Here is a 50,118-nt window from a genome sequence, read left to right as displayed (position 1 = left end):
AATTACATCATATTTTATAATGAAACTAGAATTCAACAGAGATTAAATGACCAGTCTCCTGTAGAGTACAGAAAACTGGTCGCATAAGAGGTTTTTTCTCTTGTCCCATTATTGGGGTGCAGTGCCAGGCTTTCTGCAAGTTTTTTCTTAAAATTAAAGCATTTTGTTGTAGAATTCAACGACAAGTGCTTCGTTGATTTCTGGGTTGATTTCATCGCGTTCTGGCAAGCGAGTCAATGAACCTTCCAATTTTTCAGCATCGAATGATACGAATGCTGGACGTCCAAGAGTTGCTTCAACAGCTTCAAGGATAGCTGGAACTTTAGCTGATTTTTCACGAACTGAGATCACTTGACCTGGAGTTACGCGGTATGAAGGGATATCAACGCGTTTTCCGTCAACAAGGATGTGACCGTGGTTAACGAATTGACGAGCTTGACGACGAGTAGTCGCAAGTCCAAGACGGTAAACAACGTTATCCAAACGACGTTCCAAAAGAAGCATAAAGTTGAAACCGACAGTTCCTTCTTTGATCTTAGTAGCTTGTACGAACAAGTTACGGAATTGTTTTTCACCAAGTCCGTAAGAGAAACGAAGTTTTTGTTTTTCAGCTAATTGCAAACCGTATTCTGACAATTTTGAACGGTTGTTTGGTCCGTGTTGACCTGGTACGTAGTTACGACGTGCCAATTCTTTACCTGTACCTGTAAGTGACAAGCCAAGACGGCGAGATTGTTTCCAAGATGGTCCTGTATAACGTGACATTTGAAATGTCCTCCTATAAAAATAATTTTTTGTAGGAAATAACGTTTTAGACAAACCTGATTCGTTCAGAAAGCCTTCGCCCAAACAGCAAAGGTTACTTTTCTAGCTGGCTTCCTGTTGACGAGCTTCATTTTGTCCTGCTGTCATTTCGCACAAATTCTATTATACCACCAATACCAGTCCTTGTAAAGTTGCTTTCTCATTTTTTTGATTTCTTTCTATAAATGAAAAGCAAAATGAGGTTTTCTAGCTAAGGACTTTCTAAATCACACATTTTTAACGCGGATAGCCATGTATTTTCATCCCTATCCAATATTTTTATCTTGTTTACAGGAATCTTTACACCTTTTTTACAACTTGTCAATCATGATTGTTTCAATACCCTCCTAAGTCCCTTTAATGTAGCAGGATGAAGAATATAGATGAGACGACTCTTCAAAAGATCCCCTGTCTAATATTGACAGATTTGATTATGAAATTGACATCTTTGTCAATCAATTTACACAACTAGTGTCTATGATATGTTCAGACCATCAAAAAACCATCTCCAAGAAGAGACGGTTGGAAGTTGTAGCTTACCCTAGCTACATTAGTCTAAGTAATGAATCAAATTTTTCTCAGTTAAAATATCTGAGTAAGTATACGATTCAACATAGGTTGCTGCTGGTTCACCAGGTAAACTGTTTTCATTAGTGTATTCAATAATAAACAAAGAAGGATAGACTTCAATTAATCGACCAAACTTATTTTTTTGACGTTTACGACCATTTTCCAAGGTCATTTCCACAATTTGGCCTTCATGAGCCTTGATTTCTTCTTTGATTTTTTTCATTTTTGCTACATCAGTAAATGCATCACTCATCCATTATTCCTCTACTCTCTTTGATATGCTGGAGAATTTATTATATTCCTTTTGGAAGATTAACTCCACTGTCCCACGCGCTCCCGAACGGTTTTTTTCAATGATGACTTCAACCTTGTTATTCGGCAAGCCTTCTTCTTCCTCACCTGCACGTTCATAATAGTCATCACGGTATAGAAAGGCAACAATATCTGCATCCTGCTCGATGGATCCTGATTCACGGATATCTGATAGAACCGGACGCTTATCTTGTCGTTGTTCAACTCCCCGAGATAGCTGACTAAGGGCAATTACGGGAACCTTTAATTCTTTCGCCAAAATTTTTAATTGACGAGAGATTTCTGAGACTTCCTGTTGCCGGTTTTCACGTCCTGTCCCTGTAATCAACTGTAAGTAGTCGATAAGGATCAAGCCAAGATTACCTGTTTCTTGTGCTAACTTTCTAGAACGAGACCGAATTTCTGTAATCCGAATACCAGGAGTATCATCTATATAAATGCTGGCATTGGCTAGATTTCCTTGGGCAATGGCATATTTCCGCCACTCATCATCTGTCAACTGACCGGTACGAATAGAATGAGACTCAATCAAGCCCTCTGCTGCCAACATCCGGTCCACCAAACTTTCAGCCCCCATTTCCAACGAGAAAATAGCAACTGTTTTATCCAACTTGGTTCCGATATTCTGGGCAATGTTTAGAGCAAAGGCAGTCTTACCGACCGCTGGACGAGCTGCAAGAATAATCAACTCTTCTTCATGAAGACCTGTTGTCATATGATCAAGATCTCGATAACCTGTTGCAATCCCCGTAATATCCGTTGTCTGCAATGAGCGAGTTTCAAGACTTCCAAAGTTGATATTTAGGATATCCTTGATATTCTTGAAACCACTTCGATTGGCATTTTCACTAACATCAATCAGGGCTTTTTCTGCGCCTGCAATAATCTCATCCGACGGACTCGCTCCATCATATGCTTGATTAATGCTCTCCGTTAAACGGGCAATCAAGCGTCTTAGAACCGCTTTTTCGGAAACAATCTTTGCGTAATATTCCGCATTGGCTGAGGTCGGAACAGAGTTGATAACTTCAGCTAGATAAGAGAGACCACCGATATTTTGCAAGTCCCCTTGGCTATCTAAAATATTGCGAACGGTCGTCGCATCAATAGCATCTCCCCTATCTGCAAGGTCAATCATCGCCTTAAAAATTAACCGATGGGCATATTTAAAGAAATCTGCTGGCTCAATAAACTCACGAACAAAAACCAGTTTTCCCTCATCAATAAAGATGGCTCCTAAGACAGATTGCTCTGCTTGGATATCTTGAGGCTGGGTTCTTAATTCTTCTATTTCAGCCATAGTCATTCCTTTCTAACGATTTACTTAACCTTCGTTTACCCGAATTTGGATAATACCTGTAATATCCTGATAAATTTTAACAGGCACATCAATCAAGCCGACAGAGCGAATTGGAGAAGCCACTTGAATGTGACGCTTGTCGATTTTGATCCCAAATTGTTTTTGTAGTTCTTCTGCAATTTTTTTATTGGTAATAGAACCAAATGTACGTCCATCAGGGCCAATTTTTTCTGTAAATTGGACAACGGTCGTTTCTTCTGCTAATTTCGCTTGAATATTTTTCGCTTCTGCAACTAGTTCCGCATGGGCTTTTTCTTCAGATTTTTGCTTACCGCGAAGTTCCCCAATCGCTTGGGCGTTAGCTTCTTTGGCTAAATTCTTTTTGATCAAAAAGTTTTGAGCATAACCTGTTGGGACTTCTTTAATTTCCCCTTTTTTTCCTTTTCCTTTTACATCTGCTAAAAAGATAACTTTCATTCTTCTTCCTCCTTATCCTTTTGGACCTCTTCTTGAATACAGTCAATCAATTGGGTACGAACTTGATCGATGGTTACATCTTCCAATTGAGAAGCCGCCGAATTAAAGTGGCCTCCGCCTCCCATTTGCTCCATAATTTTTTGCACGTTGACTTTGCTTCTGCTTCGAGCTGAAATGGAAATGCTTCCTTGTTCATTCAGAGCAATGACAAAGGTTGCCTCAATTTTAGACATGGCCAACATACTATCGGCTGCTTTACTAATGGTAACCGTTCCATAAGGAACATCTGCTGCGCCTGTTGCCACAATAATATGTGGGAAAACCAATTGACCATTTAGGATCAATTCATTAACTTCACGGTACTCATCGAAGTTAATAGCTGAAATTTCCTGAATGAGGACACTATCACTACCTCGGCTTCGTAAATAACTAGCTACATCAAATGTACGGCTCGTTACGCGAACAGAGAAATTCTTGGTATCCAACATAATTCCAGCCATCAAAACACTGGCTTGAATCTTATTCAAGCGGTTCTTCTTAGAATTCTGGAACTGAAGCAATTCCGTAACCAACTCACTGGCACTACTTGCGCCACTTTCAATATAAGTGATCATGGCATTTTCAGGGAAATCTTCATCCCGTCTATGGTGGTCAATGACAATGACTTGGTGAAACTTCTCATACAAATCATTTGAAAGCGTGAGAGCTGTCTTCGAATGGTCTACCATAATCAAAAGGGATTGATCGGTTACCATCCGTAGAGCATCTGAAACCGTTACGAGTTTAGTCGCTCCATCTGATTGAATTTTTTCAACCGCTCGTTTGATATCCTGAGCCATAGACCTATCATCATAAACTGCATAAGAGCGTTCGTTGATATTGTTTGCAAATAATTGCATCCCAATCGATGCCCCCAAAGCATCCATGTCTAATTTTTTGTGGCCAACAACAAATACCTGATCAACCGATTTAATTTTTTCGGAAATAGCTGTCATCATCGCACGAGTTCGCGTACGAGTGCGCTTGATAGAAGAAGCTGTCCCCCCTCCAAAGAAAATAGGATCCTTACCTTCTTCTCTTTCTTTCACAACTGCTTGGTCGCCCCCTCGGACTTCAGCTAAGTTTAGATTCGATAAAGCAACCCTACCGATTTCATCATGATTGCCATCTCCGTATGAGAATCCCATACTTACCGTAATGGGTAATTCACGATTTTTTGCTTCCTCACGGAATTGGTCTATAATAGAAAATTTGGATTCGATTAATTGTTCAAGAACGGTATAGTCGGTAAAAAGATAAAAGCGATCCATCCCGACTCTTCGGTAAAACATATGGTATTTTTCCGAGAATTCTTCAACAAAGTTTGCAATAAAACCATTGATACTACTGATATCTGAATCAGACACAACATCTTCTAAATCATCATAGTTGTCTACGGACATAATCCCGATGACCGGCCTAGTCGTTACAAGACCAACGTTGGCCTCATACTCACTAGATGCATCAAAAAAATAAACGACACTGGCCTGGGAATCTAGATAAACAGAATATTTCTTATCACCAATGGTTGCATAATGGCCTTTCCCTTCAAAAGGGATTGCCAACACTTGTTGCAGGTATTCGACATCGAATTGCCCATCCTCAGTAGAGAAAATCAACTCCGCATAAGGATTGAACCACTCAACTTCATTGGTTTCACCGTTCACCTTGATTACACCAACTGGCATTTTATCCAGTAACGATGCCAACCCATTTTCAGCCTGATGATTGACATATTGAATTTGTTCTAGCTCATCCAATTCTACTTGCTTTAATTGATGAAGAAAGAGACAGATGACACCGGAAAGAATCAACAGAATCACAAATAAATTTGCAATTGTGCTACCCAATAATCTGGAACTGATGGCTAATATAATAAATGCTAACAAACCTACCATACAATAATGGATAGGAGTCATACGAAATTTTTTCATCATAAACCTCTGTTGGGCCATTATACCATAAAACATAAGAAAAAGCGAGGCCAGTCAAGCCTTTCCACCAAAGAAAAAGCTGACAGGAATCAAGGTCCAGTCACTCATTTGTCAAACGGTGTAAAGTATATTTACACTATTGTAAATATACAGTAAAACGAGAAAAGAAGTAGCTATTTGGCTACCTCTTCCACATATTTACATCCTAATTAGTTAGGATTCCTTTTCTTGATTCTTAGAAATGCTCCGACTCTTGCCTTCAAGATACACCATCAAGATAGAAATGTCAGCTGGGTTAACACCTGAAATCCGGCTAGCTTGACCAATCGTTTCTGGATTAATCAATTTGAATTTTTGACGAGCTTCTGTTGCGATGGAGTCAATATCATCCCAGTCAATATTGGCAGGAATTCGTTTTTCTTCCATCCGCTTCATTTTTTCAACCTGATCTAAAGCTTTTGAGATATAACCCTCGTACTTAATTTCAGTTTCAATCAGCTCGATAATCTTATCATCTAATTCTTCAGCAGCTGGTCCGATAAAGTTGACAACATCTTGATACGATACTTCTGGTCTTCTCAAGAATTCTTTGGCTGTGACAGCATCTGTCAATGGTTTAAAACCTAGCGCTACCACCTTCTCGTTCGTTTCCTTTACAGGTTTTAGCTTGATACTGTCAAGGCGCTTCATTTCATTTTCAAACTGATACTTCTTGGTTTTAAAACGTGCCCAACGTTCGTCATCAACCAAACCAACCTCGCGTCCAATTTCTGTTAAGCGCATATCTGCATTATCATGTCGAAGAATCAAACGATATTCAGCACGACTAGTTAACAGACGATAAGGCTCAACTGTCCCTTTGGTCACCAAGTCATCAATCATGACTCCGATATAGCCATCACTTCGTTTCAAGATGAGCTCTGGTTTTCCTTGGATTTTCAGCGCAGCATTGATCCCTGCAATAATCCCTTGACCAGCGGCCTCCTCATAACCAGACGTTCCGTTGGTTTGTCCTGCGGTAAAGAGACCTGAAATTTTCTTGGTTTCCAAAGTTGCGCGCAATTGATGTGGAAGGACCATATCATACTCAATCGCATAACCCGTTCTCATCATCTCAGCATTTTCCAATCCCTTAATAGAATGGACAAGATCTCTTTGCACATCTTCTGGTAAACTGGTTGACAAGCCTTGGACATAGACTTCTTCTGTATTACGTCCTTCTGGCTCAAGGAATAGCTGGTGGCGTTCCTTATCCGCAAAGCGAACAATCTTATCTTCAATAGATGGACAATAGCGAGGTCCAACTCCCTTTACAACACCTGTAAACATTGGAGCTCGGTGTAAATTGCTGTTGATGATTTCGTGGCTTTGACTATTGGTATAGGTTAACCAACAAGGGATTTGATCCTTTAAATAATCCTCGTCACGCGAATTGTAAGAAAAGTGATTTGGATTTTCATCACCTGGTTGAATTTCCGTTTCTTCATAATTGATTGACGATGCCTTTACACGTGGTGGCGTACCTGTTTTGAACCGTCCAATTTCTAGTCCAAGATTCTTGAGATTTTCAGCCAAATTGATAGAAGCAAGGCTATGGTTAGGGCCTGATGAATACTTGAGATCCCCAATGATGATTTCTCCACGTAAAGCCGTTCCAGTCGTGACAATGACAGCCTTGGCCCCATATTCTTGGTGGGTCGCAGTTCGAACACCAATAACCTTCCCATCTTCTACCAAAATTTCATCAATCATGGTTTGGCGAAGGGTCAAGTTTTCTTGATTCTCAACTGTCTTACGCATTTCCTTAGAATAGAGCTCTTTATCTGCTTGAGCACGAAGCGCACGAACAGCTGGTCCCTTTCCTGTATTCAACATCTTCATCTGAATATAGGATTTGTCAATATTCTTGGCCATCTCTCCACCGAGAGCATCTACCTCACGGACCACAATCCCTTTTGCAGAACCACCAATCGAAGGATTACATGGCAAAAACGCCAACATTTCGATATTGATGGTTGCAAGTAAAACTTTACAACCCATTCGGCTCGCAGCAAGGGAGGCTTCTACTCCTGCATGTCCCGCTCCGATTACAATGATATCGTATTCTTCTATAAAATTATAAGTCATTTTTTCTCCTATTCTTTAAGATGATGTGTCGTAATTGTCCGTCCCATTCTGGTAGGGCTGATTTTAAAAAGGCTGGTTTCAGGTCAACAGTGTGTAAATCATCTAAAGCAATCCAACGGCAAGGTAATTGCTTTGTATCTTCCTGCATGACCAAAGGTGCATCTTCCAGTAAGTCCACCAAATAATGAAATTCAATGTTATGGTAGTGGATTCCAGCTTGTTCAAAGTGATTTTCAACCACGAAAGCTAACGGACCTGCTGTAGATGTAACACCAAGTTCCTCTTTGACTTCCCGAACTACAGCATCTTCTGTAGTTTCATTGACTTGAATAGCACCTCCGATTGTATAACAGCCGTCCTCATCTTCTATGACGAACAAGCGATTATCTTTTACAATCAAAGCAGTCGCTCTCACACCAAAAACAGTAGAACCTATTTTCGTCCGAAAATCCTGTTGCCTCATTTTACTTCCTTTCGAAATCACACAAAAATAGTCAAAACTCTGAGAAGTGCAGGACAAAAAAGCCTGCAACATCCATGAGCTTTGACCATCACTTCTATTGCTTTTATTATTGTAGCAAATTGAGAAAATTTGTCAATTTAAATATACTGACAAACTTTACCATCTCGATAAGCATCGTCAATTAGTCCACCACCTAGACACTCTTCACCATCGTAAAAGACAACAGCCTGACCTGGTGTAATAGCTCGTTGAGGTTCTGCAAAAGTTACCTCAGCCTTGTCACCTTTGACATGAACCGTCACCTTGGAATCTGGCTGGCGATAACGGAACTTGGCTGTACACTCCAATGTAAACTCTTCTGGCATCTCTCGTGTAAAGTGAACTTGACTAGCTTGTAAACTTGTTGACATCAGTGCTTCATGATAGAATCCTTGACCGACATACAGAATATTTTGACTCAGATCTTTACCAACGACAAACCAAGGAGCATTGTCCCCACCTTGTTGGCCACCGATTCCAAGTCCACCCCGCTGACCGATCGTATAATACATCAAACCGGCATGCTCACCCATATCCCGTCCATCTACGGTCATCATTCGGCCCGGTTGGGCAGGGAGGTAGTTCCCTAGAAACTCTTTGAAATTCTTTTCTCCAATAAAGCAGATCCCAGTGGAATCTTTCTTTTTAGCTGTTGCCAATCCAGCCTCTTCAGCCAACCGGCGAACCTCAGGTTTTTCCAAATGTCCCAACGGGAACATGGTTTTTTGAAGTTGTTCTTGTGACAACTGGCTAAGGAAATAAGTTTGATCCTTCCCATTGTCAACACCGCGTAGCATATGAACAATGCCATCCTCATCACGCGCCACACGCGCATAGTGACCCGTGGCTACATAATCGGCACCGAGTGTCATGGCATAATCTAAGAAGGCCTTAAATTTGATTTCTTTATTACACATGACATCCGGATTTGGTGTGCGGCCTGCACGGTATTCTGCAAGGAAGTATTCAAAGACGCGATCCCAGTATTCTTTCTCAAAGTTGACAGAATAGTAAGGAATGCCAATTTGGTCTGCAACTGCTGCTACATCCTTGTAGTCTTCGGTAGCTGTACAGACACCATTTTCGTCTGTGTCGTCCCAGTTTTTCATGAAGATGCCAATGACATCGTAACCCTGTTGCTTTAATAACAAAGCCGTTACAGATGAATCGACACCGCCACTCATTCCAACAACAACACGTGTGTTCGAGTTATCACTCATAGGTTTCTCCCATCTTTTCGTTTCTCACGATTGAAGGTCGTGGTTTGCTTCAACGATTGAAGGTCGTTTTGAGCATTATCAATTGTAACACGCTTTATAGTAGAAAACAAGCATCTTGCTATTCTTCTTGTTGGCTATTGCGCCTATGTTTACAAGTCTGTAAATCAAAAAAGAGTCCAATTACTGAACTCTTTCATCTCCTTTAATACCAGCCATTGGTCAACCAGAAGTTTTTAGCTGCAGACCATGATCCATAGCGGTTAACGACATATTGATTGGCTACTTTCTCCTGATTTTCAGGTGATAAATCTCCATTTAAATACGTGATTGTTAACTGATATCGACCATAATATTGGCCATTTTGTGCTGTATAACTGCCGCTTGATTCTTTCTGAGCAATCCATTCTTTAGCCGCTGCATCCTCTGCACTCAAGCCATTTGATGCAGAACCCGTCGTTGTTGCTTGTGTAGTGTCAACTTTACTAGTGGTAGCTTGCTCTGCAGTATTAGTTGCTTCCTTCTCATCTTCAATCTCAAGAACTTGTCCAACTGTAATGAGATTTACATTGCTAATCTTATTTTTCTTAGCAATTTCATCAACAGTTGTGTTCTTTTCCTTAGCGATAGCAGATAAGGTATCCCCTGACTTTACAGTGTAAGATGCTGCACTGGCGAGGACAGGAATAAACATTCCTGATAATAAGCTAAGTTCGATAACACGTTTTACAAAGATTTTTTTATTCATGGTTTTACACTCCTTTTCTGTATGCTCTCTATCTTACAGAAGAAATGTTTCGGAAATTTTATGAAATCACGTCAAATGTTTCAACAATGTGTTAGCGAGAATAAATAACACCTCAAATAAAATGGTTTTAAGTATCTTTTAAGTTTAAAACAAAATTTCCCTCTCAAATAGGAGAAAACAAGACCTAGATTTGTTATAATGAAAGAAAAGAAACCCTAAGGAGCAGACTGATGAATTCGCTTAAATTCCAATCCGTATTTGATATTATTGGACCAGTTATGATTGGACCTTCTAGTAGCCATACTGCTGGAGCCGTTCGTATTGGAAAAATTGTCTCTTCTATTTTTGGAGAGGATCCGACAGAAGTTGAATTTCAGTTGTTTAATTCCTTTGCCAAAACCTATCGCGGTCACGGAACAGATTTGGCCCTTGTAGCTGGTATTTTAGGCATGGACACAGATGATCCAAGAATTCCCAATAGTCTTGAAATTGCACATGAAAGAGGAATTCGAATCGTTTGGTCTATTCAAAAGGAGAGTAATGCTCCTCATCCAAATACGACGACCATCACGGTAAAAAATGAGCATAAAACTATCTCCGTCACCGGAATTTCTATTGGTGGGGGGAATATTCAGGTAACTGAGTTAAATGGCTTCGCAATTTCACTGAACATGAACACCCCAACTATTATTATCGTTCACCAAGACGTTCCTGGGATGATTGCCCATGTTACAGAAGCCCTTTCCCGCTATGATATCAATATCGCCCAAATGAACGTAACCCGCGAAAAAGCTGGTGAAAAGGCTATTATGATCATTGAAGTAGATTCTCGAAATTGTGACGAAGCGATTGAATTAATCCGTCAAATTCCCCATTTACACAATGTGAATTTCTTTCAATAAGGAGACCCCATGTTTTATTCAATTACAGAACTAGTTGAGCAAGCGACCCTCCACTATGAAGGAAATGTCGCAGAATTAATGATTGCTACCGAGTTTGAACTAACTGGCCGTGAGCGAGAAGAAGTTCTGACTCTTATGACACGTAATCTTGAGGTGATGAAAGAATCTGTCCACTTAGGCCTCAATGATCAGCTTTCTCGAAGTGGCTTGACAGGAGGAGATGCTGCAAAACTAGATCGCTATATTCAATCTGGAAAAGCCCTCTCTGACTATACTGTCCTAACTGCAGCCAAAAATGCTATCGCTGTCAACGAACACAATGCAAAAATGGGCTTGGTCTGTGCTACTCCAACAGCCGGATCGGCCGGTTGTTTACCCGCTGTTCTCACTTCAGCGATTGAGAAACTCCATTTAGATGAACACCAACAATTGGAATTCTTATTAGCGGCTGGAGCCTTTGGTCTGGTTATTGCCAACAATGCATCGATTTCTGGAGCCGAGGGAGGTTGTCAAGCAGAGGTTGGGTCAGCATCTGCTATGAGCGCAGCAGCTTTAACGCTAGCAGCGGGAGGAAGTCCCTACCAAGCTAGCCAAGCTATTTGTTTCGTCATTAAAAATATGCTAGGCCTGATTTGTGATCCTGTTGCAGGACTAGTTGAGGTTCCTTGTGTCAAACGAAATGCTATGGGTGCAAGCTATGCCTATATTGCAGCGGATATGGCTCTAGCAGGAATTGAATCCAAAATCCCTGTCGATGAGGTCATTGACGCCATGTATCAAGTTGGATCTAGCCTACCAACTGCCTTTAGAGAAACGGCTGAAGGTGGTCTAGCAGCAACTCCAACTGGGAAACGCCTACAGCAAGAAATATTTGGAGACTAACCTATGAAGTACATATTTTTCGACTTGGATGGGACTTTAGTCGATAGTTCCGAAGGAATTGAAACCACCTTTCTACACACTTTCAAGCTGCTAGGAGTTCCTGCTCCTGATAAAGAGACTATTCGAACCTTTATGGGCCCTCCACTCGAAGTTACATTTACAAACCATCTTCCAAAAGAACTGGTCACAAAAGCTGTAGAAATCTATCGCACCTATTACAAAGAAACTGGCCAACAACAAACCTATCTCTACCCAGGTATCAAAGAACTCCTTCAACAATTGAAGGAATTGGGTTATCACTTATTCATCACCACCTCTAAGAATCAGGAAGTGAGTCTCGAAATAGCCCATTCACTAGGAATTAGTGATTGCTTTGAAGGGATTTATGGTTCTACCCCAGGATCTATGCACAAATCTGATATCATTCAGCGTGTACTAGTGGATCATCAAATTCCAAAAGAGGAGGCTTGCATCGTTGGGGATACTAAATTTGATATCATTGGGGGAAAAACCATTGGTATTCACACAATTGCAGTCAGTTGGGGATTTGCACCTCTAGAGCAATTAAAAGAGGAAACTCCCGATACCATCGTAGATTCTCCTCTAGCTTTACTGACTCATTTAAGTTAATAAAAGAGGTTTACAAATTTGTAAACCTCTTTTATGTATGAAATCACGCATGAGTAAGAATATCCATGGTTCAGCAAGGTTGACTGACACAGTCATTTTTCTTTACATCACTTTCCAATCCTTGTCAAGGTAAGAAACAAAATAAAAAGAGGGTTTCCCCTCTTTTTTAGTATCCCCAAGCTGAAAGTCCTTGGTTTGAATAGGCATTATAAGCCGCTTGGATTTGATCATCAACTGTAGCAGTTGAACCCCAACCTGGCATTGTTTGGAAAAGACCACTAGCTCCAGATGGATTTGCTGCGTTCACTTGACCATTTGATTCGCGGGCAATAATGGCTTCCCAAGTTGATGCAGGAACACCTGTCATTTCAGCCATTCGAGCCGCTGCATAGGATCCAGTTTCTCCAGCAGTATTCCCATTAGCAAGTACAATCCCATTTCCAGAATTCGTAACAACAGGTGCTGCATTATAAGTAGCATTAGCAGTAGTTGTTGTTGAAGCCGCTACTTGATTTGTCGAAGCCTCGACTCTAGGTTCCTGACTTACTGTGGCAGTATTTACTTTGTTGATCAATGAATTTGAACGTTCACCCAACTCAATAATTTGACCAGCGTGGATTAAATCTTGATTGCTGATTTGATTCAATTCAACAAGCTTTTCGATAGTAGTGTTATTCTTAATCGCAATTTCTGATAAAGTATCACCATTTTTCACTTCGTATGTTTCAGCATTCACTACCACACCAGAAACAAAAAGTGAAAGAGCTGAGATAATAGAAGTTAATGTCCATTGGACTTTTTTTGTGTTCATCAATACATTCTCCTTTCGAACATAATACTATCTTACACATTAAATGTTACAGTTAGTTATAATTTATGTTACAAAGGTTACAAAATCATGTATTTTTCATGCAAAAAACGCTATAAATAGCGTTTTTCTTCATTTTTTTAGTAAAATTCCCCTATATGTAGTGGTGGTATTCTAATATTTCAACCAAAAAATGATAGCACCAACTGCTACTACAGACAGAATCGCTACACTATCTAAGGCTTGCCATTTTAACTGCCTATAACGGCTTCTTCCCTCTCCACTTTTATAACCTCTTGCCTCCATGGCAATTGCGAGAGCATCTGCACGTTTAAAACTTGATGCAAACAAGGGAATTAAAATCGGTATAAAAGAGCGGATCTTCTGAAGGAGATTCCCTTCTCCAAAATCAACCCCTCTAGCTCTCTGTGCATTCATAATGCGAATCGTATCATCCATTAGAGTGGGGACGAAACGAAGGCTCATAGACAACATGAGTCCAATTTCATGAGCAGGAACTTTGATGATTTTAAATGGAGTTAACATCTTTTCTACGGCATCTGCTAAGCTTAAGGGCGTTGTTGTCAGTGTTAAAATCGTTGAAAATACAACAATGAGAATAAAACGACAAAAGATCACACCCGCTTGAGCAAGTCCTTTATCCGTTACAGTCAAAAAATAAAATTGAAATAAGGTCTTACCGCCAGTCGTCGCAAACAACTGAAAGAGTGTGGTGAAAGCAATGATAAAGACCATCGATTTCAGGCCATTAATAAAAAAACGGAAGGGGATCTTGGCACTCAAAATCAACGCAAAGGCCAATAAAAACAACAGGGCATTCGTCAACACATTATTGGCCCAAAACAAAATAACAATTAACAAGAAAAGTCCTAGTAACTTTGCCCTTGGATCCATACGATGGAGAATGGAATTACCTGGTACATATCGTCCTAAAATCATACTATTCATGTCCAATTAACTCCTTAAACTCTTGTAAAGTGATTGGTAAAGTTGGCAAAGATAGTCCTTTTTGACGTAAGCGCCAAGCAAATTTCGTCACTTTCGGTACACCTAATTGTATGTTTTCTAATCCTTCTACATCCTGAAATACATCCCTTGGATGCCCAAACCTCACAATTCGTCCTTTTTCCAAAACATAAACAAGATTTGCGTATTCTGCCACATCTTCCATAGAATGACTAACAAGAACGATGGTCATCCCAGCTTGATGAAGTGACGCAAATAGCTTCATTAATTCCCGTCTACCTGACGGATCCAAACCAGCTGTCGGCTCGTCCAAGACCAAAATTTCAGGTTCCATCGCTAAAATGCCTGCAATAGCGACCCGTCTCATTTGCCCTCCAGACAATTCAAAGGGACTCCGTTCAAACAACTCTTCAGAAAGACCGACTAAGCGTAATTTTTCCTTAGCAATGCTCTCAGCTGACTCTTGGTCTACTCCAAAATTTTGAGGCCCAAATGCGACATCTTTTACAACAGTCTCAGCAAAGAGTTGACTTTCTGGAAATTGAAACACGAGACCTACTTTTTTCCGAAGATCCTTTAGCTCTTTTTGAGAAGACTCAGAACTAATGCGCATATCATTCATTTGCACTTCCCCTCGACTGGGCAAAAGCAAACCATTTAATAATTGAAGGATGGTTGATTTTCCACTTCCAGTATGCCCAATTAGAGCTGTATAAGAACCGCTTGGGATTTCTATATTCACATCAAAAAGAGCCGCTCCTTCAAAAGGAGTACCTTCTTGATAGGTATAACTAAGCTGTTTTAAAGCAATTCCCATAATAGTTTCTCTAGCTCTCCTTCAGTCTGATAGGTTTCTCCAACTGGAAAACCTTTTTGATGTAACATGCTGCGCAATCGATTAGCGAAAGGTTCTTCTAATCCAATTTCATCTAAATCATCTCGAGAAAAGAGTTCTCTTGGAGTCAGATCCAAGGTCGCTTTTCCTTTTTCAAAGAGAATAACCCGATCACTTAGGGAAACTTCCTCTAAATCATGGGTAATAGAAATAACGGTTAACCCATATCGTTCTTTGACTTCTCGAACTGTCCGAATTAGTTCTAGACGCCCTTCAGGATCCAACATACTGGTTGCTTCATCTAAAATGATGATTTTAGGTCGTAAAGCGATAATCCCAGCAATGGCCACTCGTTGCTTTTGTCCACCGGATAACCTAGCGGGTTCTCGATCTTTGAACTCATCCATGCGGACCATCTTCAAAGCTTCATCTACTCGTTGCACCATTTCGTCTCTTGGAATTCCTTGGTTCTCCAACCCAAACGCCACATCATCTTCAACTGTAGCCCCAACAAACTGGTTATCTGGATTCTGGAAAACCATCCCAATCTCACTACGTTTATCCCAAACATTTTCAGGAGTTAACAAATCTCCGGAAATATAGATTTGACCAGATTCCGGTTCCAACAAGCCATCAATCAAGCGGACCACTGTTGATTTACCACTTCCGTTATGTCCAATAATGGATAACCATTCACCATGTTTCACGTGAAACGATATATCATTTAACTGATGGTTCTCATCTGTTTTTTGGTATTTAAATGTAAGATTTCGAACTTCTATAATATTATTCATTTATCTAAAGGTATCTTTAAAGAGGTAGGCACTGCCTTTAAAGTATTCGTATCCAGAGTAGACTGTAAAGATTAGCGCAACATAAAGCGTAATTTGACCCAATAAGTCCCAATGGAAGAGAAGGAAAATAATGGCAAACATTTGTGAGAAGGTTTTAATTTTTCCAGGCATAGCTGCTGGCAAAACAACTCCTCCTGTTTCAACCAATAACAGACGGAGGCCAGTTACGGCTAATTCGCGACAAATTATAACTGCAGTAATCCAAGCCGGAACCATCTTTAATTCAATCATCATGATAAAGGCAGACATGACAAGAAGCTTATCAGCCATAGGATCCGCAAACTTCCCAAAGTTACTAACAACTTTCCATTTACGAGCTAAATAACCGTCCAAATAATCGGTGATACTAGCAACAGCAAAGACAATAGCTGCTGCTACATGCCAACCATAACCTTTACCAAATATTAGCATCAAAATAAAAATAGGAATAAACACAATTCGAATCAGTGTTAAGGCATTTGGGATATTTTCTTTTTTCATTCTAGTCTCCTTACTAGTTTACATGATCATTTACATCTAATTGACAAAATCAACGTCGATTTAATTCGACAAAAACATCATTCTACTATTATCCCGCTATTTAGGGAAAATGATAAAGTCCGTCATATCACAAGCGTTGACAAAATCTCGCCCAACCTTTACAACATCTTGTAAAGAAATACTCTGTAAAATTTTTGGAAGATCAAATAGATTTTCACCTGTCTCAATTGGATTAAATTGAGTCGCAATATAATCCAAGGAATTCAAACCGTGTAGAAAATCTCCAAACATTTCACTTTTAATCGTATCGAAATGCTCTTGAGTCACATCAGGATCTTTCTCAAAATTCTTAATGGCCGTTCTGAACTGATGGGATATACTGACAGGTTCCGAGGTGTCCATCGTTAACATCACAAAGTGAAACGAAGACTCTACTTCAATTTCTAGTGTCAAGGAGTTGTCAAGTTTACCAACTTCATAAAGTGACTGAAATCGTTTAGATGTCCATCCAAACATCATTGCAAACAATAATTTGAGGATAATCTTATAGCGATACTGGTAAAGAGGAGGAATCTGATTTCTTCCACGAATGCCAATTGCTAATTTCGGTGAAGCAACTTCCATCCGACTTGTCTCATTTTGAACAACTGGATTTAAGTCCACGGGTGAGATATGAGGAAGAGGATTTAAAGAGGTCTTCATCTCAAAATCAGAAACAAGGTTAACAAGACTGTCAAGGTCAAAATTTCCGACAACCACTAGCTGCATATTGGATGGTTGGTAGAAATAATCGAAATTATCCTGTAAACTTTTTTCATCAATTTGGGAGAGAGAAGATACAGTACCTGCAATATCTTGGGCCAAGGGTGTATCTGGATAGAGATTTGCCAACGCCCTAAAGAATAATTGGTAATCAGGACTATCTTGGTACATTTCTATCTCTTGTTGAATAATCAATTTTTCCTTCTTTAGAGAATCCTTTGAGAGATGAAGAGATTGTGTCATCTCCAGTAACAATCTCAGATTTTCATTGACATTCGAGGTGGTCGAAAAGAGATAGCTAGTTTGTGTAAAGCTAGTAAAGGCATTACTTTCAGCTCCCAGCCTTACAAAATGCTGTAAATAATCTTGACCGTCTTGATCTTCAAATAATTTATGTTCAAGAAAATGTGCAATCCCTGCTGGAAATTCTTTTATTCCCTCCACTCCATCCACTGTAAATCTTGTGTCAATAGAACCGAATTTAGTAGAAATGATTGCATAGCTTTCATTAAAATCCGCCTTTGGAATTAAATATAACTTCAATCCATTTTGGAGACTTGTCTGATAAACACATTCTCCAACAGCTGGATAATCTATTTTCTCCAAATCTTTCTTTATCATTCTCTTCCTTCCATAAAATAGACCGCTTGTAATTTGAGTGATTTGGCAACAGCCATAATTTCTTCTTTAGTCACCAGTTGAATAGCTTGGATCCAATCATCAATTGACAAGAACTGTTTTCCTAAAATAGAGTGTAAATAAGCTCTTTCAATCAAGGTGCCAGGTCGATCCTGCGACAATTTTGCAGCATTTATAATCATTTCTTTTGTCAAGCGCAGCTCTTCACTTGTAAACTTCCCTCTCTTCAAGTCACTCACTTGACGGCTCATCAGGGTCATGGTCCGGGTTCTATTTTTTCGATCAATCCCTGCATAGATCCGCATAAAATGAGAAAAAATATCAAAATGGCTAGAGATCGTATAAGCCAACCCTTCTTTTTCTCGAATGACTGTAAACAATTTTGAATGAGAGAAAGCCCCCAGTAAACCATTTAAAACAATCAAAGCAAAATGCTCTTTCTCTCCATACTGAACAGGAAAATGATAACCCAACTCTAAAATAGATTGATGAGTATCTCTTTGTTCGAGTCCTTCTCTGACAACGTTTGAAAAAGATTGGGCATAAAAAAGATTGACATGAGATTTACGAGGTTGTAAACCAAATTCACTAATCTTTTCAATGACCGCTAGTTCATTGAAATCACCCATAAAGAAAAAGTCAATCAGATTTGTTTGAAGCATTTCTTGAAATGCTTGATAAGCTGACCCTTCATCCTCATTCTGAATCTGCTGGACACTTCCATACTTACTTAGTTTCATATCAGCTTGATCATAAAACAAACGATTCAATTGTTGGTGAGCATAATAAAAATGATTTTCAATTTCTGCTTCTAGTTCTGTAACGAGATTTTTTTTCTCTACTGAAAAAGTTTCTGAATGAAAGCACCCGTTTTCTGCAAGAGGAGCATTCAGAGATACCTTTAATAAATCCAACATCTGATCTGTCAAGACATTTTTCTTGCTCAAAAAAGCATCACGGACATAAGATAAATTAATATCAATGTAGTGCATTTGACCGCGTTTTGAAACAGAAGTAGAAAAATTTGCTCCATACAAGTTCGCCAACTGCTCTCTAAATTGCTGTGAAGTTGGGTAAAGTTGATTGGCTGTTTCGATCATGCGTGAGGCTAGAACTCGTCCTGCTATTGTTTCTTCAGAAAGAGGGGCCGAGAACCGCACTTTTATCTCATTGGTCTTAAATTTTTCTGATTTCATAAAATGGATTTGAACACCAGTAACTAATTCCATCGTCATCCTCGTTCTAACAAATATTACTCTTCATTATATCATGAAATCCCAGTAAAATCTTTCCCAGACAGATTAAAAAACGTTTACACTGACTCGCCCTATTTTAGGTTTTTCATCCTTTTGTGGTATAATAACTATCATTGAGGTGAACTATGAACTATAAACTTTTTGATGAATTTATCACACTACAAGCCCTATTTAAAGAACTGGGAATCATTCAAAGCGGTGGAGCTATCAAAGCCTTTTTACACGAAAATCAAGTAGAGGTCAATGGAGAAGTGGAAACCAGAAGAGGACGTAAGTTACGAGTCGGAGATACAATCGAAGTAATTGGTGAGAAGGAAGTCATAACACTGACAGAACCTAGTCCAGAAGAGATTGAAGACTATCAAGCGGACAAGCTGGAAAAAGAACGCGTTGCTCAATTAGTGAAGAAATTAAACAAAGAACAAAAACAAAAAAAAGATTCTAAACCTAAAAAAGAAGAGAATAAGCGGAAGCCTGTTCGTTTCCCAGGAACATAATATGTGGCTTAAATCCATACACATTCAGAAATTTCGAAATTATAAAGAAGTAGATCTTCAATTCCACTCTGGTTTGAATATTTTCTTAGGCCAAAATGCTCAAGGAAAAACCAATCTCCTCGAATCCATCTACTTTTTAGCCTTGACCCGCAGCCATCGGACCCGTTCCGATAAAGATCTAATTCATTTTCAAGAGGAACAATTTACTGTTTCAGGGGTCCTAGAAAAAAAGACCGGCTCAATCCCTTTAGAAATTTCTTTATCCTCAAAAGGACGAGTCACTAAAGTGAACCACTTAAAACAAAGCAAGTTATCAACCTATATCGGTAACATGAATGTAGTTCTCTTTGCTCCAGAGGATTTACAACTTGTTAAAGGCTCACCCGCTCTTCGCCGCAAGTTTATTGATATTGATTTAGGCCAGATGAAACCCGTCTATCTATCAGATTTAACAGCCTATCATCATGTTTTAAAGCAACGAAACAGTTACTTAAAAACGGCAACTACCGTAGACCCAACCTTTTTAGATGTCTTGGATGAGCAATTAACAGATTATGGTAGCCGGGTCTGCATCCATCGGAAAGATTTTCTTAAAAAATTAGAAGACTTTGGACAAGAGAAACATTTTGAAATTTCGAATCAAACTGAAAAACTATCTATTCGGTATGATTCCTCCATTCCTTTTCAAGATGAGGATACACTTCGCCAAACCTTTATCACCTTGCTTCGAGAAAATCGGACAAAAGATCTCATCAAAAAAACAACCAGTGTTGGTCCTCACCGAGATGACATTAGCTTTTACATCAATGATATGAATGCGACTTTTGGTAGCCAAGGGCAGCACCGCAGTGTTGTTCTTTCCTTAAAATTAGCAGAGATTTCATTAATTGAATCACTGACGAATGAAAAGCCGATTTTACTCTTAGACGATGTTATGAGTGAACTTGACAACAATCGTCAACTACATTTACTAGAAGTTATCTCTCGTGACATCCAAACATTTATCACAACTACTACTTTAGATCACCTAAAAGATTTGCCTGAAGACTTAAAGATCTTTAATATTCACTCAGGTCAAGTTGACGAATAATTAACAAGGTTGTCAATTTTGATTGACAACTTTTTGACATAATAAAAGTGTGGAATCTTATGATTTCACACTTTTATTTTTTATTGAACAGAGTAGTTTGGTGCTTCATTGGTAATTTGGACATCGTGTGGGTGGCTTTCTTTCAAACCTGCCCCAGACATTTCAACAAATTGTGCATTTTCATGCAATTCTTGAAGGTTGGCAGCTCCAACATAGCCCATACCAGAACGGATACCACCAATCATTTGGAAGACGATATCGGCTGCTGAACCCTTATAAGCAACCCGACCTTCGATTCCTTCTGGAACCAATTTGTTGGCCTCATTAACAGAACCTTGGAAGTAGCGGTCACTTGAACCTTTCTTCATGGCTGCAATAGATCCCATACCACGATAAGTCTTGAACTTACGTCCTTGGAAGATTTCAGTTTCACCTGGTGCTTCATCTGTTCCTGCAAACATAGATCCAAGCATGACTGCATGACCACCAGCAGCAAGGGCTTTTACAATATCTCCAGAATACTTGATCCCACCATCCGCGATAATGGTTTTTCCATATTCACGCGCAACAGCGGCTGCGTCATAAATCGCTGTAACTTGAGGAACTCCGACACCAGCAATCACACGAGTTGTACAGATTGAACCAGGTCCAATCCCTACCTTAACTACGTCAACACCTGCATCATAGAGAGCACGCGCTCCCTCAGCTGTGGCAATATTACCTGCAATCAAGGTGCGATCTGGGAAATGAGCGCGAATTTCAGCGATTTTACGAAGAACACCTGCAGAATGACCATGGGCTGTATCGATGACAATAGCATCCGCACCAGCTTCAAACAATGCTTCCGCACGCTCAAAAGTGTCAGATGTAACTCCGACAGCACCTGCTACTAAAAGACGACCAAATTCGTCTTTCGCTGCATTTGGAAACTCAATAACTTTTTCAATATCCTTAATGGTAATCAAACCTGACAAACGACCATTTTCATCCACCAATGGTAATTTTTCAATACGGTGTTCTTGAAGAATCCGTTCAGCTGTTTCTAAATCTGTACCAACTGGTGCAGTCACAAGATTCTCGCTGGTCATATGGTTGGAAATTGGTTGATCATAATCAGAAATAAAGCGTAGGTCACGGTTGGTCAAGATCCCTACTAGTTTACGATTTTCCAAGGTTTCAACCACAGGTACACCACTGATCCGGTAACGTCCCATAAGTTCGTCTGCCTCAGCAATGGTATGTTCAGGTGTTAAGAAAAATGGGTCAATAATAACGCCGTTTTCAGAGCGTTTTACTTTACGAACTTCATCTGCTTGTTGGGCAATGGACATATTTTTATGAATAACCCCAAGTCCTCCAGCACGGGCAATGGCAATAGCCATTTGGCTTTCAGTAACTGTATCCATCGCAGCTGTGATGATTGGGATATTCAACACAAGGTTATCCGCCAATTTTGTACGAAGATCTGCATCGTTTGGTAATACATGACTTTCAGCTGGAATGAGCAATACATCATCGAAGGTATAACCTTTTTTCAAAAATTTAGTGTCCCAATTTGACATTCCCATTTTCCTCTTTTCTTTCTTTTTGAGCCAAGCCCGTCTTTTTTGATTGATAATATCATACCATTCTAAGATAATTTGTCAATCATTTGTACAATATTTCAAAAAGAGGTGTTGAAACCTCTTTTGAATCATTTTTTTATTGAATCATCTCAATATCAAGAGCCTACTTGAAATAGTTTAAGCCCATAGCGGATTTGACTTGATCAAGGGTTTCTGCTGCAACCGAACGGGCTACTTCACTACCTTTTTGAAGCATATCATAAACTTGTCCCATATCTTTAGCAAATTCAATCCGTCGTTCGCGAATAGGTCCCAACTCTCTTTCAAGAATCTCTAACAAATAGCGTTTGGTTTTAACATCTCCTAAACCACCCCGTTGGTAATGGTCTTTCATTTCTTGAATGGTCGCTTGATCTTCTTCTTTTCCAAACACATCCAAATAATGGAAAACCATATTTCCTTCGATTTTTCCTGGATCTTCGACACGAATATGCTCAGGATCTGTGTACATACTCATGACCTTTTTCTTCAAGGTGTCCATATCATCCGCTAAATAGATACCATTTCCAAGAGATTTAGACATCTTAGCATTCCCATCCAAGCCAGGCAAACGACCCGCGGCCTCATTTTCTGGGAAAATTCCTTCCGGTTCAACCAAGACATCGCAATGATACGCATGATTAAAGGAACGAACAATTTCACGAGTTTGCTCAATCATGGGCTTTTGGTCAGTTCCAACAGGCACGAGATTGGCTTTAAAAGCGGTAATATCTGCAGCTTGGGAAACAGGATAAACCAAGAAACCAGATGGAATAGACTCTCCGAATCCTTTTTGGGCAATTTCTGTCTTAACGGTTGGGTTTCGTTCCAAACGTGAAACAGAGACCAAATTCATGTAATACATGGTCAATTCCGCTAACTCAGGTATTTGACTTTGAATAAAAATAGTTGATTTCTTTGGATCTAAGCCAGCTGCTAAATAATCTAGAGCAACATTTCCAATAGACTCAACAATGGTTTGCGGATCTTTAGCATGATCCGTTAGGGCTTGCTGATCGGCTAAAAAGACAAACATCTGGTACTTGTCTTCATTTTGCATAAGAACTCGATTCTTCAACGAACCGACATAGTGTCCAATATGGAGCTTCCCAGTCGGGCGATCTCCAGTTAAAATAATCGGCTTGATCATTTTTCTTCCTCCCTGAAGTACAAAATAAAAGCCCACGCATAGCAAAAACTATGCGAGGGCGTCTGAGACACGGTGCCACCTCACTTAGAACAGCATATGCTGTTCTCTCTAACTCATCACAAATGAGCTGCACATAAGGCCTGCTAGCCGAATCTCTATTGGTTAAGATTCTATTTGAACATCAGTCCATTTCATTCTGTTTCGTTGCTTATTTTCAGCGACCATAAGCTCTCTAAAAAACGAATACAAATTACTCTTCTGATTGCTTTTCATTATATAATGACATCAAAGGAAAGTCAAGCTCTTCACCCTTTTATACAGACTAAATGACTTCCTCCAATGCATAAGGGTATTCATTGAAAAATCAAGCGTTTTCTAGTAAAATAGGCTTATATAGACAGAAAAAGAGGAGTACTATACGTGTTAACAGTTACAGACGTCTCACTACGTTTTAGTGATCGTAAACTTTTTGATGATGTCAACATCAAATTTACAGAAGGAAATACCTATGGTTTGATTGGGGCCAATGGTGCTGGAAAATCAACCTTTTTAAAAATCTTAGCTGGGGATATTGAACCGACAACTGGTCATATTTCTCTTGGACCAGACGAACGTCTTTCTGTTCTTCGTCAAAATCACTTTGACTATGAAGATGAGCGGGCTATTGATGTAGTTATCATGGGAAATGAAAAACTTTATAGCATCATGAAGGAAAAAGATGCTATCTATATGAAGGAAGATTTTTCAGATGAAGACGGTGTCCGCGCAGCAGAACTGGAAGGAGAATTCGCTGAACTAGGTGGTTGGGAAGCGGAAAGTGAAGCTTCACAACTCCTCCAAAATCTGAATATTCCAGAAGAGCTCCACTACCAAAATATGAGTGAACTAGCGAATGGGGATAAAGTAAAAGTCCTCCTAGCAAAAGCTCTCTTTGGTAAACCAGACGTCCTTCTTTTGGACGAGCCAACTAACGGTCTTGATATTCAATCCATTACCTGGTTAGAAGATTTCTTGATTGATTTCGAGAATACCGTTATCGTTGTATCTCACGACCGTCACTTCTTGAATAAAGTCTGTACCCACATGGCCGACCTGGACTTTGGAAAAATCAAACTCTATGTTGGTAACTATGATTTCTGGAAAGAATCATCTGAACTGGCTGCCAAGTTGTTAGCAGACCGTAATGCCAAAGCAGAAGAAAAAATCAAACAATTACAAGAATTTGTGGCTCGTTTCTCTGCCAATGCGTCAAAATCGAAACAGGCAACTTCGCGTAAAAAGATGCTTGACAAGATTCAGTTAGAAGAAATTGTTCCATCTAGTCGAAAATACCCATTTATCAGCTTTAAAGCTGAACGAGAAATTGGGAATGATCTGTTGACAGTAGAGAATTTATCTGTAAAGATTGACGGTGAAACTATTCTTGACAACATCAGCTTCATCTTACGTCCAGGTGACAAGACAGCTCTTATCGGACAAAACGACATCCAAACCACTGCCTTGATCCGCGCCATTATGGGTGAAATCGAATATGAAGGAACTGTCAAGTGGGGAGTCACAACTAGCCGCTCTTACTTACCAAAAGACAATTCAGCTGACTTTGCAGGTGGTGAGTCAATTCTTGACTGGCTCCGTCAATTCGCAAGTAAAGAAGAAGATGACAATACCTTCCTTCGTGGTTTCCTCGGACGCATGCTCTTTTCTGGAGACGAGGTTAACAAGCCTGTCAACGTCTTGTCAGGGGGAGAAAAAGTGCGCGTGATGCTTTCAAAACTCATGCTTTTGAAATCAAATGTTCTTGTACTTGACGATCCTACAAATCACTTGGACTTGGAATCAATTTCAAGCTTGAACGATGGATTGAAAAACTTCAAAGAATCAATCATCTTTGCCAGTCACGACCATGAGTTTATTCAAACTCTTGCCAACCATATCATTGTTCTTTCAAAAAATGGTGTCATTGACCGGATTGATGAAACCTATGATGAATTCTTAGAAAACCAAGAAGTTCAAGCAAAAGTTAAAGAACTTTGGAAAGACTAAGAAATCGCTCCAAAAAATCAAAAACCCTGGAACCTTTGTTTCAGGGTATTTCAATAGACTATATGAAATTTAAAAAATATCTATCACACCCCATCATTGTTTACTTTACAGCTTTTTTACTTCCCTTTACAATCTTATTTTTCGTCTACCTCAGTCAGGGTATTTATTGGGGGAGTGAAACTTCTCCTTTATTAGGTGATGGCTTTCATCAATACGTTATTTTCGACGTTACTTTACGAAATATTTTGCACGGGACCGACAGCCTCCTTTACAGCTTTACAAGTGGACTCGGCTTAAATTTCTACGCTCTTTCCAGCTATTACTTAGGAAGCTTTCTATCTCCCTTTGTCTTCTTCTTTGACAGTTTATCCATGGTTGATTCCGTCTATCTCTTTACACTGATAAAAATAGGCTTGATTGGCTTGTCAACTTATTATTCCATTAAGGGAATCTATCCTCAACTGCAAACATTCTTGGTTCTTTCGCTGTCAACTTTGTTTGCGTTAATGAGCTTCTCCATCAGTCAGATTGAAATCAAAACCTGGCTCGATGTCTTCATTTTGGCTCCTCTTATTCTGTTAGGTTTACACCGTTTGATGACTCAAAAGAAGCGGGTTCTCTACTTTACAAGCTTGACTATCCTCTTCATCCAAAATTATTATTTTGGATTTATGATGGCTATCTTCTTGACATTATGGTATTTCACGCAGCTTTCCTGGGACTTTAAAAAAAGAATATCTTCTTTCTTTGACTTTACAATTGTGTCAATTTTAGCAGGGGTCACTAGCTTGATCATGATTTACCCCACCATATTGGATTTACGAACTCATGGAGAAAACTTTACCAAGATTACAAGAACCTTTACAGAAAATAGTTGGTACTTAGACGTTTTTGCAAAGAATTTGATTGGTAGCTTTGATACAACAAAATATGGGGCTATCCCTATGATCTATGTTGGTCTATTTCCATTCTTACTTGCCTTTCTATTTTTCTTTGTCAAATCGATTCGGTTTCACGTGAAACTAGCATATTTGACCTTATTAGTCATTCTTATTGCAAGTTTCTATTTACAAGCTTTGGATTTATTCTGGCAGGGAATGCATGCTCCTAATATGTTTCTTCACCGTTATGCCTGGCTCTTTTCATTGACTATTTTGTTCATGGCAGCAGAGGTCCTCAATCGGATAAAAGAAATCAATTGGCAACGACTCTGCCTAGCTGTTAGTTTGCTTAGTATTGGATTTATCCTCACCTTTCTCTATCGCAAGCACTATCCTTTCTTGACAAGCAGTCATTATGTATTGACACTAGAATTTCTTCTTGTATTCTTTACTGTGACACTTGCCTTTACAGTTCGTAAACTTTCTCATCCCATTTTTTCTGCTGTTATTCTTTTCTTCTGTTTGTTTGAAATTAGTATAAACAGCTATTATCAGATCGATGGAATTGCAAATGAATGGGTATTTGCAGCTCGTTCTTCTTACCAAGGAAAGATTCCATCAATTGATAAATTGACATCAAGTTTACAGGATGATCAAGAATTTTACCGAACAGAGATTCTCCAACCTCAAACAGGTAATGACAGCATGAAATACAATTTTAGAGGGATCTCCCAGTTTTCATCTGTCAGAAATACAGATACCAGTTCGACCCTAGATAAACTCGGTTTTAAATCAGATGGAACCAACTTGAACTTGCGCTATCAAAACAATACTTTACTAATGGACAGTCTGTTCGGGATCAAATACAATATTTCAGATAGGAATCCTCAAAAGTTTGCTTTTCATAAATTGGAAACGCAAGGAAATCAGACCTTGTATCAAAATGAAAAAGCTCTTTCACTAGCATTTTTAACCGCAAGTCCCTACAAGGATATCCAATTTTCTAATCTAACCTTGGATAACCAAAAGAACTTTCTCAATCATCTAACGGGTCAATCGTTGACTTACTATCAGCGATTACATCCACTGAAAACTGGTGCAGATGATCCTTCTCAAGGTCCTCAGAAAGCTAAAGTTGAAGCAGATAGTTTTCTGACCTATGCCAGTATCGAATATGAGCTCTACATTCAAAACGATAGTCAACTTTACGTGAACCTTCCTTCTTTAGAATTTGAAAATGAAGATTATACAGATGTTGAAATCATTACGAATGGCCAAGTCAACCGCTATACAACAGACAATGTATTTCCATTCTTCACCATTGGTCACTTTACAGCAGGAGAAACTGTTAAGGTTCGAATTGCCTTCCCTGAAAATTCTACAGTAACCTTCCAAAATCCAGAATTTTTTGCTTTGAACCTTCAAGCCTACCAGGAAGCCTTTGAATGGTTGCACCAACAAGAAGTTCATGTGCAAACCAAAGGAAATACCGTCACTGCAGATTTTACAGCAGACCACCATACAAGTCTCTTTTTCACCCTTCCTTATGATAAAGGGTGGACAGCGACAATCAATAATCAACCTGTCCCTATTCAAAGGGCTCAAAAAGGATTTATGACTGTTGATGTCCCTAAAGGAAAAGGACAGGTTGTTCTACAGTTCATTCCACATGGGTTAAAAGAAGGAACCATCGCTTTCCTACTCGGAATTCTTTCCTTCGCTTGCTACAATGCTATTCGAAAGAAATCTCAATCCTCAAAAAATCAGTAAATTCGCATCATAAAGAGCCCCATCAGTTTGAAGGGGCTCTTATTTTATACAAAAAAGCATCCCTTAGGATGCTAGTTTAGCTCCGCCAGTAGGACTCGAACCTACGACATCATGATTAACAGTCATGCGCTACTACCAACTGAGCTATGGCGGAATGAGATATAGTCCGTACGGGATTCGAACCCGTGTTACCGCCGTGAAAAGGCGGTGTCTTAACCCCTTGACCAACGGACCATGTCATTAACAGAACATATCCCATTATACCATCGATTCAAAAATTGTCAAGCCTTTTTCTGTATTTTATTTAATAATTCTTCGACCCTTTTCACCTGTGTACGAGAAACAGGGCAAGTTGTCTCCTCTTCTAACATCAAGAGTCTCTTGCGACGATCAAAACTGACAATCATTCTTTGATTCACTAGATAAGACTGATTAGGACTGAAGAAATGATTGTCCACATCTTTTTCAAGTATATCCTTGATAGTCCCTAAAAATTCCTTTTGAAAATTCTTTCCAACAAGTCGCAATTTGTGGGAAACTCCAGTTGTTTCAATGTACAATATATCTCGATATGGCACTCGAATTTCCATATTTTTGAAACTATACTCAAAGAAATCAATGATATTTTTATTTTCAATCACATTCTTCTTCAAGTAGAGAATACATTCTCTAATTTTTTCCTTAAACAAGTTTTCATTCAAGGTTTTTTCAATAAATTCAAGAGCTGATACCTTGTAACGATAGGTAATAGTAGCAAATTCCGATTTCGTCGTGATAAAGGCAATGATCGCAAAAGGATTGACCTCACGAATCATTTGAGCTGCCTTGATACCAGCTTTTTCATCCCCTTTGATATCAATGTCAAGGAAGAAAAGCTGATGAAAATCACCATTGGTTAGATATTCCTTTAGTTCAGTTATTTTACTGGTGGAAACAATATTTAATCGTAGGCCTTCCTCCTCAGCGATAGCTTTCACATGTTTCTCTACTCGAACTTGTTGAGAAATTTCGTCCTCTAGCAATACAATATTCATCTATCTTCCTTTCTCTCCAATAACTAAGCTCTGCGTAAATCTTCCATTGATCAACTCTGTCTCTAGAAAAATAGCAGCATATTCTCCAATAAGCTCTTTTACAATCGCAAGGCCCATTCCTCTACGATCCCCCTTAGTTGAAAATCCCTTTTCATAGAGCTTATTCCAATTAATCGGTTCATCAGAAATAGAGTTCTTTATGATCAGATGCACTCCATTCGGCATATTAAAAATCGCTATTTGAACTTCTTTTTCTTGACTCATTTTAGCAGCTTCAATAGCATTATTGACTAAAATTCCGACAGTTCGTACAAGATCCAATAATCTCATGGGAACCTTTTCAATAATATCTTCTGTTTCAAAGGTTAGTTTGACACCCATTTCCTCCGCATAGATCCATCCCCTACTTAGGATACTTCTCAAAGCAGAATCTCGAATATTTCCTAGGTCAAATCCTGTATATTCTTCTTTTTGGAGTTGACCGTAGCATTCTTCAAGAACATCTCTTTGAATTCGTTTAATATCCTCAATATTTTCTTCCTCAATCGCTAAATTTAAGGAAGTGATAATATTGCCAAAATCATGACGAAAACCTTTTAATTCTAAATAGAGGCCTTGAATTTTATTCATATACTGCTCCATTTGGCGTTGTTCGAACCTCTTTTGCTTCAACTCCATTTTCTTTTCATAACGATCTCGAACCGTCTTCATTTGAACCATGGTTCCGATAAAGATCAAGAAACAAATCGTTGCTACCATGCTACCAAAACTATTGAAATGAGCAATATCACTTATCCAATGAGAAGCATTCAATACTAAGGTTAAAATAAGATAACTAACGATCAATTGCTGGACAAATTTCTTAAAAACCCGCTCTTTAAAATAGAGAAGATTCACTTCGAGAATCGTTAATACCTTCATAATTAAAATAAGTGAGATAATTCGAATAGTTAAAAAGTAATAATCAGAGTATTGGTTAATTATACTATCACCAAAAATAGAAGAAGTAATTACAGATAAAAATGTATCTGTACTTTCAACTGCTAGATAAATGATGAATGAGTAAAGAACCGCTATCTGACGTTGAAGATTACAAATAAAATAGTAATAAAGATAAAGAAATAGTGGCCATAGACATAACATTAGATAATCAATATGTAAATCAAAGTAATCTAAGACCACTGTGATGACAAATACAGCAACAACACCAGATCCTAAAATCAATTGTTTACTATATTTATTAAGTTTTTGATCAATTTTTAAAAAAGATAAAAAAATTGTAAAAATAGTTAAAATTGAGAATAGGGTATTTAGAAACATCAGTTTCCTCCTCTACCAAAAATAAGCCCAATAAGATCAGAAAAATTATTTTTTTTGCGTTTATCCCCTCCACAAATTTGCTGCAATTCTTTTTCTGTAAGAACCTTAAATGCTTTAGAAACTGTCGATGGATTGTTTTTCATAAAAAAATCTCCTTATAATTTATTTGATCATTAAATTATTAAATTTAATATACATAAATTTTAGTAAAAAATCAAAGACTTTTTTTACATTTTCGCTATTTGGTTCATTTTTACAGCTATTTGGAACAAAAAATCAAGTTTTTACAATTTTTTTATCCTATCTGTTTAGAAAAAACTCTAGTTTTTTTTAAAAAAAACAAGTAATAAAAAAACGTGATTTCTGTAAAAATCACGTTTTTTTATTTTGATCCCAGCAGGATTCGAACCTGCGACCGTTCGCTTAGAAGGCGAATGCTCTATCCAGCTGAGCTATGAGACCAGATGTCTTTTTATTCTATCAGAAAATAGGAGGAGCGTCAAGATTCATTTATGGTAAGGACTTCCCTGTTGAATCATAAATGCCCGGTAAATTTGTTCGATTAAAACAAGCTTCATCAATTGATGGGGAAGGGTTAACTTTCCAAAACTCATAAGTAAATTCGCTCGTTTTTTAACTGCTGGAGACAATCCTAGGCTCCCTCCAATCACGAAGGTAATTTCAGAATACCCTCGTACAGTGACCTCTTCTAGGGTTTGACTAAACTTCTCAGATGGAAATTGTTGCCCTTCAATCGCTAAGGCAATCACATACTCACGATCTCCAACTTTAGCTAGTATACGATTTCCTTCTTTTTCAAGGATTTGCTGGTTTTCTAAATCACTTGCTCGATCAGGAGTTTTTTCATCCGGCAATTCTATCATTTCTAGCTTCGTAAACCGCCCCAAGCGTTTCGTATACTCGGCGATTCCATCTTTTAAATACTTTTCTTTTAATTTTCCAACTGTTACAATTTTAATTTTCATATTCATATTCTAACACAAATGAACTTATACACAAGTCTTCAACAAATAAGACAGAATCTATCTTTCAAAAAATGGCTCTATTCTCACGTTTTTCACACTTATACACAGTTTTCCACAACTTGTGGAAAAAATTTCCATTTTAAGTTATAATTAAGAAACTAGGTCTATACTTTTCCATAATTGGAACAATAGGAGAAAACTATGAAACAACCATCAAATTTTCTAAAAAAAATTTTGCAACTTTTACTTGTTCTTGTCATTGGGTTTACTGGAGGAATCTTAGGGACCTTGACCTCTTTCCAGTTTACCAAGGGGAATTCTACAAATCCTAGCCAAGAAATAAAATCTACCAAAGTTAATCATGCTTATAAGAATACAACATCAACTAGTGAAGCTGTTGATAAGGTTAAAAATGCTGTTGTTTCTGTTATTACCTATGCTGAAACCTCTGAAAAAGGCTTCATCAATGGAGAAACAGATTCTGATCCAGAAGTAGCTAGTGAAGGTTCAGGTGTTATCTATAAAAAAGACGGTAAAGACGCTTATTTAGTAACAAATGCCCACGTATTAATGGGAGCAACAAAAGCCGATATTCTCTTTGCAGATGGAAATAAAGTTTCTGGAGAAGTTGTTGGTTCTGATACTTTCTCAGATATTGCGGTTGTTAAAATCAGTTCAGATAATGTTACGACCGTGGCTGAATTTGGGGATTCATCTAAGTTGACTGTTGGAGAGACCGCAATCGCTATTGGTAGTCCTTTAGGAACAAAATTTGCCAATTCCGTTACCCAAGGGATTGTCTCTAGTCTCGGACGTACTGTGAAGCTCAAATCAGAAGACGGCCAAAATGTATCTACAAAAGCGTTGCAAACGGACGCTGCAATCAACCCAGGGAATTCTGGTGGTCCCCTTATCAATATTCAGGGACAAGTCATCGGAATTACCTCAAGTAAAATCTCTTCAAATGGCCAAACTGCGGTTGAAGGAATGGGATTTGCAATTCCTGTAAATGATGTACAAAATATTATTGAACATTTAGAAAAAGATGGTAAAGTCATTCGTCCAGCTCTTGGAATTACCATGATGGACCTGGCTAACCTATCCTCTTCTGATCTTAGCCAATTAGACATTCCAAGCAAACTCAAAGGTGGGGTTCTTGTCCGCTCAGTTGAAAATGATATGCCGGCATCCAAATATTTGCGTCGATTAGATATCATTACAAAAATCGATGACACAAACATTGAATCAACTGCAGATTTACAATCTGCCCTCTATTCTCATCAAATTGGTGATAAAATTAAAATCATTTTCTATAGAGATGGTAAGCAAAAAACAGCTACCATTGAGCTGACAAAATCTACAGAAAATCTTGGAAATTAAGTAAATTTACAACAGTGTCAACACACCTTTACGAAATTGTAAAGGTGTGTTATGCTATATACATCATGGAAAAAATTGATATTATTGACGTAAAGCAAATACGAACCAATCCTTTTCAACCTCGTCAAACCTTTGTACAAGAAAAATTAGAAGAACTCGCAGCTTCAATCAAAGAAAATGGATTAATCCAGCCCATTATTGTTCGAAAATCTCCGATTGTTGGTTATGAACTACTTGCTGGAGAAAGACGCTACCGAGCAGCTCAAATGGCTGGTTTCAAAGAAATCCCTGCGATTATAAGAGAATTATCAGATGATGACATGATCAAACAAGCCATTATCGAAAATTTACAAAGGGAAGATTTGAATCCAATTGAAGAGGCCGAATCCTACCAACATCTTATTGATAAAGGGGCTACCCATGAAGAAATTGCACAATTTATGGGAAAATCTCGTCCTTACATCAGCAACATGGTCCGTTTGCTTCATCTCTCACCAGCTGTCAAAGAAGCCATCAAAAATGATCAAATTTCACAAGGACATGCCCGCATTTTAGTTCCTTTAAAAGAAGATCAACAAATCTATTGGTTGGAACGAACTCTGAAAGAAGGGCTAAGCGTTCGTAGTTTGGAAGAAAAGGTTGGTCAAAAAAAGAAAAGGCCAAGTAAAAAAGAGAAAGAACTCTTTTTAGCACAGGAAGAAAACAGATTAAAAAAGATGCTGGGAACCGAAGTAGAAATCCGTCTGACAAAACAAGAAAAAGGTAGTATTCATATTTCATTTAACAACCTTGATGAATACCAGCGAATTATTAACAGTCTCAAATGAGGCTGTTATTTTTTATAGAACAATTAACAGAATTATCCACTTCTTCAAAAATCCTCCTTACTTGATATTCCTACTTTCTTCTCTCTTTTCCCCAACTTGTGGAAAACTTCTACACACATTGGGGATAACTATTCACATATTGTGGAAAAAACTCTTTTTTATTCCCTCAGAACAAGTTGTGGAAAACTCCCTCCTTTTATGATAAAATAAGAAAAACATAGCAAGTAAAAATGAATAGGAGGGCGATAAGTGTCAAGAGAAGAAACATTCTGGAATCGTGTGATTGAATTAAGTAAAAAGACATTTAAAAAAGAAATCTTTGACTATTTTGTCCTTACTTCAAGACTCATCAAAGTCGATCAACAAGAAGCCGTTATTTATTTAGATGCGGAAGTGAAAAAATTATTCTGGGAAGAGAATATGACAAAGGTGATTTTGACTGCTGGATTTGAAATTTATGCAGTAGAATTAACCATTTCCTATCAATTCAATCTTGAAGAAGAGGAAGAAGAAAAAGAGTTTATTCCCCTTTCAGAAATGAATAGAGACTATGCAGTGAGCCATGCTCCGATAGTAGATTTGCCTCCTATCCAAACAGGATTAAGAAAGAAATACACCTTTGATAATTTTGTAAGTGGAGATGGAAATCAATGGGCTTTGGCTGCCGCTTTAGCAGTTTCTGAAAACCTTGCTACCACTTATAATCCTTTATTTATCTATGGAGGACCCGGTTTAGGTAAAACGCATTTGCTCAACGCGATTGGGAATCAGATTATGGAAAACTACCCAAATGCTCGAGTAAAATACATCCCAGCAGAATCCTTTATCAATGAATTTTTAGAGCGTCTTCGCCTCAATGATATGGATACCTTTAAAAAAACCTATCGAAACTTGGATCTGCTCTTAATTGATGATATTCAATCTCTTGGAGGGAAAAAGGTTACAACTCAAGAAGAGTTCTTTAATACCTTTAATGCTCTTTATGGGGATAACAAGCAGATTGTCCTAACCAGCGATCGTAGTCCTGATCATTTAGATAGCTTAGAAGAACGTCTAGTCACGCGCTTTAAGTGGGGCTTGACTCAAAATATTACACCACCAGATTTTGAAACTCGAATTGCTATTTTGAGAAATAAAATCGAAGACCTAGACTTTACTTTCCCAGATGATACTCTTGAATACCTAGCAGGTCAATTTGATTCGAACGTCCGAGACTTAGAAGGTGCTTTGAATGATATTTCTCTCGTGGCAAGAGTTAAAAAAATCAAAGATATTACAATTGATGTCGCAGCCGAAGCCATTCGAGCTCGTAAGAATGAATCTTTACAAATCACTGTAATTCCTATTGAAAAGATTCAAGCTGAGGTTGGAAAATTTTACAATGTCAGTGTCAATGAAATGAAAGGCACTCGACGGGTTCAAAATATTGTCCTAGCTCGACAAGTAGCGATGTACCTCGCCCGCGAAATGACTGATAATAGTCTTCCCCGTATTGGTCGTGAATTTGGAGGAAAAGACCACACAACGGTCATGCATGCTTATGAGAAAATCAAAGGGATGATCGAAATTGATGACAATCTCAGACTCGAGATTCAAACCATCAAGAAAAAATTAAAGTAATCTCATGTGGATAATCATAGAAAAACTTGCTTCTTTTTCCACATGTTGTAAACAAGGAACTTTTCAATTCCTGTCTGGCTTTAGAAGACTTTTCCACATGTTCCACACACTCTACTATTACTATTAACTTACTAATACTAAAATAATAAAAGGAGATCTCATGATCAATTTTTCTATTAACAAGGCCTATTTCCTACAAGCTTTAAATACGACAAAAAGAGCCATTAGTTCAAAAAATGCAATTCCTATCTTATCCACTATTAAGATTGATGTAACTTCTGAAGGAATTACTCTCATTGGATCAAATGGACAAATTTCAATTGAATACTTTATTTCTGTTAAAGATGAAAATGCAGGCCTTCTAGTAACAACCCCAGGCGCTATTCTCTTAGAAGCAACTTTCTTTATCAATGTTGTCTCGAGTCTACCAGATGTCGTTTTAGATGTGAAAGAAATCGAACAAAAACAAATTGTATTAGTTAGTGGGAAATCAGAAATTACCCTTAAAGGGAAAGATGCAGAACAATATCCTCGCATTCAAGAAATTTCAGCTAGCAACCCTCTAACGCTCCCAATTCAAACCTTGAAGAAAATCATTTCTGAGACAGCTTTTGCAGCAAGTACCCAAGAAAGTCGTCCGATTTTGACAGGAGTCCATTTTGTTCTTTCTGATCACAAGGAATTAAAAACGGTGGCAACAGATTCTCATCGCATGAGTCAAAAAAATATTACTCTTGAAAAAAATGGGGATAACTTTGATGTGGTGATTCCAAGTCGTTCTTTACGCGAGTTAACGTCTGTCTTTTCAGATGAAATTGAACAGGTTGAAGTCTTCTTTGCCAATAACCAGATTTTATTTAGAAGTGACAATATCAGTTTCTATACACGCTTACTAGAAGGAAACTATCCAGATACGGATCGCTTGATTCCAACAGAGTTTAGTTCTGAAGTAACCTTTAAAGTTGCTCATCTTCGCCAAGCAATGGAACGGGCCCGCCTTTTGTCTAACGCTACTCAAAATGGTACTGTTAAATTAGAAATCGCTAGTGGAGTTGTTTCTGCTCACGTAAATTCTCCTGAGGTAGGGCGTGTGAATGAAGAAATTGATACAGAAGCAGTTTCGGGAGATGATTTGAACATCAGCTTTAATCCAACTTATTTGATTGACGCTTTGAAAGCTATTGAAAGTGAAAAAGTCGTCATTCGCTTCATCTCTGCAGTTCGTCCCTTTACATTGGTACCAGCAGAGGAATCTGAACGCTTCATTCAATTAATTACACCAGTTCGGACCAATTAAGGGCCAAAAGCTAGCATCAAAAAGGCTAGCTTTTCGTCTTCTATGTTGATGAAAGGAAAATCCATGTATCAGGTCGGTGATTTTGTAGAAATGAAAAAACCCCATGCTTGTATCATCAAAGCAACAGGGAAAAAAGCCAATCGTTGGGAAATTAGGCGAGTAGGGGCAGATATCAAAATTCGTTGTAGCAATTGTGATCATATGGTCATGATGAGCCGTCATGATTTCGATCAAAAATTAAAAAAAGTATTGTAAAAGAGGCTGGGACAAAAGTCCTAGCCTCTCAATTATTTTTGGATTGTTGAGCAAGACGCAGTGGTTGAGTGGGCTCTACTACGCTGATTTCATCAGCTTTTACAGCCCTACTCAACTGTGCGGAGGTGGGACGACGAAATCGAATTCTAACGAATTACCGATTTCTGTCCCACTCTCTTTTGTATTATTTTAATTCTTCAAATTTTCCATCTTTTACTTCTTTGAAGCCATTAGATTTAAAGGTTTTAAGTGTTGTCTTGTAGCCAATGTAATCAACATTTTGATTTTCTTGTGCAGCAATTAACTGATTTTCTTGTAATTCTTTTAAATCTGCCTTGGTATAATCAATCTTTGTTTTTTCAACGACATAGTCATCCTTATATTCTGCAGAGTGTGAGAATCCTTTGATATCTTTGAATTTTTTATCGTATTCATCAATAACTTTTTTTAATTGTTCTTTTGGCAATCCTGTACCTTCGTAGTAGATAACACTTGTAGAATCTGTACTTAGAATTTTATCACCCTGATATTCAACAATGACACGAATGTCTGTTTTCTTATCTTGGTCAATTAATTGAAGGTAACCTTTTTTTGTACTTTGTCCACAAGCTCCCAGAAGAAAGAGAGTAAAGATAGCTAAAAGAGGCAGAAGGATCGATTTAATTGATAGTTTTTTCATGACGAAAACTCCTTTATTATTATTGGTTTGATTATACCATATTCTTATGAAATTGGACAGGTGACTGTTAGTTTTAAGGGAGAGCATTTTTTCATCATCTTGTGCTTTGAATTATGTTATAATAAAAGGGATTGAAATGTGAACGGAGAAGAAGAAAAATGGCTTTAACAGCAGGTATCGTTGGTTTGCCAAACGTTGGTAAATCAACCCTATTTAACGCAATTACAAAAGCAGGAGCAGAGGCTGCAAACTATCCCTTTGCGACCATTGATCCAAACGTTGGAATGGTAGAAGTTCCAGATGAACGTCTCCAAAAATTAACGGAAATGATCACTCCTAAGAAGACAGTGCCGACAACCTTTGAATTCACAGATATTGCAGGGATTGTAAAAGGTGCGTCAAAAGGAGAAGGTCTCGGTAATAAATTCTTGGCCAACATCCGTGAAGTGGATGCTATTGTCCATGTGGTACGTGCTTTTGATGATGAAAATGTCATGCGGGAGCAAGGCCGTGAAGATGCCTTTGTCGATCCACTAGCAGATATTGATACCATTAACCTAGAGTTGATTTTGGCTGACCTAGAATCTGTCAACAAACGCTATGCGCGTGTGGAAAAGATGGCCCGTACGCAAAAGGACAAGGATTCCGTTGCAGAATTTAATGTCCTCCAAAAGATTAAGCCAGTGCTTGAAGACGGGAAGTCAGCTCGTACCATCGAATTCACAGACGAAGAACAAAAAGTTGTCAAAGGTCTCTTCCTCTTGACCACTAAACCAGTTCTGTATGTAGCGAATGTGGATGAGGATGTGGTTGGAGACCCAGATTCGATTGATTATGTGAAACAAATTCGTGAATTCGCAGAAACAGAAAATGCAGAAGTAGTAGTGATTTCTGCGCGTGCGGAGGAAGAAATTTCTGAGTTAGACGATGAAGATAAAAAAGAGTTTCTTGAAGCCATTGGTTTGACAGAATCAGGTGTGGATAAGTTGACGCGTGCAGCTTACCATTTACTTGGACTTGGAACTTACTTCACAGCTGGTGAAAAAGAAGTTCGCGCTTGGACTTTTAAACGTGGTATGAAAGCTCCACAAGCAGCTGGAATCATCCACTCTGACTTTGAAAAAGGATTTATTCGTGCTGTAACCATGTCTTATGATGATTTGGTCAAATATGGATCTGAAAAGGCTGTAAAAGAAGCAGGACGCTTGCGAGAAGAAGGAAAAGACTATGTCGTTCAAGATGGCGACATCATGGAATTCCGCTTCAATGTATAAAGAAAACAAGTAAATAACCAAAAGGTTGGAAAAAAATTCCAACCCTTTTGGCTTTTGAAAGGGAAAGTAAATGACAAAATTAATCGTCGGATTGGGAAATCCGGGAGATAAATATGTGGAAACCAAACACAATGTAGGCTTTATGTTAGTGGATCAGCTGGCAAAATCTCTCAACCTCACCTTCTCACATGATAAGATTTTTCAAGCAGATGTGACCTCCACCTTTATAGATGGAGAAAAGGTCTTTTTGGTCAAGCCAACCACTTTTATGAATGAGAGTGGCAAGGCCGTGCACGCGCTTTTGACCTATTATGGCCTAGAGGTGGAAGATTTGGTCGTTATTTATGATGACCTGGATATGGAAGTCGGCAAGATTCGCCTTCGGGTTAAAGGATCAGCTGGAGGCCACAACGGAATCAAGTCGATCATCAACCATATTGGAACTCAGACCTTTAATCGCATCAAGATTGGAATCGGGAGACCCAAGCATGGCATGTCAGTAGTCCACCATGTCTTAGGAAAATTCGATCAGGATGATTATGCCACCATCCTCCTTGCTATCGACAAATCAGAGGAAGCTCTTCGCTTTTATTTAAAAGAAGGGCAGTTTGAGAAAACAATGCAACAATACAATGGATAAATATAAGACACTGGTTGATCTATTTCAACAAAATAAAAATATTAGAAAATGGCAACAAGACCAGCAAAAAAGAAGTCGCTCTCTTCTACTAGGACTGTCTTCGTCTACAAAAGCCATTACCATGGCGACAGTTGTCGAAGACGGACACAAGGTCTTGGTCTTGACCTCTTCCCAAAATGAAGCAGAACGGCTCGCCAGTGATTTATTGGGATTATTAGGCGAAGAAAAGGTCTATCTTTTCCTCGGAGATGACAATCCTTTGGCAGAGTTTGTCTTTGCTTCCCAGGAACGGGTCTTTTCTCGTCTGGAAGCTCTGGATTTTCTTTTAGCTCCAGAAAAAGAAGGGATCGTCATTGCCAATGTAAGTGGTAGTCGTTTGCTCTTACCTAATCCAAAGACTGTCAGCTCTATGATTCAGTCTTTCTCTGTTGGAGAAGAAAAAAATCTGACAGAGTTGAAAGATACCCTCCTGGCCATGGGCTATCAAAAGGTTTCACAGGTAAGCCAACAGGGAGAGTTTAGTCTTCGAGGGGATATTTTAGATCTTTTTGAAGCCAGTCAAGATTTCCCTTATCGCCTGGAATTTTTTGGAGATGAGATTGATGGCATTCGGACTTTTTCTCCAGAGACTCAACGTTCACTAGAAAATCTAGATGCGGTAACAGTTCATCCAGTTAGCGATATGTTACTAACTAAAGATGATTTTTTAAGAGGACAGAAGAATCTAGAAAATATGATTCAAAAAAGTCCTCATCCAGAGCTCAAATCCTATTTGACTGAGATTCTCACAGAAGCGCATCACCAGCGTCTCCATGCAGATAGTCGAAAATTTCTCTCTCTTTTTTATCAGCAAACCTACACTCTCTTTGATTACCTCCCCAAACATGCTCCTCTTTTTTTGGATGATTACCATAAAATCATGGATCAGGAGGCGCGGTTTGATGTAGACGTTGCTAACCTTTTGACAGAGGACCTACAAAAGAGTCGCTCTTTCGCTGAAGCCCAGTATTTTGCGGACAATAGCGCACTCTTACGCACTTATAAACCAGCTTCTTATTTTTCAAATTTTCAAAAAGGCTTGGGAAATCTGCGATTTGATGCCCTCTATTCTTTTAACCAATACCCCATGCAGGAATTCTTCAGTCAGTTCTCTCTTTTAAAAGATGAAATTGACCGTTTCCGTAAACAAGATTACACAGTCATTCTTCAGGTGACGAGTAAACAAGGACTCCACCAGTTACAAGAGCACTTGAGAGACTATGGGATTGACCTGGATTATCTTGCGCCCGATCAGCTTCATCCAGGACAGAGCCAGTTGATCATCGGTGGTTTGGCGCGTGGATTCCATTTTGTAGATGAGAAGATTGTCCTTATTACAGAGACAGAAATCTTTCAGAAAAAGGTTAAAAGAAAGATCCGTCGGCAAACCATTTCCAACGCTGAGCGGTTGAAAAACTACAATGAGTTGGAAAAGGGAGACTACGTCGTTCACCAGGTTCATGGAATTGGTCAGTATTTAGGACTAGAAACCATTGAAATTTCTGGCGTTCACCGAGACTATGTCTCCATCCAGTATCAAAATGGAGACCGGATTTCCATTCCTGTGGATCAAATCCAGATGCTGTCCAAGTATGTTGCGAGTGATGGCAAGCCTCCTAAAATCAACAAACTGAATGATGGTCGCTTCCAAAAGGCCAAACAAAAGGTCCGTCAAGAAGTAGAGGATATTGCAGATGATCTGATTCAACTCTATGCAGAGCGAAGTCAATTACAAGGCTTTGCTTTTACTCCAGACGATGAGAATCAAGAAGCTTTTGATCAGGCTTTTCCATATGTTGAAACAGATGATCAGATTCGCTCTATCCAAGAAATCAAGAAGGATATGGAATCTTCAAGCCCTATGGATCGCCTCTTGGTCGGAGACGTGGGATTTGGGAAGACAGAAGTTGCTATGCGAGCGGCCTTTAAAGCTGTCAAAGACCATAAACAAGTGGCTGTCTTAGTTCCGACAACGGTCCTAGCTCAACAGCATTATGCCAATTTCAAAGAACGCTTCGAAGCCTTTCCAGTAGAAGTTGATGTCTTGAGTCGTTTCCGTAGTCGTGCTGAGCAAAAAGAAACCTTGGAAAAACTAAAAAAAGGCCAGGTCGATATCCTGATTGGTACCCACCGCCTTTTATCTAAGGATGTGGAATTTGCGGATCTCGGTCTTATCGTGATTGATGAGGAGCAACGGTTCGGTGTCAAACACAAGGAAACCCTCAAGGAGTTAAAGAAAAAAGTCGATGTTTTAACCTTAACGGCAACGCCCATTCCTCGTACCCTTCATATGTCTATGTTGGGGATTCGGGATTTGTCCGTTATTGAAACTCCGCCGACCAATCGTTATCCTGTTCAAACCTATGTCTTAGAAACCAATCCAACCATTATCCGAGATGCTATTCGTCGGGAGATGGATCGGGGAGGTCAGGTTTACTATCTCTACAACAAGGTAGATACCATTGAGCAAAAAGTTTCAGAGTTACAAGAATTGGTACCGGAAGCCTCTATTGGGTTTGTCCATGGACAGATGAGTGAGGTACGGTTGGAAAACACCTTGATGGATTTCATTGAAGGTGAGTATGATATTTTAGTTACGACCACCATTATTGAAACAGGTGTGGATATCCCCAATGCCAATACCCTCTTTATTGAAAATGCCGACCATATGGGCTTGTCTACCCTTTACCAATTGCGAGGACGGGTTGGACGAAGCAATCGCATTGCCTATGCTTATTTGATGTACCGGCCGGACAAAACCTTGACAGAAGTTTCTGAAAAGCGTCTTGAAGCCATTAAAGGATTCACTGAATTGGGGTCTGGTTTTAAGATTGCTATGCGAGATTTGTCTATTCGTGGTGCCGGGAATATTTTAGGGGCTTCTCAATCTGGTTTTATCGATTCCGTCGGATTTGAAATGTATTCACAGTTACTCGAAGCTGCTATTGAGAAGAAACAAGGAAAAGAGAAAAAACGCCAAAAAGGAAATGCGGAGCTCAATCTCCAAATTGATGCCTACATTCCAAGTGATTATATCTTCGATGAACGTCAAAAAATTGAAATTTACAAACGTATTCGAGAAATTCAAATTCAAGAAGATTATGAACTGCTGCAAGATGAATTGATTGATCGTTTCGGAGAATATCCTGATGTGGTAGCCTATCTCCTAGAAATAGGGTTTATCAAATCTTATCTAGACCAGGTCTTTGTTAAAGTGGTTGATCGAAAAGACAATCAACTAACGGTGAAATTTGAGCCAATTACCAAGCAACTTTTCTTGACTCAAGATTATTTTGCTGCCTTATCAGCAACTAATTTAAAAGCTCGTATTGCAGAAAGCCAAGGATTGATTGAATTAATCTTTGATGTGCGAAATAAAAAAGACTTCGAAATTTTAGAAGGCTTGCGACAATTTGGGGAAAAATTACTGGCCATCAAGCAGGAAAAAATGGAAAAACAAGACTAGAAAGAAAGATTTTACTAGGCTCTTTCTAAAAAAATGGTACAATAATACATTAGAGGTGATACGATGAGATTAGATAAATATTTAAAAGTTTCCCGCATTATCAAAAGACGCCCTGTAGCTAAAGAAGTAGCCGATAAGGGGCGCATCAAAGTCAATGGGGTCCTAGCGAAAAGTTCAACCGACTTGAAGGTAAATGACGAAGTCGAAGTTCGCTTTGGAAATAAGCTATTGACAGTAAAAGTGTTGGAAATGTTAGATAGTACTAAAAAAGAAGATGCGTCTAAAATGTATGAAATCATTCGTGAAACAAGGATAGAAGAAGATGCCTAAAAATATTGTACAAATGAATAATCGGTATATTCAAGACGAACATCAGCGTCAGAAATACCAGAATGAGGAGCGAAAAAAACAGAACCGTTTTATGGGTTGGGTTCTCATTTTAATTATTTTATTGTTTATTCTCCCAACTTATAATCTGGCTCAGAGTTACCAGACGCTTCAAAAACGCAAACAACAATACGTTCAATTGCAAGAACAATATCAGCAAACCCTTGAGGAAAAAGAATATCAAAAGGATATCGTAGAGAAGTTGAAGGATGACGAATACGCTGCAAAATATGCACGCGCAAAATATTCCTTCTCTAAAGATGGCGAATATATTTATACGATACCTAATTTATTACCGAAATAATGGAAAATATTGTAAAAACCGTTCAACAATTTCTAGAATATTCTGATACAAAATTAGAAGAGTTAGCTAAAAAAAATCAAGCCTTAAAATTGCAAGAAGAAACTCAGGAAAGGAGCAAGGATGAATAAGTTAGTTTATTGGATGATTTTTCCTACTTTCTTAGTCACCCAACCCTTATCTGATTCATCCCAAGTCCAAGTTCCACTGACTGCTGATTCTTCATACACTAGTCAAATAGGGACTCAGGATCATTTCTTTGTCTCCATCCCATCCAATCCGAATGTTTATCAGCCAATCGTGACCTATTCGGATCCAGAATTGCGTCAAAAAGCTGGGGAAATCAAACCTGATACTCCCTTTACTGTTGATCAATTGTTTGTGAATGACCAAGGGAAATCAGTTTTTAAATTATCGAATAAACAGTATGTAGTAGCTGATCAAGATCAAATTTACGAAGATTCGATTTTGGAATTAACAGAAGAAAAAAAGACCATGTGGCTGACATCCTCTTTTACAGTTTATGATCAACCCTTGGTAAATGGCGCAAAAAGCAAAAAAACAAGTCTGACTCCCTATAGTAAGGTTGAAATCACCAAGACTGCCAAAACTTTAAAAGGGACCTATCTAGAAATTTCTGGCCAGGGGTGGATTGCAAAAGATGAACTTTCTGCTACAGATAATCGGATGGAGAAAGTCCAAGAGATTCTCAATCAGAAGTACAACAAAGACGGAATTGCAGTTTACGTGAAGCAGGTGGATACTGGAAAGACTGCTGGGATACATGAAGATCAGGAAATGTATTCTGCTAGTATAGCCAAGCTCTTGTATTTGTACTATACTCAAAAAGAGATAAACGAAAACCATGTAGATTTGCAGACTCCTTTAAAATATACAAAAGAAGTCAATGATTATCCAGGAGCTTATGAACCGGAAGGCAGTGGAAGTATTTCAAAAACACCGGATGATAAGGAATATACCGTCGCTGATTTGATTAATCGGGTGGCAAAAGAATCTGATAATGTTGCGCAAAACATTTTAGGCTATTATGTAACGCATCAATCAGACAAAGAATTTCAAAAGGTGACCAATAAGATTGCAGGAAAAACGTGGAATGTAGAAACTAGAATGGCATCTCCAAAAATGGCAGGAAATGTCATGGAAGCTATCTACCAACAAAATGGTGGAATCATTGATGCTCTGTCAGAGACTCGCTTTGATGATCAACGAATTTCAAAAGATATCCCAGTCAAGGTCGCTCACAAGATTGGAGATGCCTATGATTTCCGTCATGATGTCGCCATTGTTTATACAGAATCACCATTTATTTTAGCTATTTTTACGGATCACTCTGATTACGAGACTATCTCAGCAATTGCCAAAGATATTTATGAGGTCTTACAGTAATGAAAGATAAATTTCTTCAGTTCTGTCTAAAGGAGGGGCTTTTTGAATCTCATCAAAAAGTCCTTTTGGCTTTATCAGGAGGGGTGGACTCCATGACCTTACTGGATTGGCTCTACCATTATCGGCACCAATTAGGAATCGACCTCGTACTTGCTCATGTCAATCATCACCAACGCATTGAAGCTGACCAAGAAGAAAGAGGAATTCGAGCAATAGCTGAAGCAAAACATCTACCGCTGAAGGTTGCCCATTTCTCTGGTCCTTTTTCTGAAAGCCAAGCTAGACAATTCCGCTATGATTTCTTTGAAAAAGTTATGAAAGAAGAAGCTTGTAGCGCTCTCGTCACCGCTCATCATATGGATGATCAGGCAGAAACGATTTTAATGCGTCTGATTCGTGGGAGTCGTCCACGGCATTTAAAAGGTATTCCTTTAAAACAACCATTTGGACAGGGTGTGTTGATCCGTCCCCTCTTATATTTCAAAAAAAAGGATTTTCCAGAAATTTTTCATTATGAGGATAAGAGCAACCGCTCCTTGGACTATTTCCGTAATCGTATCCGCCATCGTTATCTCCCACTGTTAGAAAAAGAAAATCCTCAAGTGACGAGTGCTTTGGTCAACTTAGGAGAGGATCTCAGTCATTGGCACCAGGCTTTAAAAGAGTTGACCAAAGATTTGAATCCACAAGATGTGACACAGTTTCAAAAGCAATCACCAGCTGTTCAGATTTATTTGCTGGAAGAGTATCTAGCTAGTTTTCCAGACTTGCAATTGAGTCGGGCACAATTTGAACAATTACATAGAATAGTAGTGACCAAGTCCAATACGCAACAAGTTCTAAAGAATGGTTATGAACTTTACAAAGACTATCACTATTTTGAAATTCGGAAAATCAGTCGTAGGACGGATGACCGAATGTCAGAAGTTTTGTTACAATTTGGAACCATAAAGACAGTAGGTGCTTATCGCTTTTTATTTGGAGTGGAACCAAGCGATTCATATATGGAGGCAATCCCACTTCCAAACAACCACCCAGTTTTTATTCGCCCCCGTAAAAGGGGAGATCGTATTCTGATGAACGGTCACCATAGAAAAATTAGCAGATTGTTGATTAACCAAAAAATCCCTTTAAATCAACGAAACAATCTGGTGGTTTTAGAACAAGATAAACAAATACTGGCTATTCCTGAAATTGCGATCAGTGATTTGAGTAAGGAATTAAAAAATGGTATAATGAAGCATACAATTTATATCCAGAAAATAGATAGGTAAAAAAGATGTTAGAACAAGATATCAAAAAGATACTCATTTCCCACGATGAAATCGTGACTGCAGCACGTGAACTTGGTCAAAAACTGACAGAAGATTACCAAGGGAAAAATCCGATTTTAGTAGGGATTTTAAAAGGGTCAGTCCCATTTATGGCGGAATTGATCAAACATATTGATACGCATATTGAGTTGGATTTTATGCTAGTGTCTAGCTATCATGGTGGAACATCAAGCTCAGGCGTGATTAATATCATCAAAGATATGGACCAAGACATTAAGGGTCGAGATATTCTCTTTGTTGAAGATATCATTGATACTGGTAAAACTCTTAAGAGTTTGAAAGAATTGTTTGAAGGACGTCAACCAGCATCTGTTAAAATTGCTACCTTGTTGGATAAACCTGAAGGACGCTTGGTTGAGATTGAAGCAGATTACACTTGCTTTACCATCCCAAACGAGTTTGTTGTGGGCTATGGTTTAGACTACGATGAAAACTATCGAAACCTTCCTTATATCGGAGTATTAAAAGAAGAAGTGTATTCAAAATAGAGGAAACTAGATGAAAAATAACAAAAACAATGGTTTTGTTCGAAATCCTTTTCTGTATCTATTGATTATTGTAGCTGCTGTTACAGGTTTTCAGTATTTCTTTGCTGGAAATAGTATCGGACAAAGTCAGCAAATCAATTATACAGAATTGGTAAAAGAGCTTAAATCAGACAACGTCAAGGAAATTAGCTATCAGCCAAACGGTAGTGTCATTGAAATTTCCGGTACCTATAACAAAGCAAAAACCAGCAAGGATGATACAGGGGTTCAATTTTTCACTCCAAGTCCAAGTAAGGTGACTCGCTTCACAAGTGTAATTTTACCGTCTGATTTGACTGTTCAAGAATTACAAAACTTAGCATCCGAACATAAGGCTGATATCACCATTAAACGGGAAAGCTCAAGTGGAATGTGGATTACCATTCTGACTTCAATCGTTCCCTTTGTGATTGTCATGTTCTTCTTCTTCTCCATGATGAACCAAGGCGGTGGCGGTGGCGCCCGCGGAGCTATGAACTTCGGACGTAACAAAGCGCGTGCTACCAATAAGGAAGATATCAAGGTTCGTTTTTCAGATGTTGCCGGGGCTGAAGAAGAAAAACAAGAACTCGTTGAAGTGGTTGAATTCTTAAAAGATCCAAAACGCTTTACAAAATTGGGTGCCCGTATTCCAGCAGGAGTCCTTCTTGAAGGCCCTCCAGGGACTGGTAAGACCCTTCTAGCAAAAGCAGTAGCAGGTGAAGCTGGAGTACCTTTCTTTAGTATTTCAGGTTCTGACTTTGTTGAAATGTTTGTCGGTGTCGGTGCAAGCCGGGTTCGTTCTCTATTTGAAGATGCTAAAAAAGCAGCACCAGCCATTATCTTTATCGATGAGATTGATGCTGTGGGACGTCAACGGGGCGTTGGCCTTGGCGGAGGAAATGATGAACGTGAACAAACCCTCAACCAGCTCTTGATTGAGATGGATGGTTTTGAAGGAAACGAAGGCATCATCGTGATTGCAGCCACTAACCGTTCCGATGTTCTAGATCCAGCCCTTCTTCGTCCAGGTCGTTTTGACCGGAAGGTTTTAGTCGGTCGTCCGGATGTAAAAGGACGAGAGGCTATCTTGCGTGTCCATGCTAAAAATAAACCATTGGCCAAAGATGTTGACTTGAAACTGGTTGCCCAACAAACACCAGGATTTGTTGGAGCAGATCTTGAAAACGTCTTAAACGAAGCAGCTCTAGTAGCGGCTCGTCGCAATAAGAAGGTCATTGATGCATCTGATATTGATGAAGCAGAAGATCGTGTGATTGCTGGTCCTTCTAAGAAAGACCGAACAGTTTCTCAAAAGGAACGCGAATTGGTTGCTTACCATGAGGCAGGGCATACCATTGTCGGATTAGTCTTATCTAATGCTCGTGTTGTCCACAAGGTAACCATCGTCCCACGTGGTCGTGCTGGTGGTTATATGATTGCTCTTCCTAAAGAAGATCAAATGCTTCTTTCTAAAGAAGATATGAAAGAGCAATTGGCTGGATTGATGGGAGGACGTGTTGCGGAGGAAATCATCTTCAATGTTCAAACCACAGGAGCTTCCAATGACTTTGAACAAGCGACCCAAATGGCGCGTGCTATGGTAACGGAATATGGAATGAGTGAAAAGCTTGGTCCAGTTCAATACGAAGGCAACCATGCCATGTTTGGAGCTCAAACGACTCAAAAATTCATTTCAGAGCAAACAGCTTATGAAATCGATGAAGAAGTAAGAAGTCTCCTAACTGAAGCTCGCAATAAAGCAGCCGAAATCATCCAAAATAATCGTGAGACTCATAAATTAATCGCAGAAGCCTTGTTGAAATACGAAACCTTGGACAGTGTTCAAATTAAGTCCTTGTATGAAACAGGTAAAATGCCAGAAGATACTGATTTAGAATTAGAAAAAGAATCTAAACCATTATCTTATGAAGAAATTAAATCTAAAATGGAAGAAAATAAGTAATAAACTTTATAGTCTTCTAAAGTATTTAGAAGGAACCGAAAATTTCGGCCCCTCAGATTGAAGATAAAGTCTTCTAAAAACTTTCCTTAGGTGAGATCGGACGTCAGCGAACTTCTAAGAAGTTCCATGACTAATTATTGAGCCTAAGGTCTCAATAATTCCGAGTGCCTGAAACTATTACGTTTCAGGCACTTTTCTCACGGCGGAAAAGTTTCTAATCTTCCTAAATGACTAAAAATAAAAGTAATTTTTTGAAAAGCATCTTGCTTTTTTATGTAAAAAAATAGTTTGTCTACATTCAAGGGAGCCGAAATTTCGGCTCTTTTTTTCAAAAAAGTGTTGACAGATGAAAATGAACTGATATAATAGATTACGTTGTAAAAATGGTCCGTTGGTCAAGGGGTTAAGACACCGCCTTTTCACGGCGGTAACACGGGTTCGAATCCCGTACGGACTATCGCAAAAAGTTGTTACATTAGTAGCAACTTTTTTTGTATGCTAAAAACACTATTCTGCCATTATTATCAAAAAAATAACCGATTAGAGTTAGAAAAGATTCCAAATAGAAAATAAGAACAAATAAATCCTACCCTCCTTTAAAATAAAGACAAGTTAGAAAGGAGGTCCAATGAACTTTAAAAAATCATATGAAAAAGTCAAATGGATAGTATGGAAATGTGAAAAGGAATTTTATATTCATCTTTGGGATCATGCAGATTGGGAACAAGAAGGTAGACTGGTACTATATGAGCTACAAATAAGTAATCCTGAAGTAGAAGAAAATGAAGAAATCCTATTAACCTACTTCAAAACAAAGTTTCGCAATCACATAAAGGATAAAGTTAGAAAACAAGAGAGTGATAAAAGGAAGTTAAATAAGGTACCCTATACAGAGATTGGAGAGATTAGTCATCGACTCCGATCAAAAGAACTCTTTCTGGATGAACTAGTCTTATTAAGAGGAGCCTTAAAGGAGTTCCGAAAAAATCTAACTGATCAAGAAAAAGAAGATTACGACAAATTACTGATGAACCAACGTTTCTCAGGAAAAGCAAAGATGCGTAGAAGGCTACAAGAATATTTGAAGGATTTCAAGGATCATCATTTATGAAAAAGGATGTAAGAAAGCATCCTTTTTCATAAAAATAAAAATTTTAAAAAATAGAAAAAAATTATTGACAAGGAGAAGAGGTCGTGATATACTAATATAGTTGTCGCGCGAGAGCGACAAAGACCTTTGAAAACTGAACAAGACGAACCAATGTGCAGGGCGCTATAACGGAAGTTATAGTAACTGAAC

The 50,118-nt window shown here is 38.6% G+C and carries 47 protein-coding genes, 4 tRNA genes and 1 other annotated feature; of the genes, 25 read left to right on the top strand and 26 right to left on the bottom strand.

Features of this window, described 5'->3' with window-relative positions; genetic code table 11:
* Positions 1-6: 6 nt before the first annotated feature.
* The gene (locus QM873_RS09555; RefSeq protein WP_414279120.1) at positions 7-87 is read left to right on the top strand and encodes an IS3 family transposase; all 81 of its coding nucleotides are present in this window, start codon (positions 7-9) and stop codon (positions 85-87) included.
* Positions 88-153: 66 nt separating this feature from the next.
* Here the strand turns inward: QM873_RS09555 and rpsD are convergent, their stop codons facing one another.
* The 9 genes from rpsD to apf form a co-directional block, all read right to left on the bottom strand.
* Positions 154-765 carry a 30S ribosomal protein S4 gene (rpsD, locus tag QM873_RS09550; RefSeq protein ID WP_003009175.1) on the bottom strand — a complete coding sequence of 204 codons (612 nt, stop codon included), beginning with the start codon at positions 763-765 and terminating at the stop codon, positions 154-156.
* A 589-nt stretch (positions 766-1,354) separates the two neighbouring features.
* Complete coding sequence (locus QM873_RS09545) at positions 1,355-1,627, bottom strand: Veg family protein (RefSeq protein ID WP_048715069.1); 273 nt, start codon at positions 1,625-1,627, stop codon at positions 1,355-1,357.
* Positions 1,628-1,630: 3 nt separating this feature from the next.
* The gene (dnaB, locus tag QM873_RS09540; protein ID WP_061564521.1) at positions 1,631-2,986 is read right to left on the bottom strand and encodes a replicative DNA helicase; all 1,356 of its coding nucleotides are present in this window, start codon (positions 2,984-2,986) and stop codon (positions 1,631-1,633) included.
* 24 nt (positions 2,987-3,010) lie between these two features.
* Positions 3,011-3,463, bottom strand: coding sequence for a 50S ribosomal protein L9 (gene rplI, locus QM873_RS09535; protein WP_048715073.1), 453 nt, complete (start codon positions 3,461-3,463; stop codon positions 3,011-3,013).
* The gene (locus tag QM873_RS09530; RefSeq protein ID WP_462217797.1) at positions 3,460-5,436 is read right to left on the bottom strand and encodes a GGDEF domain-containing protein; all 1,977 of its coding nucleotides are present in this window, start codon (positions 5,434-5,436) and stop codon (positions 3,460-3,462) included. The genes rplI and QM873_RS09530 overlap by 4 nt, the downstream gene beginning before the upstream one ends.
* Positions 5,437-5,649: 213 nt before the next feature.
* Complete coding sequence (mnmG, locus tag QM873_RS09525; protein WP_414279201.1) at positions 5,650-7,563, bottom strand: tRNA uridine-5-carboxymethylaminomethyl(34) synthesis enzyme MnmG; 1,914 nt, start codon at positions 7,561-7,563, stop codon at positions 5,650-5,652.
* Positions 7,553-8,026: an NUDIX hydrolase gene (locus tag QM873_RS09520; protein WP_414279200.1), complete on the bottom strand. Its 474-nt coding sequence runs from the start codon at positions 8,024-8,026 to the stop codon at positions 7,553-7,555. The genes mnmG and QM873_RS09520 overlap by 11 nt, the downstream gene beginning before the upstream one ends.
* 137 nt (positions 8,027-8,163) lie before the next feature.
* Entirely contained in the window at positions 8,164-9,285 is a 1,122-nt protein-coding gene (mnmA, locus tag QM873_RS09515; protein ID WP_414279199.1) for a tRNA 2-thiouridine(34) synthase MnmA, read from the bottom strand.
* 202 nt (positions 9,286-9,487) lie between these two features.
* Positions 9,488-10,030: an aggregation-promoting factor gene (gene apf, locus QM873_RS09510; protein ID WP_414279198.1), complete on the bottom strand. Its 543-nt coding sequence runs from the start codon at positions 10,028-10,030 to the stop codon at positions 9,488-9,490.
* 230 nt (positions 10,031-10,260) lie between these two features.
* Here apf and sdaAB point away from each other — a divergent pair, with 230 nt between their 5' ends.
* The 3 genes from sdaAB to QM873_RS09495 are packed head-to-tail and all read left to right on the top strand — an operon-like array spanning position 10,261 to position 12,444.
* A complete protein-coding gene (gene sdaAB, locus QM873_RS09505) occupies positions 10,261-10,932 on the top strand; it encodes an L-serine ammonia-lyase, iron-sulfur-dependent subunit beta (protein WP_023024775.1) in 672 nt (223 codons plus the stop codon).
* Positions 10,933-10,941: 9 nt separating this feature from the next.
* Positions 10,942-11,814, top strand: coding sequence for an L-serine ammonia-lyase, iron-sulfur-dependent, subunit alpha (sdaAA, locus tag QM873_RS09500; RefSeq protein WP_414279197.1), 873 nt, complete (start codon positions 10,942-10,944; stop codon positions 11,812-11,814).
* A 3-nt stretch (positions 11,815-11,817) separates the two neighbouring features.
* Positions 11,818-12,444 (top strand): HAD hydrolase-like protein, encoded by a 627-nt coding sequence (locus QM873_RS09495; RefSeq protein WP_006595348.1) that lies wholly within the window; start codon positions 11,818-11,820, stop codon positions 12,442-12,444.
* 166 nt (positions 12,445-12,610) lie between these two features.
* On the opposite strand, the gene QM873_RS09490 is transcribed toward QM873_RS09495, so the two are convergent.
* The 7 genes from QM873_RS09490 to yfmF form a co-directional block, all read right to left on the bottom strand.
* Positions 12,611-13,255: a LysM peptidoglycan-binding domain-containing protein gene (locus tag QM873_RS09490; RefSeq protein ID WP_006595347.1), complete on the bottom strand. Its 645-nt coding sequence runs from the start codon at positions 13,253-13,255 to the stop codon at positions 12,611-12,613.
* Positions 13,256-13,426: 171 nt separating this feature from the next.
* A complete protein-coding gene (locus QM873_RS09485; RefSeq protein ID WP_006595346.1) occupies positions 13,427-14,221 on the bottom strand; it encodes an energy-coupling factor transporter transmembrane component T family protein in 795 nt (264 codons plus the stop codon).
* A complete protein-coding gene (locus tag QM873_RS09480; protein ID WP_414279196.1) occupies positions 14,214-15,056 on the bottom strand; it encodes an energy-coupling factor ABC transporter ATP-binding protein in 843 nt (280 codons plus the stop codon). The genes QM873_RS09485 and QM873_RS09480 overlap by 8 nt, the downstream gene beginning before the upstream one ends.
* Positions 15,041-15,868 (bottom strand): energy-coupling factor ABC transporter ATP-binding protein, encoded by an 828-nt coding sequence (locus QM873_RS09475; protein ID WP_006595344.1) that lies wholly within the window; start codon positions 15,866-15,868, stop codon positions 15,041-15,043. Before QM873_RS09475 ends, QM873_RS09480 begins: the two co-directional genes overlap by 16 nt.
* Positions 15,869-16,408, bottom strand: coding sequence for a CDP-diacylglycerol--glycerol-3-phosphate 3-phosphatidyltransferase (pgsA, locus tag QM873_RS09470; RefSeq protein ID WP_006595343.1), 540 nt, complete (start codon positions 16,406-16,408; stop codon positions 15,869-15,871). It lies immediately after the preceding gene.
* 96 nt (positions 16,409-16,504) lie between these two features.
* Positions 16,505-17,791, bottom strand: coding sequence for an EF-P 5-aminopentanol modification-associated protein YfmH (gene yfmH / locus QM873_RS09465; protein ID WP_129269717.1), 1,287 nt, complete (start codon positions 17,789-17,791; stop codon positions 16,505-16,507).
* Positions 17,788-19,038 (bottom strand): EF-P 5-aminopentanol modification-associated protein YfmF, encoded by a 1,251-nt coding sequence (gene yfmF, locus QM873_RS09460; protein WP_414279195.1) that lies wholly within the window; start codon positions 19,036-19,038, stop codon positions 17,788-17,790. The genes yfmH and yfmF overlap by 4 nt, the downstream gene beginning before the upstream one ends.
* A gap of 152 nt (positions 19,039-19,190) precedes the next feature.
* On the opposite strand from yfmF, the gene yaaA reads away from it, so the two are divergent.
* On the top strand, positions 19,191-19,562 hold the full coding sequence (yaaA, locus tag QM873_RS09455; protein WP_048691002.1) for a S4 domain-containing protein YaaA: 372 nt from the start codon (positions 19,191-19,193) through the stop codon (positions 19,560-19,562).
* A 1-nt stretch (position 19,563) separates the two neighbouring features.
* Positions 19,564-20,652 (top strand): DNA replication/repair protein RecF, encoded by a 1,089-nt coding sequence (gene recF / locus QM873_RS09450; RefSeq protein WP_195324271.1) that lies wholly within the window; start codon positions 19,564-19,566, stop codon positions 20,650-20,652.
* Between the two features lie 80 nt (positions 20,653-20,732).
* Here recF and guaB read toward each other — a convergent pair whose 3' ends face one another.
* Both guaB and trpS read right to left on the bottom strand, forming a co-directional pair.
* The gene (gene guaB / locus QM873_RS09445) at positions 20,733-22,214 is read right to left on the bottom strand and encodes an IMP dehydrogenase (RefSeq protein WP_048691005.1); all 1,482 of its coding nucleotides are present in this window, start codon (positions 22,212-22,214) and stop codon (positions 20,733-20,735) included.
* A gap of 166 nt (positions 22,215-22,380) precedes the next feature.
* Positions 22,381-23,406, bottom strand: a complete 1,026-nt coding sequence (trpS, locus tag QM873_RS09440; RefSeq protein WP_414279194.1) for a tryptophan--tRNA ligase — start codon at positions 23,404-23,406, stop codon at positions 22,381-22,383.
* Between the two features lie 51 nt (positions 23,407-23,457).
* Positions 23,458-23,683: a binding site (T-box leader), on the bottom strand.
* Positions 23,684-23,826: 143 nt separating this feature from the next.
* On the opposite strand from trpS, the gene QM873_RS09435 reads away from it, so the two are divergent.
* Positions 23,827-25,449: an ATP-binding cassette domain-containing protein gene (locus tag QM873_RS09435; protein WP_006595336.1), complete on the top strand. Its 1,623-nt coding sequence runs from the start codon at positions 23,827-23,829 to the stop codon at positions 25,447-25,449.
* A 62-nt stretch (positions 25,450-25,511) separates the two neighbouring features.
* Complete coding sequence (locus QM873_RS09430; RefSeq protein WP_414279193.1) at positions 25,512-28,100, top strand: YfhO family protein; 2,589 nt, start codon at positions 25,512-25,514, stop codon at positions 28,098-28,100.
* A gap of 80 nt (positions 28,101-28,180) precedes the next feature.
* Here QM873_RS09430 and QM873_RS09425 read toward each other — a convergent pair.
* The 7 genes from QM873_RS09425 to rlmH all read right to left on the bottom strand — a co-directional run bounded on the left by QM873_RS09425 (position 28,181) and on the right by rlmH (position 31,440).
* Positions 28,181-28,254, bottom strand: a tRNA-Asn gene (locus QM873_RS09425).
* 8 nt (positions 28,255-28,262) lie between these two features.
* Positions 28,263-28,334 (bottom strand) — tRNA-Glu (locus QM873_RS09420).
* A gap of 47 nt (positions 28,335-28,381) precedes the next feature.
* Positions 28,382-29,134 carry a response regulator transcription factor gene (locus QM873_RS09415; protein ID WP_154854253.1) on the bottom strand — a complete coding sequence of 251 codons (753 nt, stop codon included), beginning with the start codon at positions 29,132-29,134 and terminating at the stop codon, positions 28,382-28,384.
* Positions 29,135-30,454: a sensor histidine kinase gene (locus QM873_RS09410; protein ID WP_065426890.1), complete on the bottom strand. Its 1,320-nt coding sequence runs from the start codon at positions 30,452-30,454 to the stop codon at positions 29,135-29,137.
* Positions 30,454-30,597: a bacteriocin gene (locus tag QM873_RS09405; protein ID WP_082160962.1), complete on the bottom strand. Its 144-nt coding sequence runs from the start codon at positions 30,595-30,597 to the stop codon at positions 30,454-30,456. Before QM873_RS09405 ends, QM873_RS09410 begins: the two co-directional genes overlap by 1 nt.
* A 245-nt stretch (positions 30,598-30,842) precedes the next feature.
* A tRNA-Arg gene (locus QM873_RS09400) sits at positions 30,843-30,916 on the bottom strand.
* A 44-nt stretch (positions 30,917-30,960) separates the two neighbouring features.
* Complete coding sequence (gene rlmH / locus QM873_RS09395) at positions 30,961-31,440, bottom strand: 23S rRNA (pseudouridine(1915)-N(3))-methyltransferase RlmH (RefSeq protein ID WP_195214270.1); 480 nt, start codon at positions 31,438-31,440, stop codon at positions 30,961-30,963.
* Between the two features lie 201 nt (positions 31,441-31,641).
* Between rlmH and QM873_RS09390 the strand changes: the two genes are divergently transcribed.
* The 5 genes from QM873_RS09390 (at position 31,642) to QM873_RS09370 (ending at position 36,819) form a co-directional block, all read left to right on the top strand.
* Entirely contained in the window at positions 31,642-32,820 is a 1,179-nt protein-coding gene (locus tag QM873_RS09390) for a S1C family serine protease (protein ID WP_129822610.1), read from the top strand.
* Positions 32,821-32,885: 65 nt separating this feature from the next.
* Positions 32,886-33,647, top strand: a complete 762-nt coding sequence (locus QM873_RS09385) for a ParB/RepB/Spo0J family partition protein (protein WP_129822611.1) — start codon at positions 32,886-32,888, stop codon at positions 33,645-33,647.
* Positions 33,648-33,896: 249 nt separating this feature from the next.
* The gene (gene dnaA, locus QM873_RS09380; RefSeq protein ID WP_195348409.1) at positions 33,897-35,267 is read left to right on the top strand and encodes a chromosomal replication initiator protein DnaA; all 1,371 of its coding nucleotides are present in this window, start codon (positions 33,897-33,899) and stop codon (positions 35,265-35,267) included.
* 160 nt (positions 35,268-35,427) lie between these two features.
* Positions 35,428-36,564 carry a DNA polymerase III subunit beta gene (gene dnaN / locus QM873_RS09375; RefSeq protein WP_006595327.1) on the top strand — a complete coding sequence of 379 codons (1,137 nt, stop codon included), beginning with the start codon at positions 35,428-35,430 and terminating at the stop codon, positions 36,562-36,564.
* 63 nt (positions 36,565-36,627) lie between these two features.
* Positions 36,628-36,819: a DUF951 domain-containing protein gene (locus QM873_RS09370; RefSeq protein WP_129822612.1), complete on the top strand. Its 192-nt coding sequence runs from the start codon at positions 36,628-36,630 to the stop codon at positions 36,817-36,819.
* Between the two features lie 184 nt (positions 36,820-37,003).
* Here the strand turns inward: QM873_RS09370 and QM873_RS09365 are convergent, their stop codons facing one another.
* On the bottom strand, positions 37,004-37,498 hold the full coding sequence (locus QM873_RS09365) for a DUF1307 domain-containing protein (RefSeq protein WP_195348427.1): 495 nt from the start codon (positions 37,496-37,498) through the stop codon (positions 37,004-37,006).
* Positions 37,499-37,656: 158 nt separating this feature from the next.
* Here QM873_RS09365 and ychF point away from each other — a divergent pair, with 158 nt between their 5' ends.
* The 12 genes from ychF (at position 37,657) to QM873_RS09305 (ending at position 49,929) form a co-directional block, all read left to right on the top strand.
* Positions 37,657-38,772, top strand: a complete 1,116-nt coding sequence (gene ychF / locus QM873_RS09360) for a redox-regulated ATPase YchF (protein WP_048715116.1) — start codon at positions 37,657-37,659, stop codon at positions 38,770-38,772.
* A gap of 70 nt (positions 38,773-38,842) precedes the next feature.
* Positions 38,843-39,412, top strand: a complete 570-nt coding sequence (gene pth, locus QM873_RS09355) for an aminoacyl-tRNA hydrolase (protein WP_129822614.1) — start codon at positions 38,843-38,845, stop codon at positions 39,410-39,412.
* On the top strand, positions 39,405-42,917 hold the full coding sequence (gene mfd / locus QM873_RS09350; protein WP_414279203.1) for a transcription-repair coupling factor: 3,513 nt from the start codon (positions 39,405-39,407) through the stop codon (positions 42,915-42,917). Before pth ends, mfd begins: the two co-directional genes overlap by 8 nt.
* A gap of 63 nt (positions 42,918-42,980) precedes the next feature.
* Positions 42,981-43,247: an RNA-binding S4 domain-containing protein gene (locus QM873_RS09345; RefSeq protein WP_023024830.1), complete on the top strand. Its 267-nt coding sequence runs from the start codon at positions 42,981-42,983 to the stop codon at positions 43,245-43,247.
* Positions 43,240-43,608, top strand: coding sequence for a septum formation initiator family protein (locus QM873_RS09340; RefSeq protein WP_023024832.1), 369 nt, complete (start codon positions 43,240-43,242; stop codon positions 43,606-43,608). Before QM873_RS09345 ends, QM873_RS09340 begins: the two co-directional genes overlap by 8 nt.
* The gene (locus tag QM873_RS09335; RefSeq protein WP_260469288.1) at positions 43,608-43,736 is read left to right on the top strand and encodes an SP_0009 family protein; all 129 of its coding nucleotides are present in this window, start codon (positions 43,608-43,610) and stop codon (positions 43,734-43,736) included. The genes QM873_RS09340 and QM873_RS09335 overlap by 1 nt, the downstream gene beginning before the upstream one ends.
* Entirely contained in the window at positions 43,729-45,012 is a 1,284-nt protein-coding gene (locus QM873_RS09330) for a serine hydrolase (RefSeq protein ID WP_195610879.1), read from the top strand. Before QM873_RS09335 ends, QM873_RS09330 begins: the two co-directional genes overlap by 8 nt.
* Positions 45,012-46,286, top strand: coding sequence for a tRNA lysidine(34) synthetase TilS (gene tilS, locus QM873_RS09325; RefSeq protein ID WP_129822616.1), 1,275 nt, complete (start codon positions 45,012-45,014; stop codon positions 46,284-46,286). The genes QM873_RS09330 and tilS overlap by 1 nt, the downstream gene beginning before the upstream one ends.
* Before the next feature lie 5 nt (positions 46,287-46,291).
* The gene (gene hpt / locus QM873_RS09320) at positions 46,292-46,834 is read left to right on the top strand and encodes a hypoxanthine phosphoribosyltransferase (protein ID WP_048690450.1); all 543 of its coding nucleotides are present in this window, start codon (positions 46,292-46,294) and stop codon (positions 46,832-46,834) included.
* Between the two features lie 10 nt (positions 46,835-46,844).
* On the top strand, positions 46,845-48,818 hold the full coding sequence (gene ftsH, locus QM873_RS09315; protein ID WP_414279192.1) for an ATP-dependent zinc metalloprotease FtsH: 1,974 nt from the start codon (positions 46,845-46,847) through the stop codon (positions 48,816-48,818).
* Positions 48,819-49,203: 385 nt separating this feature from the next.
* Positions 49,204-49,275, top strand: a tRNA-Glu gene (locus tag QM873_RS09310).
* A 171-nt stretch (positions 49,276-49,446) separates the two neighbouring features.
* Entirely contained in the window at positions 49,447-49,929 is a 483-nt protein-coding gene (locus QM873_RS09305) for a sigma-70 family RNA polymerase sigma factor (protein WP_123159949.1), read from the top strand.
* Positions 49,930-50,118: the final 189 nt, after the last annotated feature.

It is taken from the genome of Streptococcus australis (assembly GCF_047463015.1).
GTDB lineage: Bacteria > Bacillota > Bacilli > Lactobacillales > Streptococcaceae > Streptococcus > Streptococcus australis_F.
The sequence above is the reverse complement of the archived record's forward strand: the minus strand, read 5'-3'. Positions and strand labels throughout refer to the sequence as shown.

Bases quoted from the DNA above. Each gene is read 5' to 3' on its own strand.
- rpsD (WP_003009175.1), bottom strand. From the start codon at position 765: ATGTCACGTTATACAGGACCATCTTGGAAACAATCTCGCCGTCTTGGC.
- QM873_RS09545 (WP_048715069.1), bottom strand. From the start codon at position 1,627: ATGAGTGATGCATTTACTGATGTAGCAAAAATGAAAAAAATCAAAGAA.
- dnaB (WP_061564521.1), bottom strand. From the start codon at position 2,986: ATGGCTGAAATAGAAGAATTAAGAACCCAGCCTCAAGATATCCAAGCA.
- rplI (WP_048715073.1), bottom strand. From the start codon at position 3,463: ATGAAAGTTATCTTTTTAGCAGATGTAAAAGGAAAAGGAAAAAAAGGG.
- QM873_RS09530 (WP_462217797.1), bottom strand. From the start codon at position 5,436: ATGAAAAAATTTCGTATGACTCCTATCCATTATTGTATGGTAGGTTTG.
- mnmG (WP_414279201.1), bottom strand. From the start codon at position 7,563: ATGACTTATAATTTTATAGAAGAATACGATATCATTGTAATCGGAGCG.
- QM873_RS09520 (WP_414279200.1), bottom strand. From the start codon at position 8,026: ATGAGGCAACAGGATTTTCGGACGAAAATAGGTTCTACTGTTTTTGGT.
- mnmA (WP_414279199.1), bottom strand. From the start codon at position 9,285: ATGAGTGATAACTCGAACACACGTGTTGTTGTTGGAATGAGTGGCGGT.
- apf (WP_414279198.1), bottom strand. From the start codon at position 10,030: ATGAATAAAAAAATCTTTGTAAAACGTGTTATCGAACTTAGCTTATTA.
- sdaAB (WP_023024775.1), top strand. From the start codon at position 10,261: ATGAATTCGCTTAAATTCCAATCCGTATTTGATATTATTGGACCAGTT.
- sdaAA (WP_414279197.1), top strand. From the start codon at position 10,942: ATGTTTTATTCAATTACAGAACTAGTTGAGCAAGCGACCCTCCACTAT.
- QM873_RS09495 (WP_006595348.1), top strand. From the start codon at position 11,818: ATGAAGTACATATTTTTCGACTTGGATGGGACTTTAGTCGATAGTTCC.
- QM873_RS09490 (WP_006595347.1), bottom strand. From the start codon at position 13,255: ATGAACACAAAAAAAGTCCAATGGACATTAACTTCTATTATCTCAGCT.
- QM873_RS09485 (WP_006595346.1), bottom strand. From the start codon at position 14,221: ATGAATAGTATGATTTTAGGACGATATGTACCAGGTAATTCCATTCTC.
- QM873_RS09480 (WP_414279196.1), bottom strand. From the start codon at position 15,056: ATGGGAATTGCTTTAAAACAGCTTAGTTATACCTATCAAGAAGGTACT.
- QM873_RS09475 (WP_006595344.1), bottom strand. From the start codon at position 15,868: ATGAATAATATTATAGAAGTTCGAAATCTTACATTTAAATACCAAAAA.
- pgsA (WP_006595343.1), bottom strand. From the start codon at position 16,408: ATGAAAAAAGAAAATATCCCAAATGCCTTAACACTGATTCGAATTGTG.
- yfmH (WP_129269717.1), bottom strand. From the start codon at position 17,791: ATGATAAAGAAAGATTTGGAGAAAATAGATTATCCAGCTGTTGGAGAA.
- yfmF (WP_414279195.1), bottom strand. From the start codon at position 19,038: ATGGAATTAGTTACTGGTGTTCAAATCCATTTTATGAAATCAGAAAAA.
- yaaA (WP_048691002.1), top strand. From the start codon at position 19,191: ATGAACTATAAACTTTTTGATGAATTTATCACACTACAAGCCCTATTT.
- recF (WP_195324271.1), top strand. From the start codon at position 19,564: ATGTGGCTTAAATCCATACACATTCAGAAATTTCGAAATTATAAAGAA.
- guaB (WP_048691005.1), bottom strand. From the start codon at position 22,214: ATGTCAAATTGGGACACTAAATTTTTGAAAAAAGGTTATACCTTCGAT.
- trpS (WP_414279194.1), bottom strand. From the start codon at position 23,406: ATGATCAAGCCGATTATTTTAACTGGAGATCGCCCGACTGGGAAGCTC.
- QM873_RS09430 (WP_414279193.1), top strand. From the start codon at position 25,512: ATGAAATTTAAAAAATATCTATCACACCCCATCATTGTTTACTTTACA.
- QM873_RS09415 (WP_154854253.1), bottom strand. From the start codon at position 29,134: ATGAATATTGTATTGCTAGAGGACGAAATTTCTCAACAAGTTCGAGTA.
- QM873_RS09410 (WP_065426890.1), bottom strand. From the start codon at position 30,454: ATGTTTCTAAATACCCTATTCTCAATTTTAACTATTTTTACAATTTTT.
- QM873_RS09405 (WP_082160962.1), bottom strand. From the start codon at position 30,597: ATGAAAAACAATCCATCGACAGTTTCTAAAGCATTTAAGGTTCTTACA.
- rlmH (WP_195214270.1), bottom strand. From the start codon at position 31,440: ATGAAAATTAAAATTGTAACAGTTGGAAAATTAAAAGAAAAGTATTTA.
- QM873_RS09390 (WP_129822610.1), top strand. From the start codon at position 31,642: ATGAAACAACCATCAAATTTTCTAAAAAAAATTTTGCAACTTTTACTT.
- QM873_RS09385 (WP_129822611.1), top strand. From the start codon at position 32,886: ATGGAAAAAATTGATATTATTGACGTAAAGCAAATACGAACCAATCCT.
- dnaN (WP_006595327.1), top strand. From the start codon at position 35,428: ATGATCAATTTTTCTATTAACAAGGCCTATTTCCTACAAGCTTTAAAT.
- QM873_RS09370 (WP_129822612.1), top strand. From the start codon at position 36,628: ATGTATCAGGTCGGTGATTTTGTAGAAATGAAAAAACCCCATGCTTGT.
- QM873_RS09365 (WP_195348427.1), bottom strand. From the start codon at position 37,498: ATGAAAAAACTATCAATTAAATCGATCCTTCTGCCTCTTTTAGCTATC.
- ychF (WP_048715116.1), top strand. From the start codon at position 37,657: ATGGCTTTAACAGCAGGTATCGTTGGTTTGCCAAACGTTGGTAAATCA.
- pth (WP_129822614.1), top strand. From the start codon at position 38,843: ATGACAAAATTAATCGTCGGATTGGGAAATCCGGGAGATAAATATGTG.
- mfd (WP_414279203.1), top strand. From the start codon at position 39,405: ATGGATAAATATAAGACACTGGTTGATCTATTTCAACAAAATAAAAAT.
- QM873_RS09345 (WP_023024830.1), top strand. From the start codon at position 42,981: ATGAGATTAGATAAATATTTAAAAGTTTCCCGCATTATCAAAAGACGC.
- QM873_RS09340 (WP_023024832.1), top strand. From the start codon at position 43,240: ATGCCTAAAAATATTGTACAAATGAATAATCGGTATATTCAAGACGAA.
- QM873_RS09335 (WP_260469288.1), top strand. From the start codon at position 43,608: ATGGAAAATATTGTAAAAACCGTTCAACAATTTCTAGAATATTCTGAT.
- QM873_RS09330 (WP_195610879.1), top strand. From the start codon at position 43,729: ATGAATAAGTTAGTTTATTGGATGATTTTTCCTACTTTCTTAGTCACC.
- tilS (WP_129822616.1), top strand. From the start codon at position 45,012: ATGAAAGATAAATTTCTTCAGTTCTGTCTAAAGGAGGGGCTTTTTGAA.
- hpt (WP_048690450.1), top strand. From the start codon at position 46,292: ATGTTAGAACAAGATATCAAAAAGATACTCATTTCCCACGATGAAATC.
- ftsH (WP_414279192.1), top strand. From the start codon at position 46,845: ATGAAAAATAACAAAAACAATGGTTTTGTTCGAAATCCTTTTCTGTAT.
- QM873_RS09305 (WP_123159949.1), top strand. From the start codon at position 49,447: ATGAACTTTAAAAAATCATATGAAAAAGTCAAATGGATAGTATGGAAA.